The following is a 57,671-nucleotide window of genomic DNA, read 5'->3' as shown; positions in this document are numbered from 1 at the left end:
AGCGCCCTGCGTCACCGGGACTGGCATGACACGCTCACCTTCTGGTATCGGGCCGTGGAAGACGCACCGGAGAGCTATCGCGCCCGGGCGGCGCTGGGCGGTGTCATGTTCGCGATCCGGCAGAACGGGACCGGCGAACGACTGCTGCGGGAAGCCATCCGGCTGTACCCCGACGGCGTCCTGACCTACCAGATCCTGGGCGACCGCTATCGGCTCGCCGGCTTCTGCGCGCCCGCCATCAACACGTACACTCGAGCGCTGGAGCTGGAGCCCAAGGCTGCCGACACTCGGGCCTCCTTGATCGCCTGCCTGCTGCACGACGGCCTCTACGCGCGGGCCCGCGAGGTCGCTGCGGCGGGGGTCGCCGAAAGGACCTGGCCGTCCGCGTTTCACGAGCTGGAGCGGACCGCCGATAGCGCGATGACGGCACGCGCACCCGCGGGGACGGTCCAGATCACGGTTCCCGACAGCGGGGCCAGCGGCCCTCCGGTGGGTCGGTGACGAGACGCGGAAACACCATTTGGGCGGTGATCGGCCTGGTCGTGCTCACCGCACTGGTATGCCTCCCGAGTCTCGCCAACGGCTTTGCCTACGACGATGTGCCTATCGTCCGCGACAATCCCAGGATCCACGAGCTCGCGTCCCCCTGGACCTACGCCACCCAAAGCTACTGGCCACCCGGTCACGGCGAGTTCCTCTACCGCCCGCTCACGATCTGGCTGCTGGCGGCAGAGTGGGCGATCGGCGGCGGATCACCGCTGCCGTTTCACCTCGCTAACGTGCTCCTGACCATCGGATCTGTGCTCGCGGTGTACTGGCTCACCCGGCGGATCCTCTCACCCGGGTGGTCGTGCGTCAGTGCCGCGATCTTCGCGGTGCACCCGGTTCACGTCGAGGCCGTCGGTAACGTGGTGGGCCAGGCGGAGCTGGTGATGGCGCTGGCAGCCACGCTGAGCGTCGCGCTTTACGTCCGCGCGCGGCAGAACGGCCCCCTCGAGTCGAGCAGCCGGCTCGCCATCGCGCTGCTCGCGGTGGCCGCGGCCTTGGCCAAGGAGCAGGGATTCGTCGTCCCAGCGTTGATCGGGTTGGCCGAGCTGACCATCGTCAGCCAGAAGAGCCAAGACTGGCGGCGGCTCGCGGCCCTCGGGGCGCTGCTCGGCGCCGGGCTCGCCGGAGTGCTCGGGGCGAGAAGCGTCGTACTCCACGGCCTTGGCGGGGGTGCGCCCGCAGCCGCGATCCGGGGCCTCGACACGGGCGGCCGTCTGCTCACCATGCTCGCGATGGTGCCGGAGCTTTTCCGTCTGATGCTGTGGCCGGCCCACCTGCGGGCCGACTACTCCCCCCCGGAGTTCAGCGCAATGTCGCAGCTCGCGCCGGCGCACCTGCTGGGGGTGGCACTGCTCCTGGCAACGGCCGTCGGAGCGTGGCTGGCCTGGCGCGCCGGGGAGCGGGGGGTCACCTTCGGCCTCGGCTGGACCGCGCTCGCGCTGCTGCCGGTCAGCAACCTGCTTTTCCCCACGGGAGTGTTGATCGCCGAGCGGACGCTCTTCCTGCCCAGCGTCGGGGTCACGATCGCGCTGGCCTCGGGAGCGAGTCTCCTGGCCGGGCTACTCGTCCGGCGGCCGGCAGCTCGGCTGACGCTCGCGTCACTGGGTGCGGCTGCACTCCTGGCCGGTGCCGTACACGGCGCCGCGCGGCAGCCGATCTGGGCCGACAGCGGAACGCTCTTCCCCCAGATGATCCGCGACTCGCCGCGAAGCTACCGGGCCCATCTCGCCTACGGCCGCTATCTGGCCGAGCAGGGAGACGCCACCGGAGCGGAGGCGGAGCTCCGCCTGTCCGTAGCATTGTACACCGGCGATCCAGTGGCCTACCTAGATCTGGGGCAGATGCTGCGAGCCAGCGGCCGCTGCAGGGAGGCGATTCCCTATTTCGAGCGGGCGGCGGCCGTGGCTGGGGAGTTCGAGCTGGTGATGGCGCGGAGTCGCGTCTTCGAGTGCCGTATGGTTATCGGAGACTTTGCGGGCGCGCGCCAGGCTGTGGTGCATGAGGTCGCCGCCGGTGGCCACGAGTTCGCGCGCCTCCTGGCGCGGGCCGACAGTGCCCTCGCGGCGCAAGCGTCCGCGCGGGCATTGTCTCGACCGCTCCCCTGAGCTCAGTCGCGCCCGGCAGCCAGCAACGGGCTGGTGGCCAGTAGCGAATCCCGCGACAGTCGATAGAACTCCGGCGCGGCCCCCGAGTTGGCGGACGGTGGCCGGAGCAGAAAGAGCGAGCGGTCCGGATGCTCCCGGGCGACCTGGGCATTCCGCTCGTGAAGGTCACGGACGTACACGTTGCCATCGTGGACCAGGAGGAGCGGCGCCAGGAGCATGGTGCCGCCTCGATCTTCGTTGATCCGGTCCACACAGCTCTGGGTGTAGCGAAACGTGGGGAGAAATCGCTCGCTCGTGTCCGGCGAGAAGCTGGAGCGGACCAGGCGACCGGAGTCCGCGGTGGTCGCGTCCAGAGCGCGCAGCAGGGAGTCCGGGGGCAGCGGGTGCCCTGGCGGCCCCTCCAGACCCGTGATCGCACGGTCGAGCATGCACGCGTCGGCGCGACGGTAAATCCGCTCGGCGTCGGCGCGAGGGACACCCAGCGCCCACATCCGCACCAGCAGCTGCGCTCCCCACGTCTCCCGGACAAATACGACGGCGTTTCGGGCACCCGCTGCCTCGGCTGCCCGTGACACATCCCACCGCATCAGGCCGAACATCGTGTGGTACTGACGGGCGCGAATCGGCAGCGCGACACTGACGGCGAGGACGGCCGAGATCAGGTAGCCCAGGAGCACCGCCCGTCCAGCCGTTGGATTGCCGAATCGCTCCGTGGCGATCCGTGGGAGCCGCGCGGTCCACAGCACCAGCGCCGGCAGCAGTGGATACATGAAGCGTGGCCCCAGATAGTATCCGTCATGCCAGTACGCGAAGTAGGCTCCGACCAGCAGGCCACTCGCCAGGAGGAGGTATCGGTCGAACGGCGAGAGGCGCCGGGTCAGTGCGAGCGCCGCGATGACCGGCACCAGGCTCGGGAGCGGAGTCTCGTAGAGGAACGTCTGCAGCCGGATGAAATACAGATTGATCAGCGCGAGACCCTGGAGCGGGGTGTGGGAGTCGCCCCACGGTGAGGGATGGAAGCCGAGGCCGACATTCCCTCCCCACATCACCTGGTAGCCGAAGCGGAATGGAGCGCCGGTGGTCGCCGAGTTGACCCACATGAGCGCCGCGATGGGGATGGCCATCCCCACACCGGCGAAAGCCAGATCGGCGAACCGGCGACGTCCCACCGCTCGAATGCCGAGCCACATGCCTGCAGGGATCGCGAAGATCGCGGCGTCGATGGGTCGCACGGCCGCCGAGCAGCCGAAGCCCAGGCCGCAGGCAAACGCCCACCAGGGGTGAGGGTCCTCGCTGGTCGTCACCTTCGCGAGCCCGGCCATTCCGAGCAGCAGGCAGGTGAGCGCAGTGACGTGGTTCATGTAGGAACCCGCCATAAAAGCCGTAAACGGCGCGACCGCGAAGAGGATGGTGGCGCCCAGCCGGGTCCGCCGGCCGGGCTCGACGGCGGACACCATTGCGGCGAAGAGCACGACCGAGAGGGCACCTGCCACCGGGTCCACCAGCCATGGCCGGTGAAACAACTCGCCCACCGCGAGCAACGCCGGACCGCCGATGGGAAAGTGGGAGTACGTTTTCCCACCCCAGTCGATGATGTTCAGCTCACTGACGAACTCCGGATGAAGCGACGGCGGCAGCCACAGACGGCCACCGGCCAGGATCTGGGCCTGGAACGTCTGCACGACCTCGTCGATGACGAGCGGATGCGCGTCGAACAGGTAGCGCGCGATGCCGGCGTACAGGGCGAGAGCGAGGATCGCGATCATCGCGATGGTCAGAGGGGACGGCGTGGCAGCCGAGGCGCGCGACTCCAGCCACGTCTCGGCGCGAAGCAGGGGGATCCGGCGGGAGAATATCGTCAGCACCGCGGCCAGGCCGAGGACGATGGCGCCGCCGTTGGCCCACTCCGCTGCCAGCCCGCGGTACCAGGACACTCCCTGACCGACCGGAATCCAATTGACCAACGGAAGAAATCCAAAGACCAGCAGGAATATCGCCGCGGCGACTGCTCCCCAGGATCGGGGTGGCCGGGTGGCGGCGGCGGGGTGGCCCTCCGTCATTCGGACGCGCGCGCACCGCCGATGCCGCTGGGCTGCGGCGCCACCGATGCCGCGGCGGCGGGGAGGCGCGGCCGAGGGAAGAGATTGAATCGCACGATATGGCCGAATGCCGCGAGGCCATCCTTCCAGCCGATCTTCTTCCCCTCCTGGTAGGTCCGGCCCGAGTAGGAGATGGACACCTCCCAGATCCGGGCGCGCGCTTGCGCGAGGCGGGCCACCACTTCCGGCTCGAACCCGAACCGGTCACTGGTCAGGACCAGCGACTTCATCAACGGAGCGCGCACCATCTTGTAGCACGTCTCCATATCGGTCAGGTTGATGTTGGTCAACATGTTCGAGAGGAGCGTCAGGAGCCGGTTGCCGACCGAGTGCCAGAAGTAGAGCACCCGGCGCTCGCCGCCGAGGAAGCGGGAGCCAAATACCGCATCCGCCTTCCCCTCCAGGATCGGGCTCAACAGCTTGCCGAAGTCCGCCGGGTCGTACTCGAGGTCCGCATCCTGGACCACGATCACCTCGCCGGTGGCACGCCGGATCCCCTCCCGCAACGCGGCACCCTTGCCGCGGTTCTTCGGCTGGTGCACCACGATGTCCAGCAGCCCCTTTGCCTGCAGCTCATCGAGGATGAGCGCGCTGCGATCGGTCGAGGCATCGTTCACCGCGATGATCTCCATCGGGAGTGGCACCGCGTGCAACGCCTGGACGATGTCCGGCAGCGTCCTCTCCTCGTTGTACACCGGCACGATCACTGAGAGCCTGGGCAGCTCAGGCATCGCTCACTCCGACCAAGACCAGTGATTGGGCACAGGGAAGCGGCAGATAGCGCTCCAAGCGGAGGAGCGGCACCAGCGCATCGAACGTCCGCAGCTGATCGGTGGGAATCCGCGGCGTGCGGCGCACCCTGGCGTTCCACCACCAGCCGAACGTCCCGACGAAGTTGAACCAGAAGAGGGCTTCCACCCGGAGCCCCGCCGCCTCCGCCGCAGCCCGAAGAGTGCGACGGGTATAGCGGCGCTGATGCTCCAGCTCCCGGTCGAGAGAGCCGAAGAGCGCCTCCAGCGCGGGCACCAGCACCACGACCCGTCCGCCGCGTTCCACCATGGTGCCCATCGTTCGCAGGGCGCCGACGTCGTCGGGGATGTGCTCCACCACGTTGAGCGCGACCACGGTGTCGAGCCGATGGCGGGCGAAGACCCGAGCTGCGTGATCGTCCGGCAGGGTCAGGGGAGCGACGGCCACATTCGAGTGGACGCCGAAGCGTGTCCGGAGCTGGTCCCGGTACCACTCATCGGTATCGGTGAGCACCACCAACTCGCGCCCGGACTCCACCAGGTGGAGCGACATGTTGCCGATTCCGGAGCCGACCTCGAGCACGCGGGAGCCGATGTAGGGCGCGATGGTTTCGTACTGCCAGGCATTGTATCGGGGGGCGCTGGCCATGATCTCCAAGGTCTGCGCACCGGCGACATCACCTGCGACCACGGGATTCATGTGAGGTCCGGGTTGGCGTCTCATGGGTGCCGGGACTTGGCCTGGTTGGCGCGGACCGACTGCGGGGTAGCACGCCGCGTGCCCAGGCGAAGCTGAGCCTTCACTCTGATACGAGGGGAACCCCGGCTGGAGCTCACCCAGTGACCGGCGCAAAGTGTCAAGGATACCGCAACTTGCAAGCGACCGAAAAGCCGGATCGCGGAGGACGTTACGCCTTCACCTCCACCTGCTCCTCGTACCGGCTCAACTTCCGGTACAGCGTGGAGGGATCGATCCCCAGCACCTCCGCCGCCCGGGTCTTGTTCCCGCCTTCCGCCTGCAGCACCCACATGATGTAGGCCCGCTCGATCACCTCGAGCGTTGGATTGCGGTACGACCGCTCGGCCACGAGCGGCTCCTTCCGACGCTTGGTGATCCGCTCCGGCAGCGAGTTGACGTCGATCAGGTTGCCCCGGGTGAGCACGACCGCGTGCTCCAGTGCGTTCTCCAGCTCCCGCACGTTGCCGGGCCATTCGTAGACCATCACGGCGTCCAGCGCCTCCGACGCCAGTGCCTTGGGCTCGCTGCCGTTCTCCTGGGCCAGGTTCTGCAGCAGATACTCGATGAGCAGCAGAAGGTCGTCCCGGCGCTCGCGGAGCGGGGGCAGGTTGAGCGCGATGACGTTCAGCCGGTAGAACAGGTCGGACCGGAAGTTCCCCCGGCGGATCTCCTCCTCCAGCTCCCGGTTGGTGGCGGCGATGATACGGACGTCCACCGGGATCGGCTCGGTGGCGCCCACCGGGATCGCTTCCCGCTCCTGCAGCACCCGCAGCAGCTTCACCTGCAGCGAGGGAGGCATCTCCCCCACCTCGTCCAGGAAGAAGCTGCCGCCCCGGGCGGCCGCGAAGAGTCCCTGCTTGTCCCGCACGGCCCCGGTGAAAGACCCTTTCACGTGGCCGAACAGCTCGCTCTCCAACAGGTTCTCCGGCAAGGCGCCGCAGTTGATGGAGAGGAAGGGTCCATCGTTTCGGCTGGAGAGGTTGTGGACGTAGCGGGCGATGACCCCTTGCCGGTGCCGCTCTCCCCTTGAATCAGCACGGTCGAATCGGTGGGCGCCACGTGCTCGGCCAGCTTGAGTACGTCCAGGAAGCGCTTGGACTTGCCGATCGGGCGGCTGACCGTGCCCTTGTCCCGCCGGCGGATCTCCTGCTTGAGCTGCTTGTTCTCCACCCGCACCGCGCGGTACTCGCAGGCCCGGCGGAGGATGGCCACGAGCTCGTCGTTGGAGAACGGCTTCTGGATGTAGTAGAAGGCTCCGGAGTTGACCGCGCCGATGGCGCTCTGCAGCGAGGCCTGCGCGGTCATCAGGATGACCGGCGTCATCGGATCCTGCTCCCGGGCCGCGCTCAGAATGTCCAGTCCGGAGACCTGGGGCATCCGGACGTCGGAGAGGATGATGTCGTGGGCTCCCGATCGGATCTGCTCCAATCCCGCCTTTCCCCCCTGCGCGGTGGTGACCTCGAACCCTTCGTTCCGCAGCAGGATGCGGAGGGTATCGAGGATGCCCGATTCGTCGTCGACCACCAGGACCGAGGGCTTGTAACTCATGCAGCATCCTCCGCAATCATTTTGGCGGGCAGGAACACGGTAAAGGTGGTGCCGGTACCGGCCGCGGATTCCACCGACACCAGGCCGCGGTGGGCCTCGACCGCGCGCTGGACGATGGCGAGCCCGAGGCCGCTCCCGCCTGGACGGCCCGACACGAAAGGCTGGAACAGCCGTTCCCGGATCTCCGCCGGAATGCCCGGGCCGTTGTCCCGGATCTGGAGCCGCACGGCGTGCTCGAAGTTGGTGCCGTGGGGGACGTCCGCTCCATGCACGGCGGCCAGACTGACCGTGATGCGGATGGGGCCGTGCGCAGCCTGGACGGCATTGAGCACCAGGTTGGCGATCACCCGGTGCAACAGGTCCTCGTCCGCCTCCACAATGGTGCGGCCGCCCTCCACGGTGATGGCCGCGTCGGGACGGCAGTCGGGGTGGGCCCGGATGAGCCGCACCACCGCGACAACCACGGTATGCAGGTCGAGCGGCACGAAATGGGTGGCCCGCACCCGGGCGAAGTCGAGAAACTCGCTCAGCAGCCGGCTCAGACGGTCGCTCTCCCGGACGATGAGGCCGGCCAGGAAGCGCTCGTCCTCGTCGGCGTGCTTGGAGCGGGCGAGCTGCTCCACCGAGCTCCGGATCGACGCCAGCGGATTTCGGATCTCATGCGCCAGGGACGCGCTCAGTGCCGCGACGGCCTCCAGCCGATCCGCTCGCGCCTGCAGCTCCTGGACTTCCTTCAGGTCCGAGATATCGGTGAAGATGGCGGTCACCGACGGTGCCTCCTGGGCCTCCTGTCGGAAGGTGGTGGTGCTGAGGCCGATGGGAAAGATCTTTCCTCCGTCGTGCGACACGACCCCCTCGCCGCGGCTGATCTTGCGGCCGTTCCGGATGCCGGAGACGACCGCGGCCCATAGCTCGGACGACCGGATCTTGAGCTGATCGAGCACCGGATGGCCCAGCAGGCTCTCGCCATCGAGGCTCAGGAGCCGCTGGGCGGTCGGATTGATGAACGCCAGGCGGCCCAGGCCATCCACGGTCAGCACGCCGGAGCGGATGTTGTGCAGGATGTCGTCGGCTTCGAGCCGGACGCGCTTCAGCTCGATCGCGAGGGTCTGCTGCTCCATGCCCGCCTCGCGGAGCCGGCGCCCCAGCACGGCGACGATGGCGAAAACAGCGTTGAACACCAGAATCTGGGCCCAGAACGCCGTGTCGGGCGTACCGGCCCGGCTCATGAAGGCATCGCCCAGGAAGAGCGCCGAGGCGATGATGGTGACCAGCGCCCCCCAGGCCGGCGGCATGAGGAGGGCATACGCCGCCACCAGCAGGACGTAGAGCGCGGGGAACCCCGACTGCGGCTGTCCCACGATGTGGACGATCGTCGTCACCACGCCCAGATCGATCGCGGCCTGAAGAAACAGGAAGCCGTTGCCCGGCTGCCGCTGCCGCAGGAAGACGGCCCAGGCCCCGTAGGCGGTGAAGAGCAGCGCCACCACCACGGCGGCGCTGACCAGCCGGGACTCCTGCGGCCGCTCGTTCCACACCAGCCCCGCGCCGAGCAGCACCCCTACCGCCAGCACCAGCCGTCCGACGAACAGCCAGGACAGCAGGGTCCGTTGATCGGGCAGAGTGCTGCGGCCGGCGCCCCGGCGGTCAGGCAGCGCGGGGGGCCGGGCCCGTGCGGTCGCGGCCTCGACAGGCATCATGCGGGTGACTCGGTCTTTTCCAGGTGTACGCCGAAGATAGAAAGGCAGGCGCGGCATTACAATCTATACAATCTATATGGCCTGGTTCGTCTATGTCGCCCGCTGCGGTGACGACTCTTTATACACCGGGATCACCACCGACCCCGGCCGCCGGGAGACGGCGCATAATGCCGGCCGAGGCGCCGCCTACACCCGCGCACGCCTCCCGGTGCGGCTGGTGTACCTGGAGCCCGCCCGCGACCGCGGTGCGGCGCTCCGGCGGGAGCTCGCCATCAAGCGGCTCTCCAAGTTACGAAAGGAGCGACTGTTGACCGGCAACTCCAGCTTCTCCGGCTTTCGTCCGGAGGCTTTGCGCTTCCTCAGGAATCTTGTGCGGCACAACAGCAGGGAATGGTTCGAGCGGCACCGGGCGGTGTACGAGACGGAGCTTCTGACGCCGCTCCGGGTGCTGGTGGAGGAGATGGATGTCCGGCTGGCGGGGATCGCCCCGGAGCTGGTGGGCGATCCCCGCCGGTCCATCTTCCGGATCTATCGCGACGTGCGATTCTCCCCCGACAAGTCCCCCTACAAGACCAACGCGGCCTGTCAATTTTACCATCGGGACGCTGGCCGGGGAGCCGGACAGAACGCCCAGGGTGCGGGTGCCGGACTCTATTTCCAATTGGCGGAGGGCGACTGTTTCGTGGCCGGGGGCATCTGGATGCCGGCTCGGCCGGCACTGGACCGGATCCGGGAGGTGATCGCGGATGAGCCGGGCGCTCTGCCGCGGCTGGTACGGGCGCCGGCGTTCCGGCGGCGCTTCGGGACGCTCGATGAGGAGGCGGTGCTCAGGCGGGTGCCCCGGGGCTACGCGCCCGATCATCCGGCGGAGCGCTGGCTTCGCTTCCGCTCGTTCACGGCGACCCGGAATCTGACCCCCGCGGAGGCGATGAGCCCTCGGCTTCCGGCCATCCTGGCGCGGGACTTCGCGGGGTTGGTGCCGCTGGTACGGTGGCTCAACGCGGCAATTGGTTACCGGCCGGCGGAGCGGCGGCTTTGAGCGGGACTGCCTGGCGCTCGCTGCCTAGCGGTGCCTGGCCACTCCCACTTGCCGGCACATGTCCAGTACCGGGCAGGTGCTGCACCGGGGCAGCGCTCCGGTGCAGATGTGCTTCCCGAACGGAACCAGCAGCGCATTGAGCTCCAGCCAGTTGCGCCGTGGCAGACGGGCCTCCAGAGCGGCCATCGTCCGCTCAGGCGCGCTTGCCTGGACGTATCCCCAGCGATTGGTCACGCGATGAACGTGGATATCGACGCTGATATGTTGCTGCCCGCAGGCGATTCCCAGGGCGAGGTGGGCACACTTCGGCCCCACACCCCGGAAGCCGCGCACCAGGGATTCGTCGCACGGTAGCACGCCCCGGTGCTCGCGCTCGGCCTGTTGGGCGATCTCGCGGATCTGCGCGGCTTTGGCCAGATGAAAGCTGGTGTCTCCGATGAGCCGGTCGAGCGCGGCCAAGTTGAGATCCGCGATGGCGGCCGCGCTCGGCGCGGCGGCGAAGAGACGCCGAGCCGCCAGCAGGCTGACCTCGTCACGCGTGCGGATCGAGAGAATACAGGCAACCACCTGCTCGAACAGCGAGCGATGCCCCTCGTCGGCCAGCGCGAACATCGCCGCCTTGGGAAACGGCCGAACCGCCCGGCGAATCCGCCGCAGCGCCAGGGTGACGTCGAATGGCCGCTTCCGCCCCGGCGCTCCCGGCGTCGCGGACTTGCTCAGGGTCGCGGACTTGCTCAGGGTCGCGGACTTGCCCGCCGTCGCTCGACTCCTGCGTACGCCGGCTGCGGAAAGCCGCGCCGGTCGACTCCGCCGAAGCTCGCCGAGGTCCCTGGACGAGAAGGAGCGGAGCCCGCTGCCCCTGCCGGCAGCGCCGAGAGCGAGCTCGGCGCATCCAGATGGGCGCCGTCGTCCACACCGATACCGAGCCGGCCGACCAGCTCCCCGCCCAGCCAACCGGTCACGGTACCCAGCACGATTCCCAGAAGCCCGGCGACGATCGCCCCGGTAGGCGGCACGGCTGGGTTGTCCCGGCGGAGTAGCCAGCTCGTCGCGAACAGCACCAGGACGAGGACGTTGCCGATGCCGTGAAGGAGACCGATGCGCTTGGCCCGGGTCCGCCTCGGGATCGCGAACCAGTCGATCCAGCCCGGCACCGCCGCCGCCAGCCCACCGATGACACCAGCGCCGATCAGGTAATAGGCCACTTCCGTCCAGCGCGACGCATGGGAGACCAACGCGATCAGGTCGAAGATCACCGCCGTCGCCAGCAAGCCGAGCGGAAAGACGATGAGCATCGGATGCACCGGATGTCCGGCGACTTTGACTCTGCTCTCCATGGTTCACCTCCGTGGCTCAAGCTCCGTCGACAGTTGTCGCGGAGCTGTGGCGATCCTTTAAGATGCGGAGCGTGTCGGACGGTGGGATGTGATCCAGAACCCACGCCTCAGCGGACGGCGGTATCCAGTGCCTCGCGAACCCGGCGGCAGAGATTGTCGGGGGAGAACGGCTTCTGCAGAAAGGGATAGGGCGAGTTCCGGATGCCGGGCTGGAGCTTGTCGCCCTCGGTGTAGCCGGACATGTACATGATCCGGGCATCCGGCAGCGCCTGCTGGAGCTGCTCGACCAGTTGCTGCCCGCCCATCTCGGGCATCACCACGTCGGTCAGCACCAGGTCCACCCGGTCGGGGGACTGTTCGACCAGTGCCAGTGCCTCCCGCCCGTTTCGTGCCTCGAGCACGACGTAGCCATGGCTGCTGAGCGCCCGGGACGCGAGGGCGCGCACCACGTCCTCATCCTCCACGATGAGGACCGTCTCCGTCCCCCGTGCCGCCGCCGGTGTCGCCGCGTCGGCCGAGCTCGCCGCGTCCTCGGCTGAAACCCGTGGGAAGCAGACCTTGAAGCTGGTGCCCTGGTCGGGGGCGCTATCCACCCAGATATACCCTCCACTCTGCGCCACGATGCCGTAGACCGTGGCGAGCCCCAGTCCGCTGTTGTGGGTGGACGGCTTGGTGGTGAAGAAGGGCTCGAACAGGTGGGCTTTCACCTCCGCCGTCATTCCATGCCCGGTGTCCGCCACGACCATCAGCACGTAGGACCCGGCCGGGATCTCGAAGCCGAGGTGCTCGAAGGCGTAGCCCTCGGGGAAATCCACGTCCATCGTCTCGATGGTGAGGCGCCCGCCCGGCCGCATCGCGTCTCGCGAGTTGAGCGCGAGATTCATGACCACCTGCTCCATCTGTCCGTAGTCCGCCTCGACGCCACCCAGCTCGGGTGCGAGCCGGGTGATCAGTGCGATGTCCTCGCCCACCAGGGGCCGCAGCATCCGCTCCATGCCGGAGACCACCTCGTTCAGGCTGAGCACCTCGCGGGCGACCACGCGGTACCGCCCGAACGCCAGGAGCTGGCGGGTGAGATGCATCGCCCGCTCCGCCGCCTTACGGATCTCCTCCGCGTCGGAGGAGCGCCGGTCGCCCGGCTCCAGCGCGTCGAGCAGGAAATCGCTGAATCCCATGATGATCATCATCATGTTGTTGAGATCGTGGGCGACCCCTCCGGCAAAGCGCCCCACCGCCTCCATCTTCTGCGCCTGCCGGATCTGCTGCTCGGCTTCGATCCGCTGACTGATGTCCCGCCCCACGCCGACGATCCCGCTGATCTCCCCATCGGCGCCGCGAAGGGGCGACAGGATGGTTTGCATGTGCCGGAGCCCACGGCGGGTCCGCAACGTCCATTCGTAGGTGACCGTCTCTCCCCCCAGCGCGCGCAGATTCGCCCGCTCGTGCACCGGCGCCTCCTCCGGGCCGACGATCTCACCGGTGGTTCGGCCGACGAGGCTCTCGACCCGGATGCCCTCCCGCTCCAGCCACTGGCCGAACGCATCGACACAACGATGCTGCCGGTCCAGCCGGAACACGACGTCGTCGATCGACTCCACCAACTGGCGAAACCGCTCCTCGCCTTCCCGAAGGGCCACAAGGGCCGCGGTCCGCTGGGCCAGCAGCAGCTGATTCGCGGCGAAGCTGGACGCCCGCTCCATCGCGGCGGATAGGAGGCCCGCGAGGAGCTGAAGGGTATGCTCGTGTACCTGATCGAAAGCCCGCGGCCGGTCGGACCAGATCGATACCACCGCACTGGTGCCCTCCGCGCCGGCCAGGGGCACCAGCAATCCCGATCGGGCGCCGAGGGTCCGGGCCGCGGCCTGGTGGGCCCGGGGATCGATGGTCGTGTCATCGCACCGGATCATCTCGCCGCTGGTATAACAGTGGCCGACCAGGCTGCCCGAGAGGGGCAGCCTCTGCCCCAGCCAGGCGCGCGCCGGGCCGCTCCCCTCGCAGAGCACCAGTTCCTCGTCCTCCGGCAGGAAGACGCCCGCCGCGGACGCGCCGGTGAGTGCCTGGAGGCGCTCGGACACGACGCGCATCACCGCGCCAAGGTCCGGGCCGGCCGTGATCACGGCATGCTGGGTTCGGATGACCTCCGCCAGCCGTTCCGCTTCGCGGGTAAGCGCCGCGCGCGACTGGCGCCATCCGGTGATGTCTCTGGCGCAGGCGATGACGCCGTCGTCCATCGGAGTGATCCGCGCGGAGAACCAGCGATTCAGCGGAGGGAAGAGGGCCTCGAGCTCGACTTCGGTCTGCTCCACCATCGCGCGGAACGCCTCGGCCTGGAAGCGGGAGCCGGCCAGTCCGGGAATCACGTCCCAGACGGACCGCCCCAGCGGCTCTTCCCGGCTGACGCCGAGGAGGCGGAAGTATTCCCTGGCGCGGGTGTTGAGGAAGGTGAGACGCCAGTCGCCATCGCAGGCGAAGTACAGGTCGCTCACCCGGTCCAGCACCTCGGTCGATGGCGCCGGCGCGATCGAGCGGAGGAGCACGCTGGCCCCTTCAGCGGAGGGGTAGACCCGGAGCTCGAGGTCGCTGCCCGACACCGGATCACGCATCATCTGGGTGACGGCGCTGGTTTCCGACTGGGCGCGACGGAGCGCGACACCCATGGGTGTGTGCGCGAAGGAGGCGGAGGCGTTCCAGATGATGGTTCCGACCAGCTCGCCGCCGGTGGCGCCGATCAATCGAGGAAGCAGTCGGCGGGCTGCGCGGTTCACATAGGAGATGCGCCCGTCGGCATCCAGGGCGAAGATGCCCTCGTCGAGGCGATCGAGGGCATCGAGCGAAGGGTAGGAATCCAGCAACCTGAGTCGACCTTCCAGAATCGAGGCTCAGTGAAGCTAAGACCTCGGCTGGCCGGAGGCCAGACTCAGAGCCGGTCGGGCCAGGCGTAGAGGGCCCGGTAGATCTCCTCATTGCGACGGATGGCTCGCACGTAGCCCCGGGTCTCGGTGTAGGGGATCCGTTCGGTGAACACCTCGGGGTCGTCGACCCCCACCCGCATCGCCCAGCGGTCGACCCGGTTCGCTCCGGCGTTGTAGGCGGCCAGCACGTGGGCCGGCTGCCGGTAGCGTTGGGAGAGCTCCTGCAGGTGAAAGGTGCCGAGCTGCAGGCTCACGTCCGGCTGATAGAGCAGCACCGGGTCCCACACCGGGTACTCCAGCGAGCGAGCCAGCCGCCCGCCCAGCTCGGGCATGACCTGCATCAGCCCGCGAGCACCGGCCGCGGAGGTGGCCGCCGGGTTGAACATCGATTCCTGGCGGATGAGGGCGGCAAGCAGGCTGGGATCGACGCCGTGCTGAGAAGCTTCCGTGAGGAGCGCATCCTCCAGCACGACCGGGTAGATCAGCCGGTAGGTGCGAGCGTCCGCCGGAGCGCCCCGCACCAGGGCGCGTCGGGCAAGCTGGATCGCCCGGGTGGCCTGGCCATTGGACTGGAAGGCGTGGGCCAGCGCGAGCAGCCGCTCGGCCGAGCTGTCGGTAGTCCGCGCCAGGCGGTCGTATTCCCAGCCGGCCTCGGCGCCGAGCCCGAGGCGTGCCAGGAGCGCGGCGCGGGCTACGGCGGTGTCGGCGGCGGGCAGCGGCGCGAACTCATCGCTGGCGTTGGGGAGGGCCCACCCAGGACGGCCCAGGCGGCGGGCGGCGAGGCCGGTGTAGTAGGAGCTGGGATCTCCGGCGGCGAGCGGCTCCCAATGAGCGCGAGCGCCGGCGCTATCGCTGATATCGGCGAGCGCCCGTCCGGCCCAGTATGCTCCCGCACCGGCCTCGTCGCTCCGAGGATACTGGCTCGTGACCTGGTCGAACTCCCGGGCGGCAGTCACCGGCATTCCGGCCACGAAGCCGATCATGGCGGCACGAAACATCGCCGCCGGTGCCAGACTGTGCTTGGGGAACCGGACGGTCAGGCGCTGGTAGTAGCGTCTGGCGAGGCTGTCCGACCCGTCATCCACGGCGAGGTCGCCGAGCAGAAAGAGCGCCGCGGGAGCGGCAATCGTATCTCGGGCATAGCGTCTGGTGATGTCGAGCAGCGCGGTCCGGCCCTCGAGCATCCGGCCATCCCGCACCAGCGCGCGAGCCCGCTGATAGGCCGCGGACGCCGCCAGCGAGATCGGTGCCCGCACCAGATTGAACTGGAACGCCGCGTCGGCGTACCGGTTGAGCCGGGCGAGGACGGTGGCATATGCGAACCGCGCATCCGTGCCCCCCTGGCCGGCAGCAATGGCCCGCTCGTACCCGGTGGCCGCGCGGTCCACCATACCGGCGGCTGCGGCCGCACCTGCCACCACCAGCTCCTCGGCCGGCGCGAGGGGCGAGAATGCGCTGTCCACCAGCGCGATCGCCCCACGGGTTTCACCCGACCCGCGCGGCTCCGCCAGCAGCGCGAGCAGATCGGCCCGCACCCGAGCGCGCGCCGCGCTGTCGGGGCTGAAGTCGAAGCGGAGCCGGAGGGCGTCGATCCGGACACCAAGCGCGGCATAGCGCCGGGCGGCGCCCTCGAGATCCCCGGTGCGCCGATGCGCCGCGGCTTCGCTCCAGGCGATCCTCGCGCGGGCCAGCGGGTCCACCACCAGGGCATACAGGCGGGCTCGACCGGCACTGTCATCGGTCATCGAGGCGGCACGCATCCAGAGCCAGTCGGATACCAGCGGCAGCCGCTCCCCGGCGTGCCGGTACATCGTGGCGGCGCTATCCCTGGCGTTCAGATGATCCAGCGCCATGGCGAGCACGATCAGCCGCTCGCCCTCGAGTGAATCGGGCGCCCATCCGGGAAAGGCGAGGGCATGGCGCAACGCGGCCGAATCGGCCCCCTGCTCCAGCTCGGCACGGGCCAGCAGCAGGCGGCCTCTGCCCTGGTAGAGGGAGTCGAGCCATGGCGCCCGATCCAGCAGAGTGGCGACCTCGCGCCACCCACCCCAGCGGCTCGCCGCGGTGGCGGCGAGAAAGATCGCCTCCGGGGTCCGCCGGGCCGAGTCGGCCAGGATGCTCGCCATCAGCCGGCTCGCCTCCCAGGGACGCCCCCGAGAGAGCGCCTCGGCAGCCCCGGCGATGATCGAGTCGACTCCGGGCGAGCTGAGGGCCCGATCAGGCACGAGGGCCGCCGGGCGATCGGGTGGCAGAGCAATCGCGAGAGCCAGCCAGAGCTGGGACCAGAGCATTCGGTTCCGATGTCGGTAAGGGAGCCCGACTTCGGTGCAAATGCCGCGCCTGCGGCCATCTCTCGCGTTCGCCCCGGAGAAGCGGGAAGACGCGGGCTTCCCACACTCGATTGTGCGCTATTTGTTGCAGTTAGCGGTGTACTATTCGAGGATGAGCGAGGGCGATCGGGAGGACAGAGTCCGGCTGGACAAATGGCTCTGGGCGGCGCGGTTCTACAAGACCCGGGCGCTCGCGTCGGAGGCCATCGGGGGCGGCAAGGTCCAGGTGAACGGTGACCGCGCCAAGCGCGCGCGTCCGCTCCAGGTGGGTGACGAGGTCCGGATCCGGCAGGGGGTCTACGAGTATCAGGTCGCGGTGCGCGCGCTCTCGGCGCGCCGGGGACCGGCGAGCGAGGCGGCCGAGCTCTACCTGGAGACCGAAGCGAGCAGGGCCGCGCGGGCAGCGATGGCGGTTCAGCTCAAGACCCTGCATGCCGCGTTCGTCTCCGAGCGCGGCCGGCCGACCAAGAAGGACCGCAGGGATATCAATCGACTCAAAGGCCGGGAGTGAGCCCCTATGACATGTTCTCCACCATGGCCCGGCCGAAATCACTGGTCTTGAGCAGGGTGGCGCCGGTCATCAGACGCTCGAAGTCGTAGGTCACCCGCTTCTCCGCGATGGTCCGCTCGAGCGAGCGGATGATCAGGTCGGCGGCCTCGTTCCAGCCCAGGTAGCGGAACATCATCTCGCCGGACAGAATGAGGGACCCGGGATTCACCTTGTCCTGCCCGGCGTACTTGGGCGCGGTCCCATGGGTAGCCTCGAAGACCGCATGGCCGGTGAGATAGTTGATGTTGGCGCCCGGCGCGATGCCGATCCCGCCCACCTGGGCCGCCAACGCGTCGGAGATGTAATCGCCGTTGAGGTTGAGGGTGGCGATGACGCTGTACTCCCGCGGTCGAGTGAGGATCTGCTGCAGGAACGCATCGGCGATCACGTCCTTGATCACCACACCGCCGGGAAGGCGGCACCACGGTCCGCCGTCGATCTCGCCGGCGCCGTACTCCTCCTGGGCAACCTGGTAGCCCCAGTCGCGGAAGCCGCCCTCGGTGAACTTCATGATATTGCCCTTGTGCACCAGGGTCACGCTGGGGGCCCCCTGAGTGATCGCGTACTCGATGGCGGAGCGGATCAGGCGCTTGGAGCCCTCTTCGGACACCGGCTTGATCCCGATGGCGCTGGTGGCGGGAAAGCGGATGGTCTGCACCCCCATCTGCTGCTGAAGGAACTCGACCACCCGGCGGGCCTCATCGGTCTTGGCCTTGTACTCGATTCCGGCGTAGATGTCTTCCGTGTTCTCCCGGAAGATGATCATGTTCACGTCCTGCGGTGCCTTGACCGGGGAGGGAACCCCCTCGAACCAGCGGACCGGACGCACGCAGGCGAACAGATCGAGCTTCTGCCGGAGGGCCACGTTGAGCGAGCGGAACCCACCCCCGACCGGGGTGGTAAGCGGCCCCTTGATGGCCACCAGGTAGTGATCGATGGCGGCCAGCGTATCATCGGGCAGCCAGCTATTGACCCGCTCCTTGGCCTTTTCACCGGCCAGAACCTCGAGCCACGCGATCCGCTTGCGGCCGCCATACGCCAGCCGCACCGCGTTGTCGAAGACGTACTGGGAGGCCCGCCAGATGTCCGGGCCGGTGCCATCGCCCTCGATGAACGGAATAATCGGCTGAGCCGGTACCTGGAGCTTGCCCTCGTGCAGGGTGATGGCCTCTCCGTCCGTGGGCGCGGCCGGAGGGGGGGAGACGGGCGACGTGGAGGCTGACATGGTGCGGAACCCTTGGGAGCGGACGGGATGACGGTCTCGGGGCGACAACCGCCGGTGAATCTGGCGGGATCTCCCGCGATCGGCAACGCCGCCACCGCGGTGGCGGCGATCCACGCGGGGTACGAGCGCTACCATTGGGGGTTCGAGGAGATCACCCGCCGAGCGCGCGGTCGGTTCGAGCAGCGCGACTGGCTCGGTGCCCAGGCGGACGCCACCGAGCGGCTTACGCTGTACAAGGTGCATCTGGACGGCGCGGTAGCCGACGTGCACGACATCCTCCGGGATGCGGTCATGGAGCGCACGCTCTGGGCCGCGATGCGGGCGCTGCACGCCGCGGGGACCCGAGGGCGGCCGGACGCCGAGCTGGAGCAGACCTTCTTCAATTCGGTGACCCGCCGGGTGTTCAGCACGGTGGGCGTGGATCCCAGCATCGAGTATCTGGAGCAGGCCCCGCGGGCGGAGCCCTCCGATCCCTCCGAGCTGTACGACACCTACTCGGCCGGCGCGGCCGACGCCGCGCTGGTCCGCCGGATGCTGGAGCGGTTTTCCTGGTCGGTGCCCTATGCCTCACTGGAGCGCGACGCCGGCATCGTCGCCCGGATGATCGATGAGGCCCTGCGGGAGCTGCCCGTCACCGGCCCGGTGTCGATCGACGTGGTGCGCTCGGTGTTCTACCGGAACAAGGGAGCGTACCTGGTCGGCCGGATCCGGCGAGGTGGGATGACCCTCCCGATCGTGCTTCCGCTGCTCCGCTCCGAGCGTGGCATCGTGGTGGACGCCGCGCTGCTTACCCAGAACGAGGCCAGCATCGTGTTCGGCTTCAGCTGGTCCTACTTCCGGGTGGAGGCGCCGCGGCCGCGCGCACTCATCGAGTTTCTCAGCTCCATCATGCCGCTCAAGCGAGTGGATGAGCTCTACAACGCCATCGGCTACAACAAACACGGCAAGACCGAGCTGTTCCACAATCTCATCGTCCACCTGGAGCAGCAGGATGTCCGGTTCGCCTTCGCCGAGGGCGACGAAGGCATGGTCATGGCCGTCTTCCTCCTGCCGGATCTCAACCTGGTCTTCAAGATCATCAAGGACAGCTTCGGCGCGCCCAAGAACACCACCCGCCAGGCGGTGATGGACAAGTATCATTTCGTGTTCGTGCGCGACCGGGTAGGGCGCCTGGCCGACGCCCAGGAGTTCGAGCACCTCGAGTTTCCCCGCCGCTGCTTCCCCGACGACCTGCTGGGTTATCTGCTCTCGGTGGCTGGCGCCACCGTCCGGGTGGCGGGCGACCGGGTAATCGTGCGCCACGCCTATACCGAGCGCCGGGTGACCCCGCTCAACCTCTTCCTCCGCGACGCCGACGCCGCGGCCGCGCGCGAGGCGGTCATCGATTTCGGCAACGCGATCAAGGATCTCGCGGCGGCCGACATCTTCACCGGAGACATGCTGCTCAAGAATTTCGGGGTGACCCGGAACGGACGGGTGATCTGTTACGACTACGACGAGCTCTGCCTGCTCTCGGAATGCCGCTTCCGCCGAATTCCCCAGCCGACCTCGATCGAGGAGGAATTCGCGGCCGAGCCCTGGTTCTATGTGGGGGAGCAGGATGTCTTTCCCGAGGAGTTCCAGGCGTTCCTGGCACCGTCGGGCGTGCTCCGGGAGGAGTTCCTCAATCATCACGGCGATCTGCTCGACACCGGCTTCTGGCAGGAGGTCCAGCGCCGGCTCGCGGCCGGCGAGGTGGTCGACGTCTTCCCCTACCGGCGCAGCGAAGCGCTCCGGCGCGGCGGGAGCTGACGCCGCCTAGCGCTCGAAGCGGGTCAGCTGGTCCGCGGCCTCGTGAATCCGGCGGCCGTAGTCGCCCGCCGACTCCCGCGGCTTCCGTTCGGGCAGCACCATCGCGGGGTTCTCGGGCTCGGAAGAGTCGGGCGCGTTGACCATTGTGTCCCCACCGCGGGCCTCCACCAGCGACTCGAACCGATCGACCGCCGACCAGAGATCGGCGAGCTCATCGTCGGTCTCTTCTCCAAACAGTTTCACGCCGCGCTGCAGAAGGATGTCCTGATTGTGCTCGCGGGCGCGCTCCTGGTCCTCGGCGCGGTGCGGATTCAAGGCGTCGTCGAGATCTGCGGGCGGAGTGGGATCACGGGGTGTGGGCATGGAAGGCTCCTGTCGAGATCTACCGACGACGGGCCGCGGGTCGCCTGAGAAAACGTTCGGCGAGCTGCTCGAGCCGCTCGTCCCGGTCCTCGCGCGCCTCGGTCAGGATCCGCTCCACTTCGGAGTGCAGGACCGGGTCGCCCCAATAGTAGCCGGTGGCGCTCTCGGCACCGACCGTGTCTCCCTGGTCGGCGCCGCGAAGGAGGGCACGGGCCGCCGCCCGGGGAAAGCCGGGGTCATCCCGCTCTGGAAGCGGGTAACGCTCGGCCGATCCTCTCCCGGCGGCGTCTTCGTTGACGAAGGCTCTGGACATGGATGACAAATGGGGGATCGGACGAACGCCGACAGTGTTCCGGCTCACAGCTGAGTTTGGCGGGATCGGCCGTGCGGCGCCAGGCCGGGCAGCAACCCGGACTGGCGTGCACTCTGGCCTGGGTTCAGCGGGTGAACGGTCCGGTCAGCGTGAGCTCTACCCGCGAGCTCGCCGGAACCACGACGTCCCGGTCCTGGGTCTCGATGGCGCGCTGGGTGCCGATGGCGCCTCCGATCACGCCGCCGATCACGGCAGCCTTGGTGCTGCCACCGATCAACTTGCCCGCCAACGCGCCTGCCGCCGCGCCGACGCCGACCTTAGCGACGTCACCCGCGTTGGTCTTGCGGTCCCGGAGCGTGCGGTCGAGCGCTTCGGCCGAGGCTTCCAGCGCGTAGGTCTGACCCGCGATCTCGACCGAGTTCGGGGTGAGGGTGAGCTTGCCGGTCTTGTCGCCCTTGTTCTCCGACTCGTGGATCTGGGCGATCGTCATCGTCACCTTCGAGCCCGACGGAATCACCACGCGACCCTGTGCATCCTTGACGTCGCTGGACACGGTGGCCATCACGATTGCACCAGCCTTGTCGGTGCGGGAGGTGATCTCCCGGTCGACGGCCATAGGCACGCTGGCACCTGCGTCGAGCGCGAGCGGGGCGGGAGCGGGCTCGGGCGCCGGCGCGGGCTTCGGCTTGGGCTTCGGCGCGGGCTTCGGCGCCGGCTTGGGCTTGGCGGCCACCGGGAGCGGCGCGGCCTCGGGTTGGTCGTACAGAGTGGCCGAGGAGTCTACCGGGAGGCGTTGCAGATCGCGGGTCAAGCTATCCGCGGCTATGCTGCTCCCGTGGTCTCCACCGCACCCGGCGAGCGCGGCAAGAGTAAGAAGGGCCAGTCGTTTAGACGCCATGAGTCCTCCAAGGGTGGTCACACGCAGTCGCAATGACACGAGGGATTCTCAGGCGGAAAGGCAAATCCGAGGCCAGGCGGCGTCCCCGGGCTCAGGTGCCCTGGGCCGACCAGCGCTCGATGGCGTCGTGCAGGGTCTTGAGCTGACGGGCGAGGCGGTCGAACCGGACTCGAAGCACCGGGCCGACCGCCGGATCGTCAGAAGCCGCGGCAGCCATGGGCGGCAGCGGCGCCGGGGCTCGGCGCTCCATCACCGCGGACGCCAGGTCGTCCAGTACCCGTTCGGCCCCATCGGCGAAGGATCCGAGGGCGGGCTCCGCGCCCGGCTCGGCGGAGTGGCGCGAGACGGCCAGCGCCGCCGTCGAAGCGGTGAGGCGCCGGGTGTACGTGAGAATGGTCATGATCGGCGCGAGCTCCGCGTCGGGCCCGCGATGCTCGCCCAGCAACCGCTGGAACGATTCGTCGGCGTTCGCCACAGCCAACCCGCTCTGCCGGCGCGCCTCCCGCAGCTCGCGTCCGGCGGGGGCGCTGCGGTCGCCGAAGCGGGCGACCGTGGCGCGCAGATAGTCGCGATTCGCACGCAGACACGCCGCCATGTAGGAAGGAAGGCGATTCCACTCCGGCGTCGGCCAGAGCAGGCGGGCGCCGAGCAGCGCGAGGGCACCACCGATGAGGGTGTTGATGATGCGTAGCCCGGCCAGGTGCCAGTCGCCGGCGTTGGCCTCCGCCAGCAGCACGAAGGTAGGGGTGAGGAAGACCGAGAACGCGGCGTAGTTGAGCGGTAGCAGGGCGACGCAGGTGGCGCTGAGCACGAACGCGAGTCCGAGGATCGCCCACGAATCGTGGAAGAACGCGCCGAGCAGCGCGGTCAGCGCCCCACCCACCACGGTGCCGAGGACTCGCTGCATCGCCTTCAGCGTGGTGGCGCCGGTGTAGGGTTGCAGGATGATCACGATGGTGATGGTGACCCAGTACCCGCGCCGGAGGTCGAGCGCCCAGGTGAGCCAGACGGCGGCGGCCGTGACCAGGGCCAACCGAAGCGCGTAACGCAGGATCACCGAATCCGGCGCGAGAACCGCGCGCACGGCGTCGAAGGGTGAGGTCCGCGGTTCAGGCGTGCCGACCGCCACTATGCCTTCGGTATCGTCCGGCGGCTGGATCTCGCTCAGGGTTCCTCCAGCAACCCGGGTGTACTGCGCCACGCGATCGAGCAGCTCGGCGGCTTGCAGGTAGAGATGGCGGGTCGCGTCGGAGTCGGTCGTCGTGTCGCCGGGAACGGCGTGCCGGAGCGGAGAGCCATCCCACCCGATCGCGGCCGGCGCCGTGTCGCGATCCGCCTCCAACCGGTCGGCAAGATCCCCGAGGGACCTGGCCACCGCGTCGAGCGAGGCTCTGGCAGCGGCCTGGGCCTCGGGGTCACGCGTCTCACGGGGAATCGTCTCGATCACCTCCGCCAGCGCCACCAGGTTGCCGAAGAGCTGGTCGACGATTTCCCGCAGCACCACCAGGCGGTCAGCGGGCCCACTCTCGCCGGGGAGCCCACGCCGAGTAGCCGCGAGGGCGGTGCGCGCGTCCTCCAACGCCAGTCGAACGGCCACACCCACCGGCGGAAGGTCGGCAGGCTGCTGCATGGCGCCGTCGGTTGTCCATCGCGCGAGATCCGCCGCATATCGAGCCAGCGCCCGGTAGCAGCCGGCCACCGCCAGGCGCACCGGCCGATAGGGACGGAGCGGCCAGAGCACGAGCGACACCAGCATCGCCCAGAGGCCACCCAGCAGAACGAGCCCCGCGCGGGTGAGCGCGTCGCGAACGTCTCGCGGAGGGAACGCGAGGGCGATCACGAACAGGTTGAGCGCGCTGGTGCCCACGCTCGCCCCGGCGCTTCCCCACACCCGTGCCAGGCTGCAGATCAGGGCCACGACGAAGGTGAGCGCTACCGCCAGCGGCATGCGACCCGCGCTCACCGTGCCCAGTGCGACGGCCAGCGTGCCGGCGAGCGTGAGGGCGCCCATGTCGACCGCCCGCGTCCGGTAAGGCCCTCCCTTGTTCGCCAGCGTGCCGGTGAACCCGGCCAGGCTGAGCCAGGTGCCGCCCGAAATGCCCAGGAGCTGCGCTATGAGCAGCGGAGCGATGGTGGCGATGGCCGCGCGCAAGCCGGCGGCGTAGGCCGGACGCGCGGGCGCGAGCGCCGTCGCGGCGCGAACGTCGGTCAGGGCCCTGCGGAGTGGTGTCGGCGGAGTCGTCGACATGCCGGCGGCCCGGCGGCCTAATCCCCGTCCGACCCGAGCAGAGAGGCAGGCGTCGCTCGCAGGGCGCGCCACGCGGGGAGCATCGCGCCGGCGAGCGTGGTGAGGACGAGCAGCAGACTGTAGCGGAGCAGCACTCGCATGTCCCACTGGGCCGCACCGGTCATGACGCTTGGCAGCGTGCTCCAGATCGCCTGCCCGAACCAGAGTCCGAATACCGTGCCGGCCAACCCCGTCCGGGCGGCTCGCGAGAGAATCCGGAGCAGCAGGCGGCTCCGCCGCGCTCCAGTCGCCCGGCGAATCCCCAGCTCCGGCCGGAGCGACTGGACCCAGAGCCGCATCAGAGTAAAGGTGCCGACCACCGCGATGACCAACGTCACCCAACCTTCCACCGCGAACCAGCGGCTGAACCAGACGAGCGGCGCCGCCTCAGCCGCGAGTATGGCACGCTCGGCGATCGGTCCGCTTCCCCATGTCCCGAGTGCCAGGAGCGCGCGCCGGACGAACGGGGCCGGGTCGGCCCGCGGTGGCGAGCGCACTAGCAGCTCGGCGGACGAGACCGGGTGCTGCAGAATACTGAGGTACACCGTATATCGAGGCTGGAGTCGAGATCCGAGGGCGGTGCCGGGAGGATCGTCCACGACGCCCACGACGGTGTGCCAGGTTCTGGGATCATCGGCCACCAGCATCGGTCGGCCGAGGGCCCCACCCTTCTGGAAGTGTCGCTCGGCGAGGGCGCGACTGATCACCGCGACCGGCGTCGCACCCCAAGCGTCCTCCTTCCTGATCCCTCGGCCCGCCACCAGCCGCACGCCGAGCGCCTTGAACGAATCCGGGCTCACGAACTGATGGGTGGTCGAGACCAGGTGCCATTTGAGGTTCATTCCCCCGGCACTGCAGATGCCGCAATCGGTGGTCACGGTGCTCACCGTGCCCAGTCCCACCAGTGCGCCGGGGCTGGTCAGGCTCACGAGCTCACCTCCATCGCCGTCGAGTTCCTGGAGCAGTGAGGCGTAGCGCTGGGCCCGATCCGCAGGCCGGCGGTCGGGAGCGGTGAGCTCGAGCACCTGGCCATCGCGGTCAGAGAAAGCCAGGCGCGCCGTAAGCGTCGTAGCGTGGCGCCCGAGCAGCGCGCTCACGGCCAGCACCGCCAGGCTGACGCCGAGCTGAAGCACCGCCGGTCCGAGCAGGCCGGCCGGCTTGGTCTCGGCGTCGAGGATTCGGCTCTGCCGGGCGAAGACCAGCGGGAGGATGGCACCAGCGAGGATCACGGCACCCATGAGGAGGATCGGGGCGACGTGCGGGACGAGGGCGCCGGGCAGGATCCGGCCAGGCCAGCCGCCGATGGCCCACCGCGCCGCCAGCATCCCGGCGGCGCCTCCGGCGGCGAGCACCGCCGTGGCAACGATCACCCCTTCGAGCAGGGCGCTCGCCGCCAGTGCCCGGCGGGATGCACCGACGGCGCGGGAGACCAGCACCTCCGTTTCCCGGCGCGCGGCGCGGGCCCCGAACAGCGTCAGGATGGTGACGGCCGCGATCGCCAGCGTGGCGACGGCCGTGCCGAGCAACAGGTGAAACAGCACATCCACTCCCTGCTGCTGGATGGCCGCGGGCCCCTGGGCGTCCTGACTCCAACCCACTCCCAGATCGGCTCCACGCTCGAGCCAGGGGCCGAGCCGGGTGGCCGGTCCGGGCTGGCTCGGAAGCAGCGCGCCGACCGCGAGGAACGCGGCCTGGGCCAGGAACCCGGTGCCGGTCAGCAGGGCGACGGTGCCCCAGTACATCCGGAGGGCCGCCAGCGCGGGAACGGTGACGCGCCGGGCCCTTGGCAGGAAATCTCGAAGAAGTGTCATCGAATGATCGAAGCTTGAGGATGGTAGCCGGGGCTGCCCAGTTGGAGAGTAGCTGCGGCGGGGCGGGCCGCCAGGGCCGGCAGCGCGGTACAGTAATATTCCCCCATGGCTGCCTCCCGCGAGCTCACCATGCTCACCGCCCTCGCCCAGGCGCTCGGTCGCTCTCCGGATCTGGCGGAGTCGCTGGACTCAGCGCTGGGGACCGTGTCGGAGCTGCTGGGCTTGGAGACCGGCTGGGTCTGGCTGCTCGAGGACGACAGCGAGGAGCCGCGGCTCGCCGCCGCGCGATCGCTCCCTCCGGTGCTCCGCGATCATCCCCAGGCGATGCACGGCGACTGCTATTGTCTCTCGACCTTCCGCGCGGGCGACCTGCGCGGCGCCGCGAACGTGAACGTGGTCTGGTGCAGCCGCCTGGAGAAGGTGGTCCGGCCGGCAGACGATGGTGACCCGGGTGGGACCAGTCTGCGATGTCACGCGAGTGTGCCGCTCGCCGTGGGTGAGCGGCGCCTGGGCATGCTGAACGTGGCGAGCTCCGACTGGCGAGTGCTCTCGGATGACGAGCTCAGCCTCCTCACCACGGCAGGCGCCCTGGTCAGCCTCGCCGTCGAGCGCTCACGGCTCGAGATCGCGGGTGCCCGCGCCGTCGCCGCCGAGGAGCGGAACCGACTGGCGCGGGAGATCCACGACACGCTGGCCCAGTCGCTCGCCGGGCTCACCATGCAGCTCGAGGTGCTCGATGCGCTTGCCGCGCCTCAGGGAGACGAGCGCCTGACTCAGGCGGTGACCCGGGCCCTGGCGCTCACCCGGTCCACCCTTCAGGAGGCGCGCCGCTCAGTGCTGGATCTTCGTGCCGCCCCATTGGAAGGACGTGCCCTCACGGATGCCCTGCACGCGCTCGCCGTTGCGACTGGCGCGGCCACCCCTGGGCTCCGTGTCGAGGTCGTCGCCGAGAGATTCGACCGGATGGCGGGGAAGCTGCCGCCCGCCGTCGAGGTCGGACTCTATCGCATCGCCCAGCAGGCGCTCGCCAACGTCGCCAGGCACGCGGGTCCAGCCCAGGCCATCGTTCGGCTCACCCTGGAGCCGGGTCGGGTGCACCTCAGGGTGGAGGACAACGGGGTAGGGTTCGATCCAACGACGATGCCGCCCGACCGGTTCGGCGTGATCGGCATGGGTGAGCGAGCCCGACTCCTCGGAGGCGAGCTGGTGATCGAGACCTCGCCGGGCGGCGGCACCGCGATCGACGTGGTTGTCCCGCTGCCTGATCCCCTCCCCGGCCGCCCGGCGGCGACACCGTGACCGCCGGCCCACCCGCGGGACCCCGGCGCGAGATCCGGGTGGCGGTGGCCGACGATCATCCGGTGGTTCGCGATGGGCTGGTGGCGATGCTCGAGACCCAATCCGACTTCGTCGTCGTCGGCCAGGCGGCCACTGGCCACGAGGCGCTCGCGCTGGTTCGCGCCAGTCGACCGGACGTGCTGCTGCTGGATCTGGAGATGCCGGAGCTCGACGGCGTCGGGGTGCTCCGAGAGCTCAGAGAAGCCGGAGGCCGCACGCAGGTGATCGTCTTCACGGTCTTCGATACCGACGAGCGGATCATCGCAGCGGTGGAGGCCGGCGCTGCCGGGTATCTGCTCAAGGGCGCGCCGCGGCAGGAGGTCTTCGCGGCCGTGCGGGCGGTGGCCGCTGGCCGGTCGCTGCTGGCGCCTGCCGCCGCCTCCGCGGTGCTCCGGCGGGTACGCGGGGAGGCGGGCGGGGCGCCCGGCAGGCCTTCGCTCACCCCGCGCGAGCAGGCCGTGCTCGACCAGCTGGCGCGGGGCCTGGGGAACAAGCAGATCGGCGCGGCGCTCGGCATCTCGGAGCGCACGGTCAAGTTCCACGTCAGCTCTCTATTCGCCAAGCTCGGCGCCGGCAACCGGACCGACGCGGTCAGGCGCGCGGTGCAGGCGGGGTTGATCGCGCTGTAGCCATCCGATCGCGCCAGTGTCGTCCCGAGGAGCGTCAGCGACCAGGGATCTTGCTCGCGTCTCCCCGAGGGTCGCTGCGGACGTCTGGGTCCCGGCGCGGCCTCGCAGTCGCTTCCACACCTGTACCGACGGACAGGGAATACCTGTCCGTTTTCCATGCCCGCTCTGGCCTGCAGATCAATGCAACCACGGGGCGGAGCGCCCGATTTTTCGGTTCATGCTGACACGGACCACGAACCGAAAGATCATCCCAATGGACACCGTAAACGAACGTACGGCCCTCATCACCGGCGCCTCACGCGGCCTGGGCCTGGCGCTGAGCCGCGGACTCGCGGCGCGTGGCTGGAACCTGATCATCACCGCGCGAGATGCGGAGCGGCTCCGCCTGGCGCGAAACGAGCTCGCCCGCACGACGCATGTGGCGGCGCTCGCGGGGGACGTCACCGATCGGTCGCATCTGGAGGCCCTGGCCGTGCTCGCCCAGGGGCACGCCGGACTCGATGCCGTAGTGAACAACGCAGGGGCTCTGGGCCCGAGTCCCCAGCCGCAGCTCCTCGAATACCCGCTCGAAGTGCTGGCCGAGGTCTTCCGGACCAACGTTTTCGCGCCCCTCGGCATCCTGCAGGCGGTCCGGGAGCAACTCAAGCCGGGCGCGCGACTGGTCAACGTGACCAGCGATGCAGGCACGACCGCCTACCCGGGCTGGGGCGGGTACGGCTCGAGCAAGGCTGCCCTGGAGCAGCTCTCGGCGGTGCTGGCGGTGGAGAACCCGGGGCTCAAGGTGTACTGGGTCGACCCGGGAGACATGCGCACCGACATGCATCAGGCCGCGTTTCCCGGCGAAGACATCAGTGACCGTCCGCTGCCCGATGCCAGGGTTTCGGGCTTCGTCACACTGCTCGAGTCCGATCTCCCCAGCGGGCGCTACTCGGCCGCCGACCTGGCCCGAGCGCCCGCGGAGGTCGTGTGAGCCTGCCGCTCCAGCTGGCGCCGGCCAGGTCCACCGGGCGGCTGCACTTCGACTTGCCGCAGTCGCTCGCTGCCGCCGAGCCGCCGGAGGCGCGCGGCCTGGCGCGGGACGATGTGCGCCTCATGGTCAGCCGAGCGACCGATAACAGTATCATCCACCGCCGCTTCCACGATTTCCCCGACTTTCTGTCAGCGGGGGACGTGCTGGTGGTCAACATCAGCGCGACGATCAACGCCGCCATTGTCGCCTGGCGCCAGCTGCGGGGCGAGCGCGAGCTGATCGAGCTGCATCTCTCTACCCCGCTGCCTGACGGCCGCTGGGTGGTCGAGCTGCGCCATCTTACCGACACCGGAACCGCACCGCTCTTCGACGCCCGAGCCGGAGTGCAGGTCCGACTGGCGGGCGGGGGTCGTGCTGTGCTCAATGCGCCGTTTCGTCCGGTCGGCGGCCACCGGACGCAGCGGACTGATCGGGTGCGGCTCTGGATCGCTGAGCTCGATTGCCCAGGCGGCGTGATGGCGCACTTCAGAGAGCATGGCTCGCCGATCCGGTACGAATATGTCCGCCGGCCTTGGCCTCTGGCCTTTTATCAGACCGTATTCGCCGATGAACCTGGCAGCGCCGAAATGCCTTCCGCCGGCCGGCCATTCACGCACGAGATCGTGGAGCGGCTGAATCGGAGGGGCGTCACGATCGCGCCGGTACTGCTCCATACCGGCGTGGCCAGCCTCGAGGACGATGAGCCACCCTATCCCGAGCGGTACCGGGTGGCCGAGACCACGGCCAATCTGGTGAACCGCGGCCGGGCCCTGGGTGGCCGGGTTGTGGCGGTCGGCACGACAGTGGTGCGGGCGCTCGAGACGGCGGCCACACCCGACGGACGGGTGCGGGCGGCAGCGGGTTGGACGGATCTGGTGGTGACACCCGACCGGGGCATCTTCGTGGTCGATGCGATCCTGACGGGGCTGCACGCGCCGCGGGCGTCCCACCTGGCGATGCTCGAGGCACTAGCCGGGCGAGATCACCTAGACCTCGCGTATCGGTCCGCGCTGCGTCATCGCTATCTCTGGCATGAGTTCGGGGACGTACACTTGATGTTCGGGGTGGGTCGAGGAGATCTCGGGCGGGATTGTCGCTTCCAGCGCGCAGCGGGGCGTCCGCCGCGTGGGTCGAGCTCGGCCCGGCAAGCACCCGGTTGACAGTGCTTGCGTCATATTGTACGATATATCGTGAGCAATGTCGCAAGATACTCCGGGAGGCAGACTATGCACGATCGACACGGTGACTGGGGATTCGGACCGGGATTTCCCTTCGGATCTGGCTGGCGCGGGGCCTGGGGCGGCCCAGGAAAAGGGCCCCGCCGGCGGACCCAGATGTTCGAATCCGGCGAGATCAAGTTCGTGATCCTCCGGCTGTTGAAAGAGAAGCCCCGGCACGGCTACGAGGTGATCAAGGCGTTGGAGGAGCAGATGGCCGGGTGCTACACCCCTTCCGCTGGCACGGTCTACCCCACCCTGCAACTGCTGGAGGACGAAGGCTACGTCAAGGCGGTGGACACCGCCGGTAAGAAGGTCTACCACATCACGCCCGAGGGTGAGCGCTACCTGGAGGAGCATCGGGACCTACTCGACCAGATCGTGGAGCGAGTGCGCGAGACCATTCGCGATTTCACCGGCGGCGGCCTGGGTGAGGTGCAGGGCGCGTTCGCCCGCCTCGCCGGCACCACGTTTCGCCGGGCCTGGCGCCGCGGCCCGGATGACCCAGCACTCAAGCGAGTCGCCGAAATTCTCAAGAAGGCGGCCGAGGACATCGAGCGGGCCTGGCAACCTGCCGCCTCGGACGCGAGCACCGAGGAGAAGTAACGATGTGGCATTACCCCTGGATGTTCTGGCTGGTGCCCCTGCTCTTCTTCTTCGCCACTCGGCGGCGGCGTTGGAGTCGCTGGGCGCCCCCCGACCGCGATGTACGGTTGGAGATGGGAAAACGGCTCGAGGACCAGGCCAGCTTCGTGGACGCACTCGAGTCCCGAGTGGCTCAGCTGGAGGAGCGGCTCGATTTCACCGAGCGCCTGCTGGCCGGACGCTCGGCCCCGCCGGGCACAGCCTAGTCGCTTCCGAGTCTGACGGTGATTCCCCACGGGTCCCGCGCTAGCCACGCCCCGCCGGCTGCGGTCACGTCGTAGCCGGCGCGGCGAAGGCTCGCGGCTGCGGCCTCCGCTGTGGTCCGCTCGGGCAGCAGGAGCTCCCACGACAGCAGTCTCGCGTCATCTTCGGTGGCCTCGGGAGACCCGGCCGCCCAGACGTTCACGCCGACATGGTGGTGATAGCCGCCAGCGGAGAGGAACAGCATCCCGGGAAGGGACCAGGCGGTCTTGTCGAAGCCCAGTGCTGCGTGGTAGAACGCCTCCGCCGCCGGGATGTCTTCGACGTAGAAGTGCATGTGGCCGATGATCGTGCCTGCAGGAAGGCCGCGCCAGGGCCGATCCTCGGCAGCGGCGAGCACTGCGTCGCTGTCGAGCGGCAGGATGGCGGCCAGCACTTCACCATCCCGGTAGGGCCACTCGGCGCGCGGCCGGTCGCGGTAGACCTCGACCGTGATCCCGTCCGGATCCACCAGGTACAGGGCCTCGCTGACCAGGTGCTCGGATGAGCCGACGTGCACGTCGAGGGACGTCGCGTGTCGCAGGAACCGGCCGAGATCCTGTCTGCTGGGCAGGAGGACGGCGAAGTGATAGATGCCCAGTCGCCCGCGCCGGGGTACTGGCCGGACGCCTGGTTTCTCCTGGAGCTCGAGCAGGACGGATTCATCCCCGGAAATGCCCAACCGTGCCGCGCGCCCGCCGGGCGACTGGTCGCGCCCGGTGACCCGGAAGCCGAGGACCCGCACATAGAAATCGAGGGAGCGTTCCAGGTCCGCCACCTGGAGGGCCACCGTGCCAAGTCGGATGCCCCCCGGAAGCCGGAAGCCTGGGGCGTCGATGCCAGGAGTCATGGCGGGAAGATACCCTGGCCGATGTCGAATTCGCCGCGCTTCGTGCGTCGTGAAGGTAGAACCCTTACCGGAAGGACCACCACGATGCGATTCATGATGCTGATGATCCCCAAGGGATACGAGCAGGCCGCCCCGGGTACCGTGCCGGACGCCAGAGCGGTGAAGGCCATGATGAAATACAATGAACGCCTGCAGCAGGCCGGCGTATTGCTGGCGCTGGACGGCCTCCACCCACCTTCGATGGGCGCGCGGGTCTCCTTCCCCGGCGGCAAACCCAGGGTGACCGACGGGCCCTTCGCGGAGGCAAAGGAGGTGCTGGGCGGATATTGGATGATTCAGGTGAAGTCGAAGGAGGAGGCGGTGGAATGGGCCTCGCGCTGTCCCGCCTCGGAGAACGAAGTGATCGAGATCCGCCAGGTGCAGGAGCTCTCGGATTTCCCTGCCGACGTCCAGGAGGCCGCGGCCGGCTTTTCCGAGTTGCGGTCCTGACCCGCTCCCCCCGCGGGCCTTGGCCTTGCACCGGCGGAGCAAGATGATCTGATTGGTAGCCGTGACGGCTACCGCTACGCATCGGGCCATCGACGCGGTCTGGAGGATCGAGTCTGCCAGGCTCATCGCCGGGATCGCGCGCATCGTGGGTGACGTAGGTCTCGCCGAGGATCTGGCGCAGGACGCGCTGATGGCGGCGCTGGAGCGGTGGCCAGAGTCGGGCGTGCCGGACAATCCGGGCGCCTGGCTCATGGCCACGGCCAAGCATCGGGCGATCGACCACTTCCGCCGGGGCAAGCGACTCGAGCAGAAGCACCTAGAGCTGGGCTACGAGCTCCAAGCGACGCAGGAGAAGGCCATCCCCGATCTCGAGGCGGCGATCGACGATCAGGTCGGCGACGACCTCCTCCGCCTCATCTTCATCGCCTGCCATCCCGTGCTCTCGCGCGAGGCGCGCGTCGCGCTCACGCTTCGCCTGCTCGGCGGCCTGAGCACCGAGGAGATCGCCCGGGCCTTCCTGGCACCAGTGCCTACCGTCGCCCAGCGGATCGTCCGGGCCAAGCGCACGCTGGCCGAGGCGCGGGTCCCCTTCGAGGTGCCCCGCGACGCCGAGCTCGCCACCCGGCTGTCGTCGGTGCTGGAGGTGATCTACCTCGTCTTCAACGAGGGGTATTCCGCCACCGCCGGCGATGACTGGATGCGCCCTCAGCTCTGCGAAGAGGCGCTCCGGCTGGGGCGGATCCTGGCGGGGCTCGCGCCGGCCGAGCCGGAGGTGCACGGCTTGGTGGGACTGATGGAGATCCAGGCATCCCGCTTGGGGGCCCGGACCGGCCCGTCTGGCGAACCCATCCGGCTGCTCGATCAGGACCGTGCCCGCTGGGACCAGCTCCTCATCCGTCGCGGCCTCGGCGCGCTCCGGCGCGCCGAGGAGCTGGGCGGGGCATCGGGCCCCTACGCGCTGCAGGCTGCGATCGCGGCCTGTCATGCGCGGGCGCGAACGCCGGGCGAGACGGATTGGGCGCGTATCGTGGCGCTCTACGACGCGCTTGCCCGACTGCTGCCGTCTCCCGTGGTGGAGCTCAACCGCGCGGTGGCCGTCACCATGGCGCTCGGTCCGGCGGCGGGTCTCGAGGTGGTGGACGCGCTGGCGTCCGAGCCGTCGCTCGCGGGCTACCACCTCCTGCCCAGCGTCCGCGGCGATTTTCTCGAGCGGCTGGGCCGACGGGACGAAGCCCGCGCGGAGTTCGAGCGCGCGGCGGGGCTGACGCGCAATGCGCGGGAGCGGGAGCTGCTGCTGGAGCGGGCCAGAGCATGTGCCAGCCCGGCGGCCGAGCCGGGATGAGTCGCTCTGATCCGCCTGACGTAGCGGACACCACCGACCTGCTCGCCCGGATCCGCCGGCTCGAGCGCGCTGCCCGCCCGCTCGACCCCGGGGCCGCTCGCCGCAAGCGGCTCCGCCAGGCCGTGGTGGCGTCCTCCGAGCGATTCCTCCGGAAGATCGGGAGCCTCAAGGCGTACGAGGAGACGGAGGACAAAGGCATCGGGCTGTTGGCGTCGCCCATCGGCGAGCATGGCATGCCGGTCGACGACGTGATCGAGATGCTGGAGCACGATGTGGTCCGGCCGGGAAACAATCCGGCATCCGGCGGCCACCTGGCCTACATCCCGGGCGGCGGCCTCTACCACTCGGCGCTGGGTGACTATCTCGCCGCCATCAGCAACAAGTACGCAGGGGTCTTCTTTGCCGGACCCGGAGCGGTCCGGATGGAGAACCTGCTGGTCCGGTGGGTCGCCGACCTGGTGGGCTATCCCGGTACTGTCGGCGGGACTATCCTCTCGGGCGGCAGCATCGCCACGCTGGCGGCAATCGCTACGGCGCGGGATGCTCACGGCCTCCGCGGTGCGGACTATGCCTCCGTGGTGGTCTATCTGACGACCCAGGCCCATCACTGCATCCAGAAAGCGCTCCGCCTGGCGGGTTTGGGCGAGGCGCGGCTGCGGTATGTCGCCCTCGATGAACGGTTCCGGATGTGCCCCGACGCGCTGGAGCGCGCCATCGCCGAGGATCGGGCGCAGGGTCTTCGGCCCTGGCTGGTGATCGCGTCCGCCGGCACCACCGATACCGGGGCGGTGGATCCGCTCGAGGCGATCGGCATGATCGCGGCCCGCGAGCGGTGCTGGTACCACGTCGACGCCGCCTATGGTGGCTTCTTCCTTCTCACCGAGCATGGGCGGCGCATGCTCCGGGGAATCGAGCGGTCCGACTCGGTAGTGCTCGATCCCCACAAGAGCCTGTTCCTTCCCTATGGCGCCGGCATCCTGCTGGTGCGGGACGCCCAACAGCTGGCCGCCACCCACGACTACTCCGGCAACTACATGCAGGACGCGCTGCGGGAATCGGGCGAGATCTCGCCGGCCGACGTGTCGCCCGAGCTCACCAAGCACTTCCGGGCGCTTCGCATGTGGCTGCCGCTCATCCTGCTGGGCACCAGCCCGTTTCAGGCGGCGCTCGACGAGAAGCTGCTGCTGGCGCGGTACTTCCACCGGGAGATCGAGGCACTCGGCTTCGAGGTCGGGCCGCCACCCGACCTCTCCATCGTGACCTACCGCTTGGCGCCGGCCGGCGCGGACCTCGAGCGCGCCAACCAGATCAACCAGGCGATCGTCGACGGCGTCCGGCGGGATGGGCGCGTGTTCCTGTCGTCCACCATGCTGGACGGGCGATTCACGCTCCGGCTGGCCGTCCTGGCGTTCCGGACCCACCGGCGTACGATCGACCAGGCGATAGGGGTGCTGCGGGAACAGGTGGCGGGGATCGGAGCTTTCTGACTCGGGAGCGCCGGATGCGACTGGACAGGATCGGGTCTCAGGGCGTCGCGCTCGCACTGGCCGCGGCACTCCTCTTCGGCGCGAGTGCGCCCCTCGCGAAAGGACTCCTGCGGGATGTGAGCCCGCAGTTGCTCGCCGGGCTGCTCTATCTCGGCTCCGGCACGGGGCTCATACTTCTCTGGCTTGCCCGCCGCGGCCTGACGACGCCCCGCCCCAGCGCCACCGAGGCGCCGCTCAGCCGCGCCGATCTCCCGTGGCTCGCGGGGGCGATCCTGTCCGGCGGAGTGGCCGGCCCGCTGCTGCTCATGCTGGGGCTTGCGCGCACGCCAGCCTCGGCGGCGTCGCTGCTGCTGAACCTCGAGAGCGTGTTCACCGCTGCCCTGGCTTGGGTGGTGTTCCGCGAGCACGTGCACCCGCGCATTGTCTTCGGCATGGCAGCGATCATCGTGGGGGGCGTGCTCCTCTCTTGGGAAGGCAGGCTCGCGTGGGGCGGCCTCACGGGCCCCCTCGCGATCGCCGGCGCCTGTCTCGCGTGGGCGGTGGACAACAACCTCACGCAGAAGGTCTCTGCCAGCGATCCGGTCCAGATCACGATGCTCAAGGGCCTCGTGGCAGGCGCGACAAACACCATCATCGCGCTCGGGCTCGGCGCGCGGTGGCCGTCGGGGTCCGTGCCGGCCGCCGCTGCCGTGGTGGGATTCTTCGGCTACGGGGTGAGCCTCATACTCTATGTTCGCGCCCTGCGGGAGCTCGGCACGGCCCGGACCGGCGCCTACTTCTCGCTGGCCCCGTTCATCGGCGCGGGTCTCGGCATCCTCCTCTGGCACGAGTCTGTCACGCTCACCTTCGTCGCGGCCGCTGGGCTTATGGGCATCGGCCTGTGGCTCCATCTCACCGAGCGCCACGCCCATCGGCACACGCACGAGGCGCTGGAGCACGCCCATCCGCACGTCCATGACGTGCACCACCAACACGTTCACAGCCCGGACGACCCAGCTGGCGAGCCGCACACGCACCGGCACCGGCATGAGCCGTTGACCCACCGCCACCCCCACTATCCCGACATCCACCACCGGCACTCTCACTCGTGAGGCCGGTGCTGTTGTAGTGACGACTCATCGCCGATCGATCTGTGGTGAACAGCGCGAAAACACAGCGGGTGCCCCAAGAGCCGGGCACCCGCTTCCTGTTGTCGCACACCTCTTACCCCAGGGCTTGATCGCCTAATCGCGAGGCTGGGCGTTTGTCACGTGCGCCCTGGGCAGTTTCCGCGTGCGCATCCGGGCAGATTGTCGTGCGCCTGCCGGCTCGGCCCTACTGCACCGCGTTCATCATATCGAAGATCGGCAGGTACATCGCCACCACCATGCCGCCCACGATGACGCCGAGGACCACGATCATCACCGGCTCCATCAGGGAGAGCAGCGCGCTCACCGCCACATCAACCTCTTCGTCGTAGAAGTCGGCGATCTTGGAGAGCATCTCGTCCAGGCCGCCGGTCTGCTCGCCCACCGCGATCATCGAGATGACCATCGGGGGGAACACCGCCGAGCGCTCCAGCGGGGCGGCGATGGTCTCACCGCCGGCGATCGATTGACGCGAGGCCATCACGGCGTTGTGGACGACCTGGTTGCCCGACGTCTTGGCCGTAATCTCCAGCCCTTCCAGGATGGAGACGCCCGAGCTGACCAAGGTGCCCAGGGTCCGGGTGAAACGTGAGACCGCCGACTTCCGGATCACATCGCCCAGCACCGGCGCCTTGAGCATCATGGTGTCAATCTGCAGCCGGCCCGCGTCGGTGGCGTAGTAGCGCTTGATCCCGAAAAACGCCCCGCCGATGCCGAGCCCGATGGCCCACCAGTAGTGGATCAGGAAGCCCGACATCGCGATGACGACGCGGGTGGGCAGCGGCAGATCCATGCCGGCCGACGCGAACATGCTCTGGAACGTCGGAATCACGAAGATCAGCAGCACCGCGATGGCGACCCCCGCGACGCAGATGATGACGCCCGGGTACACCATGGCGCCCTTCACCTTGCGGACCAGCGCGTCGTTCTTTTCCAGGAAGGTGGCCAGCCGGAGGAGAATGGTATCCAGGATACCGCCGGCCTCGCCCGCGGCGACCATGTTGACGTACAGGTCGGTGAACGCCTTGGGGTGCTTGGAGAATGCATCCGCCAGGGTATTGCCCGATTCGACATCATAGACCACGGCGCGAGTCACCGCCGCGAGGGTCTTGTTCTCGGTCTGCGCGGCCAGGATGCCCAGCGATTGCACCAGCGGCAAGCCCGCGTTGATCATCGTGGCGAACTGCCGGGTGAAGATCACGATGTCCCGCGTCTTCACCCGCGGCTGGCCGAGGCTGAGCTTGATCGCCTTGGGGGTTTCCCGCACGCTTACCAGGATCATGCGGTTCTTGCGCAGATAGGCGCCGACCTCGTCCTTGGAGGGCACGTCGAGCTGGCCCTTCTGGATCTGGCCGGTCTGGTTGCGCGCGGTATACTCGAACATCGGCATCGCTGAAGTCTCCGATTAGCGGCGAGCGGCCGCGGAGCGCTGCCCCCGCTCGGCCGAAACGATCTCCTGCTCCTCCATCGGGGTGACGCCGATCATCCGGAGGAATTCCTTGGGCTCGTGCGATACCCGCTCGCACTCCTCCTGGCTCACTTCACGGTTGGTGTAGAGCTGGAAGAGCGAATCGTTCATCGTCTGCATGCCGTGCTTCTTGCCGGACTGCATGGCGGAGTAGATCTGGTGGATTTTGTCGTCGCGGATGAGCGCGCGGATGGCAGGCGTGGCGATCATGATCTCCGCCGCCATGGCCCGGCCCCGGCCGCGTGCCTTGGGCAACAGCGTCTGGGTGACGACCCCCTCCAGGACGAAGGCGAGCTGCGCCCGCACCTGCGACTGCTGGTTGGAGGGGAACACGTCGATGATGCGGTTGATCGACTCGGCCGCCGAGTTGGTGTGCAGGGTAGCGAGGGCGAGGTGACCCGTCTCGGCGATGGTGAGCGCCGCGGCGATGGTCTCCAGGTCTCGCATCTCACCCACCAGGATGACGTCGGGATCTTCCCGCAGCGCGTACTTGAGCGCGGTGTGGAAGTTCTTGGTATCGGTGCCGATCTCGCGCTGGTTGACGATGCACCCTTGATGGCGGTGGATGAACTCGATCGGATCTTCCACCGTGATGATGTGACCCTTCCGCTCCTTGTTGATCTTGTCGATGATCGCCGCCAACGTGGTGCTCTTGCCGGAGCCGGTCGGGCCCGTCACCAGGACCAGGCCGCGCGGCCGTTCGGCCAGCTTGGCGATGGCCGGCGGCAGCCCCAGCTCCTGAAAGGTTCGCACATTGAAGGGAATCATGCGGATTACCATGGACACGCAGCCCCGCTGCTTGAAGCAGTTGCCGCGGAACCGAGCTAAGTTCTGAATTCCGAAGGAGAAATCGAGCTCGTCCTCGGTCTCGAACCGCTTCTTCTGATTCTCGGTCAGGACCGAGTAGGCCAGCTGGAGGGTATCCTTCGGCGTCAGGATCTCGGCCATCGAGCTATCGGCTATGTCGCCGTCGATACGTAATTTAGGCCTCTCGCCGGTGGTGATGTGCAGGTCGGAGGCCTCTTTCTCGATCATCTCTTCCAGCAGTGCTCGCAGATTGAAGCTCATCCGGCTGTCTCCTTGACCACTTCTTCGAGGGTGGTGACACCGCGCTCGATCTTCTTGAGGCCGTCCATTCTGAGGGTGAGCATCCCGTCGAGCACCGCCTGGTCTTGCAACTCCGCAACCGAGGCGCCCCGCAGGATCAAGCGGCGCAGGTCAGGGCTCAGGGCCATGACCTCGTAGAGGCCCGCCCGGCCCTTGTACCCGGTGCCGCTGCAGGTCTCGCAACCTGTTCCCTTCATGAACGGTAGGGCTCGCACTCTCTCAAGATCTGTGCCCAGGGAGGCCAATTCTTCTTCGCTGTAGCTTGCCGAGGCCTTGCAGCCCTTGCAGATACGCCGCACCAAACGCTGTGCCACCACCAGGTTTACAGCACTGGCCACGTTGAACGCCTCGATCCCCATGTCGATCATGCGGGTGATGGTGCTCGCGGCGTCGTTGGTGTGCAGCGTCGAGAGCACCAGGTGTCCGGTGAGCGCGGCTTTGATGGCAATACCGCCGGTCTCCAGGTCCCGGATCTCGCCGATCATGATGATGTTGGGGTCCTGCCGGAGAAACGCCTTGAGTGCTGCCGCGAAGGTCAGTCCGATCTCGGTGCGGACCAGCACCTGATTGATGCCCATCAGGTTGTATTCGACCGGGTCTTCCGCCGTCATGATGTTCACTTCGGGGGTGTTGACCCGGGAGAGGGCGGAGTAGAGCGTGGTGGTCTTTCCCGATCCGGTTGGGCCGGTAACCAGCACCATGCCGTAGGGATTCAGGATGGCCCGCATCAGGTCCTTCTCCGCCTTCACCTCGAACCCGAACTTGGTGAGGTCCAGGGTCAGGTTGCCCTTGTCGAGAATGCGGAGGACGATCTTCTCGCCGAAGAGCACCGGCAGCGTGCTCACCCGGAAGTCGATGACCCGGTTGCCCATCTTGAGCTTGAGGCGGCCATCCTGAGGCACGCGCCGCTCGGCGATATTGAGCTGTGACAGGATCTTGATGCGGGAGGTGAGGGCCGCCTTCATCTTGAGGGGCGGCCGCATGATCTCCAGCAGCACGCCATCCACCCGGTAGCGCACCCGGATCTCGTGCTCGAACGGCTCGATGTGGATGTCGCTCGCGCCCCGCTTGACCGCGTCGATCAGCATCCCGTTGATCAGCTTGACCACCGGCGCGTCCTCCATCTGCGCCTGGGTGGCGGCCTCCTCTTCCTGCTCCTCGACGATCTCGACGTCCTCGCCCGTTGCCTCCATGTCCTTGAGGATGGTCTGCAGTTCCTGGTCGTTCGACTGCTGATAATACTTCTCGATCAGGTTGCGGAGGGTGTATTCGCCGGCGATGACGGGGAAAAGGTCGAAGCGAGTGATGAACTTGAGGTCTTCCAACAGGCCCAGGTCGCTCGGATCGGCCATGGCGACGGTGAGGGTGCGGCCCTCCCGCTTGAGCGGAAGCACCACGCCCTTGGTGGCCATGTCGCTGGGGACCATCTTCAGGATCTTGGGATCGACTTCGAAGCGCGAGAGATCCACCGCCGGCATCCGGAACTGCCGGGCGAGGATCTTGGTGATCTCCAGCTCCGGCACCAGCCCGAGCTTGACCAGGACGTAGCCCAGGCGTTGCTTGGTGGTCTTCTGCTCAGCCAGGGCCTGCGCCAGCTGCTCACGCGAGAGCAGCCCTTCCCGAAGCAGGACCTCTCCGAGCCGGTCGCCACCACCGGCCGCTGCGGTCGCCATGGTTCGATGGACTCTGGATGGATTGATGGTTAGGACGGGGCTAGGCCGGAAGCTAGGCAGGGGGCAGAGAGTGTCAAGGATCACTGCACCTTCACCCGGCCCTGCAGCCTGGCCAGCGCGGCAGGCCCGATTCCGGGTACGCCGCCCAGCTCTTCGACCGATCCGAATCGCCCGTGAATTTCCCGGTACCGGACGATCGCAGCAGCACGAGCCGGGCCAACTCCGGGGAGACCCTCCAGCTCGGCGGGTCCGCCGGCGTTGAGGTCGACCATCTGCGCCTGCCCCGGCTCGGCCCCGACCGGTGCCGCAGCCGGTGTGCCGGAGAAGCCCAGATGGGGCCCGATGGCCTGCAGCAGGCCGGGGCCGACGCCCCGCACCCGGTCGAGCCCCTGGGCGCTTCCGAACGGCCCGTGTGCCTCCCGGTCGGCCACGATGGTCTTGGCCAGCCCGAGCCCCACTCGGGGCAGGCGGGCGAGCTCCGCCGCGGTGGCGCGGTCGGCATCGATCCGCTCGTCGGGACCGAGGGGGCGGGCGAGGGCGAGAATACTGTCGCGATGGGCGGCGGGGGACCGCGGAGGCAGGACGGAGAGCAGCTGCACTTCACCGGGCGCCTGGCCCGGACGGCTCATCAGCCAGCGCACGCCCTGCCCCACCAGCGCGAGGGCGAGCAGCAGCACCAGGGCACGACGCTCGGTGGACGACATGCCCAATCCTAGGGTGCGCCCCAGACGCCGGGTACGCCATTTCCCGCGGGACGAACCCGAATCGATGCGGCTCACTTAGGTCAGCGCAGGTTCTACTCTTCGCGCCGGACCAGCGCTACGGCCACGTCTCCCACCACCTGGAGGCTCGCGGCGCTCACCTTGTCGATGGTGTCGCCGATGGTGTGCCAGGGGGGATAGTCGAAGTCCACCACGTCGATCGCGCGGATGCCGACCTTCTGCAGCTCGAGGTGATCGTCGATCAGGTTGTGCTTGGGAGCGTCGATGAAGACCTTGGAGTAGCCCAGATCGCGGGCCGTGCTCCAGACCAGCTCGACCACCTCGGGCGCGCCCACCATCGAGTTGGCCTCGGGATAGATCTGCAGATCCTTGTCCGCGACCAGATCGAACAGCACCGCGTAGAGCGGCGGCGGGCCGGGCACCTGGTGAGCCGCGTAATAGCGTGACCCCATCAGCACGTCGTCCGGCGCCTTGGTGAAGTCGCCGAAGTCTTCCCCGTCGTCGAACAGCAGATCCACACCGATGCTGCTGGGGCGCCGCTTGAGCACATCAGCCACCCCGAGGAGCAGTGCCACGCCCGACCCGCCGTCATTGGCGCCAGGCACCGGACGGGTCGAATCGGGGGACAAGGGGCTGTCGGCGGTCGGACGGCTGTCCCAGTGCGCCAGGAACAGGATCCGCTTCTCCGCCGACGGGTTGAACCGGGCCACCAGGTTGGTGAGGGCCAGGGTATCGCCTTTGGCGGTCACGTGGGTCCACTGCTGGGTCACCAGGGTGTCGGCCCGCAGGCGGAGCAGGCTGTCCATCCAGGCGAGCATCCGCGCGTGTGCGGGCGTCCCCGGAATCCGCGGGCCGAACGCCACCTGGCGCTCGATGTATTGGAACGCCACGTTCCCCTCGAACTCCCGGGCCGGCCGGGCCTCATGGCAGGCGGCGAGAAGCAGCGGGACGAAGAGGGCGAATCGGCGCATGAAGGCCTTGGGCTGTGGGAAGCGCGGGGCCGTCCTCACCGATAGTCGCCCGCGAACAAGGAGAGCTGGAAGGACGCGATGATGGAGATCTGCGACGTCCGCCGGCTCAGATGACGCGCGTCGTTGATGGAGTAGCCCAACTGCAGCCCGCCGCTCAACGTCTGCAGGAAGTCGGTATCGAAGCCGGCGCGAGCCTCCTGGTGCAGCACGTCGGAGATGAGGGTACACTCCGTCGCCGTGGCGCCCCGCTGGAGGCAGCTCTTGGAGCTGCTGTTGAGCAACGTCAGCGAGCTGCGCACCTGCTTACGCGCGCGGCTGAGCGCGCGCGGCAGCCGGATGGCGTAATTGACGGAGCCGGTGAAATCGTTCTGATCCAGCTGGGTCTCGTTGCCGTTCGAGGCGTTGCTCTGATCCAGAACCGTCGCGCCGACGGTCAAGGAGATCCCGTTTCGGAGGCTCAGCTGGACATCCGGGGTAATGGATGACGAGGTGATGGAGGTGAGCGCCGGTGGCCCGCCGAGGTTCGCCTGGGTCGAGCTGCCGTCACGGTGGCGGAAGGTGGTCCCCAGCGCCACCTGAACCAGGGGGCCGCCTCGGAAGGTCCGGGTCCAGCGGACGTTGCCGACCGGCCACTCCTCCTGGATCGTCTCGGTCTCGATAAACCCCTGGCTCACCCGCTGAAACCTCGTGGTCCGGGTGAGTGCGTGGGACAGGGTGACGCTGAACCCGAGCGGCAGGTCGGCCCCTCCCGCGATCGTGGCGGTCCGCCCGTCCGACGCTCCGATGGCACTCGCCCCCTCCTGGGTGAGGTACGACTCGAGGCCGCCCAGCGCGAGCTGGTAATGTACCCCGGCATCGAACGCGGCGAGGTCAAAGGTCGACGTGCGGGTGAGCCGGGTGCTCAGGTCGACCGGCCGCACCCGCGCGAGCGCCTTGCCGAGCACACTGCTGTCGCCCACCAGCTGGCGAATTTCCCGGGCCAGGTCCACGGCCGCGCCGAGCTCGCTGGTGCGGGTGTTGTTGAGCGTCTGGGGGAGGATGAACGAGCCGCTGTCGCCGTCGGCCCGGACCGGGTCGCGACTGGAGAGCGTTCGAGAGAGCAGGAAGTTGCTGGTGCTCAGAAGCCGGGGACGGAGCCACGAGGCCAGCGTGGGCGTGAGCGCGAAGGTCGTGGCCAGGGTACGATCGCGCTCCACACCGGCAGGCACGCCGAGGAAGAACTTGCGCTTGGCGTACGCCAGCCGCCCGAGTGGGCTCGAGTCGGGGTAAACCCGGAGGTCGCGGGTGCTGGTCAGGTCACCGCTCAGGTTCAGCATGCCGAGCGGCTGCCAGGTAAGCCCGGCCGAGTTGCGCCAGAGGTGGGCCAAATTGAGCGTCGGCTGGAGCAGGTCGTCGTCGCTCCGCTCGATCGGCACTCGGAACCCGGTGGAGTTGGTCTCGTTGCGATTCAGTCCGCTGGTCAACCGGATGCGGGAAGGCACCAGGCTCACGTCCGCCCGGCTGAGCGCCTTCCCGGTCTCGCTCTCGCGCAGCCACCGAGGAAGGCCCTTGACCAGCCCGCCGAACGGCAGGCGGAACCCGCGCCGCCGCATCTGCAGGAGATAGTTCGCGCTGAGCGCCAGCGCGGTGGCGTCGACTTCGGACAGCTCGGTCTGGGTCCGCCCCTGGGTCAGGTTACCGGTAAACGACAGCGGATCCGCCAACGCCTTGGTGAGCCACTTGGAGCCCGGCACACTCCGCCGGATGGAGAGTGAGTAGGTCGCGCTCCACGATTCCGGTCGCCGGAGTCCCACCAGCGAGGCGCCCCGCAAGTCGGTCCCGCTCAGCAGCTCGGGATCGACCGTGGTGCGGGCATAGGTCATCGTGAGTGGCACCGCCAGCCCCAGCCCGGCCGGCAGGAACCGATCCAGGCGCAGGTCCCCTCCGGCCTGCAGCACGTTGCTGGCGAGGTAAGATGGGTTCTCGTTGATCTGGCGGAACTGCCCGTTCTGCCGGGTGTAGGCGACCGAGAGATTGCCCACGTCCGAGGCCGTGAGCCGCGCGTCGACCGACGCCGCGGTGCCGGTCTTGGAGACCGGATCGCTCAGGCGGATGTCATCCACCCAGAGCTCGGCCTCCGGTATCGAGATCGTCGCGGCCACACGGTAGATACCGGCGGAGATCTCCTGCACGGCCGCCAGATTGGGAGGGTTGACCCCGGGGTCCCGGAGATGCACCAGGTACCCTCCTTCGCAAGCGACATAGGCATCGGGCTCGCTGGTGCCGCACTCGGCGGCGCCCGACGGAGGCTCCCCCCGGAGCCATCGGTTTTCTACCTCTGCCCGAAGCCGGCGCCAGGTTTCGAGATCGATGATGGCCTCTGGCGTCCAGCTGTCCGACCGCGCGGGTGTTCGGAAGAGGTAGAAGTTGTCGTTGTCACTCCCGAGCTTGATGAACGCCTGCAGGTCGCCCTCTTGCCACCCTGGTCCGCGTCCCCGGAACCAGACGCGCAACGTCTCATAGGTGAGCAGGTTCTGCGGCCCGGCGGGGAAGCGCAGGTAGGCCTCGGCCCGCTCCCCCGACCCGAGCAGGCGACCGATGATCCGCAGCGACTTCTCGTTGATCTGGGTGCCCTGGCTCTGGCGGTCACCGCCACGGTTGGCCACCTGGTCGGTCACGCCGGGTGGCGATTCGTAGCCCAGGTCGGTGCGGTTCTCGGTCGATATGGTCGCGCTGCTCACCTCGCCATGGGGCAGACCGACGGCCCCGGTGAGCCCGAAGATCGGGGTCTCCGCCCTCCGCGACCAGGGCGAGCCGACGAACCGCAGTCGTGCGATCGCCAGACGGGACACGATGTCGGCGGAGCCATTGTCCGGCGGCGTGGCCAGGGTGAGACGAAGCTGCTGGACCAGCCGGAGCGACGGCGTATTCAGGGTGTAGTCCGGCCGGCGGATCGGAATCCGGTAAAGCTTCCACTGCGAGGTGCGGCCGAGGGAATCGACCGAGGTGACTCCGTTCCGCACGAAGAAGCTGTCGGCGGCCAGATCGACCACGTAACGGAAGACGTTCTCGTTCGGTCCATTGGCGTCGAGCTCACCGTCTCCGTCGAGGTCCTCGGTGTCCAGCAGGCCGTTTCCAGCGGTACAGCGGCTGCTGAGGTCGCCCCACGGGAAGACGTTGACGGTCTCGCCCAGGATCTGGTGGCAGAGCGGAAACGACTCGATGGGACCTTCGCCCAGCTCCAGGAGCGAGTCGGGACGGTCACCGAGGATGCCGATATCGTCCACCACGGCGTTGAAGATCCCGATCTCGCTGCGCTCCGTGTCCAGCCTGCCCTGGCCGACGTACTGCCGGCCGGTGAACACGGTGTCCGTCCCGGCGGGCTGCAGGGTGACGGGCGCGATCGCCACCGCGTCCTCGCTCACCGTGCCCAGGTCGACCAGCAACCGGAGACCGGCGGCATTGGCGGGTTGTCCGGCGGGCTGGAAGACCCAGAACTCGAGGAACTCGTCCCGGGTGAGGTCGAGGCCGGTGGGGCTGAGGGAGGTGACCATCGACCTCCAGCGGGGCTGGAAATCCCGTCGAGGCTGGGTCCAGCGGGAGTGGTTGTTATGCTGGACGATCCCGCCGGCCGTATCGGCGTGCAGCGTGAGGTACATGATCGTCTCCGGCTCCTCGCCGCGGCCGGCGAGCCGGATCAGCGTATCGATGTCCTGCGGATGCAGCTCGAGCGCCCTGCCGTCGCTCGCGGGGACCAGGTTCTGCCAGGTCAACGCGACCGCGTCATCCAGGTTGAATCCGCCGCTGAACCCGATGTCCTCTAGCCCGGCGGCTTGCTGGGGCCGGCTGCCGAACTCCCAGGCCGACTCCCGCAGCGGAACCACCAGCCCCGCGTCCGACTCGAACTCCTCCAGGAACGCCTCCCCGGAGCGGTTCGGGTCCGGCTTGGTGAATGCGAACTCGGCGTTGACGTCCAGCAGCGAGGGCGCGACGGCCGGCTTGGACGTCAGATGGCTCAAGAACCGGCTGATCGACGACGACTTGAAATGGAGCTGAGTGTTGACCCCGCCGATGAGGTTGGCGCTCGCCTCGAACCCCAGCGCCGGCCGGTTGAAGGCGCTCTGCTCCCGCTGATAGAGGCCGATCAGGTTGACCGCCCCCACATCTCCCAGGGAGTAGCGGGTGGAGAGCCCCAGGATGGTGGTCGGTGCAACCGCGAACAGCCCGCGCTCCTCGAATCGTGCGGTGACCTGCGCCGAGCCTTGCCCGAATAGGGCGTCGGGATTGAGGAACGTCACCTGGCCGAGATCGTAGGAGATGTTGTAGTCGACCCCGCGCTCCAGACGGCGCCCGCCCACGAAGAGCTGTTCGCTGCCCTCCCGCAGCTGCAGCGCGTTCAAACTGAGGGTGGAGCGATCGCCTCCGCCGGTGGCGTCGTACTCCAGGCTGATGGCGAACTTTGCGGTGGGCCCCTGGCTGAGCAGGTCGACCAGCCGGGCGAGGTAGAGCGAGTCCGAGACCTCCGCCGGGGTGAGCTTGGACGGGTCGGCGAACGGCTTCAGGGTGGGAAAGACGATGTACGATTCCTGGATGACCTGCGCGGCCTGAGGATCCCGGCTGCGGGGCCAGAGGCGATTCTCCCGATCGAACAGCGTGGGGTCGCTGGGTGTGGCCAGCCCGAGAAGCTGAAGGTAGGTCTGCACCGATCCGGAGAGCGGCCGCTCGCTCTGGTTGAGGGTGATCCCCACCTTGAGCGAGGTCGGATCCAGGTCCGATCCTGCCACCCGGTAGATCTGCCGCATCTCATAGCGAAAGGTGGGCAAGTCCGAGCTCTGCTGCGGCTGCACGATGAGCTCGAGCGTATCTTTGGCCTGCCGGACCCCGCCGACGGTCACGGTCCCCTGATCCGATTGGGGGAAGGTGCCGATGGTGGTCTGCGCGGCTGTCCGGTAGCTCACCGCGAGAAAGTCCTTCTGGTCCAGCTTGGTGGCGAGCGCGATCCAGAGCCCAGACGGGTCCAGGTAGTAGTCGGTGCCCTGGATCAGGAGCTGCCACTGCACCGGTCCCAGCTCCCTGGGATCGTCGCTGCGGCGAGCCAGGGCCGTGATTCCACCGAGATTGGGATTGACCCCGTTCTTGCTGTCGGGGGGACGGTAGCGGTAGACCCGTACCTCGGCCGGCCGGATGGTCGGCGACAGCGTGGTGGGGTCAAGCGAGAGAATGTCCACCGCCGGATTGCCGGGAATGCTGTTGGGGTCGACCACCCAGAAGAATCGTCCGCTTTCGAAGTCCAGGTCCCGTACCTGGCGGGCCTGGCTCTGGCTGGTGGTCTGGCCCACGGTGTAGGTCCGTTCGGCGACGACGCTCCCCTTCTGGGTGGCCGCCAGCGTCTGGAGCTGGATCGGCCCGACCTCGAACGTCGCATTGACCCCGAAATTGTTGCTCGGCACCGCCGCGGTGATGAAGCGCGAGGGCGGCGGCTGGAAGACCACGGTGCCGACGTCGATCCGGCGGATGATCTCGTCCGAGAGGCCTTCATAGTAAATCTGGACGTTCTGGTTGCCGGAATAGTCCCGTTCCGTGTCGAAGTCCACGTTGACGTGGATCCGGCGTCCCAGAATACCGGAGGAACGGATGTTGACCTGGTTGTCCAGGCTGGGCGCTTTGAAGTTGCCGCGACATCCGGAGTCGGGATCGAGCAGCAGGATCGGGGTACAGTGCTCCTCCCGTACCCGGTCGGTCCGGACCTCCAGTCTGGCTTGGCCATCCAGGGCCAGGTCGGCATACTTCGTCGGGAGGCCGAGCACGTTCTTGTGGGGCGTCTCGCCTTCGGCCACCTGCTCAGGCTCTTCAATGGGCGTGCGGTAAATGGTGAGGAGGCGGAGCCCGAGCACCCGCTGGGCCTGCACGCTGTCCACGGTCGCCGTCAGGCTGCTGTCGAACTCGGCACGGCGCGCGGCGGGCGTACGCCGCGGCGCGCCCAGCCAGGTGAACCGGAGTGCCGCCGGCTGCTGGAGGACGAGAGGCGCTTCGGCAAATCTGAGGCGGACCCCGAACCCGGTGGTGTCCGCCTGCGCTGAGAGGAGCCGGGGCAGCGCGAACAGGCAGCAGCCCAGGGCAACCAGGAAGCGTGGCACTCTAGAGGATCACGGCGAGGCTTGAGGAAAGTAGATGGGCCCAATATAATGGCCAGAACAACCCCTTACAACCAGACGAGTTAGCCCGTTGCGCCTGCTCAGTCGCTATCTGCTACGCCAGCTCGCCGCGCCCTTTCTCTTCGGGCTCACGGCGCTGACCAGCCTCATGCTGCTGAGTCAGATCGCCAAGAAGTTCGGCTCGCTGGTCGGCAAGGGACTCCCCTGGTCGGTGATCGGGGAAGTCTTTCTGCTGAGCGTCCCGTTCATCGTGGCGATGACCCTGCCGATGGCCGTGCTGGTGGCCGTCCTCTACGCCTTCAGCCACCTGGCCGCCGACAACGAGATCACCGCCATGCGGGCCAGCGGCATCGGGGTCTACCAGATCCTGGGCCCGGTGCTGGTGTGGGGGGCGATGATGTCGGCGCTCAATTTCGTCTTCGTGGACCAGGTGCTGCCCCGAAGCAACGCCCGGCTCCGGAACCTCCTGATCGACATCGGCCGGAAGAAGCCTACCTTCGAGCTCCGGGAGCAGGTCATCAACGAGGTGCCCCCCTCACAGTACTTCCTCCGGGCCGGCCGAATCGACGCGGCCACCGGACGGCTCAAGGACATCACCATCTACGACGTAGGCGGCGAGGCCAGCCGGCGGGTGATCTACGCCGATAGCGGGCTCATGGCCTACGCGGAAGGCCAGACCGATCTGAGTCTTCGGCTCTACGACGGGGCGATCCACCAGTACCGCCCCAGCGACCCCCTCACGTTCCAGCTCACCTACTATCACATCAACGATATCCGGGTGAAGAATGTCTTCGATGAGCTGCAGCGGAATACCAGCGACGCGGTGCGGGGGGACCGCGAGATGAGCACCTGCGAGATGATCTCGGTAATCGACGAGGCACGGGACGAGGAGGCTCAGGCCATCCGGGACCGCTCCAGCTTTCTGCTGGGAGACCTGCGCACCCTGCTCGCGCTGCCGCCGGTTCCGTTGCAACCGGCTCCGCCCGCCGGCCAGCGGGCTCCGGCCTATTGCCAGTGGATCGAATCGGTTGAGCGGACGCTGCTTCCCAAGACGGCGGAAGCCCAGACTCCTGCACAGACGGTACGGCCCAAGGCACTGCCCCAGGCTCCCCGGCCGCCGGGCGCACGGCCGCAAGCTCCCCGGCCGCCAGGCGCCCCGCCGGTCAAATTGCCGGGGCCGCGCGAGCGCCTCCAGCTCTCCAACTGGTCCCAGGTCGCGACCGCCGTCGACCGGATCCAGGACTCCGACCGCCGGGCCGACCGGTACCTGGTCGAGGTGCACAAGAAGTGGGCGATCAGCCTCGCCTGCGTCTCCTTCGTCATCGTCGGCATCGTGATGGCGCTTCGGTTCCCCCGCGGCGGCATCGGCCTGGTCATCGGTGGCGGCCTGCTGGTCTTCTCGGTGCACTACGTGGGACTCACCGCCGGGGAAAGTCTGGCGGACCGGGGGTTCGTCTCGCCCTGGCTGGCCATGTGGCTGCCCGATATCGTGCTGACGGTGCTCGGCCTCATCGGTCTGATCCGGGTGAACCGCGAGTCCGGATCCACTCGCGGCGGCGATTTCCAGGAAGTGTTCGATGCCATACGCCACCTCTTCCGGCGGCGGACGGCGGCCAAGGGGAGCGCGGCGTGACCGGATTGGGCACCCTGGATCGCTACGTGCTGGCAAGCTGGGTCCGCATCTTCGTGCTCACCGCCCTGGGCTTCCCGCTGGTGTCGATCGTGATCAACCTGACCGACACCCTCAACAAGCTGTTGGACCGCGGGCTCACCATGCGGGAGATCGTGATCAGCTACATCTACTCGATCCCCGAGAACGCCTTCATCGTCATGCCGGCGGCGGTGCTCTTCGCCACGGTTTTCACGGTCGGGGCGATGGGACGGCACTCGGAGCTCACGGCCGCGAAGGCGGGCGGGAAGAGCTTTCACCGTCTGATGCTGCCGATCTTCATCGCCTCGGCATTGGCCACCGGGCTCGCGTTCGTGGTGGGGGAGGTCTCTCCCGGCGCCACCGCGCGCCAGGCGGTGATTCAGAAGTCCAAGCCGGCCCGGAGCACCAGCTCGCGCTACAACTTCGTCTACCGGGGTGACGCGGGCTGGGTCTACACCGTCCGTTCCCTGGACCTCAACAGCCGGCAGCTCAAGCAGGTGCTCTTCGAGCGCCAGGGCAGCGGCGCGAACTACCCGGGACTGATCATCACGGCCGACAGCGCCAGCTACGACCGCGCCCACCGGACCTGGCGCATCAAGAGTGGCGCGAGCCGGGTGATCGCCGGACCCAGCCGGCAGGCGATGTTCTCCTTCCGCTCGATGAGGCTTCGGGCGCTCACCCAGTCGCCGGCCGACCTGCTGGCCGAGCCCAAGGCGCCGGACGAGATGCGCTATGCGGAGCTGGGACGCTACATCGACGCGCTCAAGCGCTCGGGCAACGATGCCAACAAGCTGATCGTGGAGCAGGCGCTCAAGGTCGCCCTACCCGCCACCTGCTTCATCATCGCCCTGTTCGGGGCCCCGCTGGCAGTCACCTCGCCGAGGGCAGGCGCGGCGGTCGGGGTGGCGATCAGTCTCGGCACCACGGTGGTCTTTCTCCTGCTCACCCAGATCATGAAGGCAGTCGGCGCCAGCGGCGTCATCGACCCGACGGTGGCCGCCTGGTTGCCCAATGCCGTCTTCCTGCTCACCGCCCTGATCCTCCTCTCCCGGGTGCAGACCTAGTCCTTTCAGCGGCATCGCGGCCCTCGTTGCCCGCTATATTTAGGGCCATGACTCCCCCCCGCCCCGTGATCGTGGGAACCGGCATCGCTGGCCTCTGGACCGCGTGGCGGCTTGCATCGGAGGGGCGGCCCGCCGTGGTCGTCACCAAGGAGACGCTGGCCGACAGCGCCAGTGCCTGGGCTCAGGGCGGCATCGCCGTCGCGCTCGGTCCGGGAGACAGCCCCAGCCAGCACGCTGCCGACACCTTGGCCGCCAGCGATGGCCTGGCCGACCCCGAAGCTGTCAGAATTCTCACAAGTGAAGGCCCAGACAGGATTTACGAGCTTCTGGCACTGGGCGCCAGGTTCGATCGCGGTGCCGATGGCCGGCTCCGTTTCGGGCTGGAGGCGGCGCACACCCGCCCCCGGATCATTCATGCCGGTGGCGACCGCACGGGCGCGGCCCTGATCGGCTGCCTGGCCCAAGTGGTCCGGCATCACCCTCTGATCGAGCTGTTGGAGCATACCGAGGTGACCGCCCTGCTGACCCACTCGGGTCGGGTAACCGGCGTGATGGCCCTCCCCCAGGGGGGCGCCAGCTACCCCATTCCGGCCCCGGCGGTAGTGCTCGCCACCGGCGGAGTCGGACAGCTGTACGCGGTGACCACCAATCCCAGGGTGGCCACAGCCGACGGCTGGGCCCTGGCGTATCAGGCTGGCGCACCGCTCCGCGACCTCGAGTTTCTCCAGTTTCACCCCACCGCCCTCAAGCTGCCTGGCGTCAACCCGGCCCCGCTGATCTCGGAGGCCGTGCGCGGCGCTGGAGCGGTGCTTCTGGGTCAGGGCGGCCGGCGATTCGCGCTGGAAGCCGACCCACGGGGAGAGCTGGCACCCCGGGATGTGCTCGCGCGCGCCGTGGCAGCCGCCGACGCCGCGGGTGGCGCCTGGCTTGACGCCCGGAGCGTGAACGACTTCCCGACCCGATTCCCCGGCATCACCGCGATGTTGGCGCGCTTCGAGCTCAACCCTGGCCAGGACCTGCTGCCCGTGGCGCCCGCGCTGCATTACGCGATGGGCGGCATCCAGACGGACCTGGAGGGCCGCTCCGGACTGGAAGGGCTCTGGGCCGCGGGAGAGGTCGCGTCGACCGGCGTGCATGGAGCCAACCGCCTGGCCTCGAACTCACTGCTGGAGGGGCTCGTCTTCGCCGACCGGGCCGGACGGGCGCTCTCTGCGGCGCTCCAGTCCGAACTGCCGACTCCGCTTCCGCTCGAGGTGGGCGGTGAGCCGGACACCGGTGCGGACGCCAGGTGCGAGGAGATCCGCGCTCGGATGCGCGTGCTCATGACCGCCGATGTGGGCGTACAACGCTCCGAGGCGTCGCTGCTCCACGCCGAGCAGGAGTTGGAGCGCTTGCTGGGGCAGACGCCGCCCGGCGCCTGGCGGACCCGGAACCAGCTGCTCGTCGCGCGACTCATCACCCAGGCCGCTCGGCGCCGGCGGGAAAGCCGGGGGGGGCATCGCCGCCTGGACTATCCGCCGGCCACGCTCAAGCGGGAGGCCGTGTGACCGCGCTTCCCGTCATCGAGCAGCTGGAGCAGAGCCCGGCGGAGATCGCGACCCTGCAGGCCGAGATTCGCGAGCTGGCCCGGCGGAGGAACGCCGTGGTGCTGGCCCACAATTACCAGCGCCCGGAAGTCCAGGATGTCGCCGATTTCGTGGGCGACTCGCTCGGCCTCTCCCGCCAGGCGGCTCGGACCGAGGCGGAGGTGATCATCTTCGCGGGCGTCCATTTCATGGCGGAGACGGCGGCGATCCTCTCTCCCCAGAAACGCGTCCTGCTGCCCGACCTCCGCGCCGGGTGCTCGCTGGCCGCTACGGTGACGGCAGAGGACGTGCGTCGGTGGAAGGCGCAGTTTCCGGGGTACATCGCCGTGGGATACGTCAACACCACGGCGGAAGTGAAGGCCGAGCTGGACTACTGCTGCACCAGCGGCAACGTGCTCGACGTGATCGACGCGATCCCGGAGGATAAAGGGATTCTCTTTCTACCCGATTTCTTCCTCGGTGCGCACGTCCGCCGGATGCGTCCCCACCGCCGGGTCGAGGTCTGGATGGGCGAGTGTCACGTGCACAAGGGGATCCGGGCGGAGACGCTGAATGCCGCGAGGAGCCGCTACCCAGACGCCGAGGTGCTGGTACACCCGGAGTGCGGCTGCGCCGGGCAGTTGATCTACGAGATGGGGCATGGGGATGTGAAGGCCGAAGGGCTGCACATCGCGTCCACCGAGGGGATGATCCGCGCGGTGACGGAGCGTCCGGTGCCGCGCTTCATCGTGGCCACCGAGACCGGGATTATCCACCGGATGGAGCAGATGGCGCCGGAAAAGGAGTTCATCCCGGCCGATCCCGAGGCGCAGTGCGCCTTCATGAAGACGATCACCCTCCCCGGAGTGCGGGACTCGCTCGTGCTCGACCGCTATCACATTACCGTCCCTCCCGACATCGCGGACCGCGCTCGCGGAGCCATCGACCGGATGGTTGCGCTGGGCAGGTGAGCTCCGAGGCGGAGCGCATCGCCGCCGTCGCGCTCGCCGAGGATGGCGAGTCGGACATCACCACCGCCCTCACCGTTCCCACCGGACTCGCCGCCCAAGGCGCCATCGAGTACCGTAGCGGTGGCGTCCTCGCCGGGGCGGCGTACGCCGACGCCGTGGGCCAGGCATGCGAGTGCCGGATCGTGTGGCGAGCGCCCGATGGGCGCCAGATTCCGCCGGGAACGACGGTCGGGACCCTCCAGGGCAGCCTCGGCCAGATTCTCCGGGCGGAGCGGCCGCTGCTCAACCTGCTTCAGCGCGCCTGCGGCATTGCCACGCTCACACGAGCCTACGTCGACGCGGTCGCCGGCACCTCGGCCCAGATCCTCCACACCAGAAAGACCGCGCCCGGGCTCCGCGCGCTGGATATCGCCGGGGTGCTCGCCGGTGGCGGCCATCGCCACCGCGGCGATCTGAGCCACGAGGTCATGGTCAAGGACAACCACTGGAAAGCATTGACGAGGGGCGAGGAGGAGGGGAGCCTGTCAAAGGCGCTCGAGCGCGCCCGCGAGACAGGCATTTCCGCGCTCTACGTGGAGGTCGAATCAATCGAGCAGGTGCGGGAAGCGTGCGCGGCCGGCGCGACCCGGCTACTGGTCGACAACCAGCCGGCGGATACGGTCCGGGAATGGGCGGCGCTGGCACGATCGCTGAGGCCGGGGATCGAGATCGAGGCCACCGGGGGGATCACCTTGGAGAACGTGCGCCGGTACGCGGAGTCGGGCGCGGACTTCATCTCGATTGGAGCGCTGACCCACAGCGTGCGGGCGGCGGATCTGGGGATGGAAGTAGGGTGGGGCAAGGTGGGGCAAGGTGGGGCAAGGTGAGGGAAGGGGCGAGCCGATCCGCTCAGCTGCTCACGACCCTGCCCCACCCTGCCCCACCCTGCCTCACCCTGCCTCACCCTCCACCACCGCCGCAGGAAACCACGCCCTCCGGGCGTAATAGACCGGGATCCCCGTCGCAATGATGCCGAAAGTGATCCCAGTGTTCACCGGGTCGGTCCACAGCGCGTTGACCACCATGCCCACCGACGCGACCAGGAAGAGGAGCGGCACCACCGGGTAGCCCCAGGTCCGGTACGGCCTGGGGAGATCCGGACGAGTTCGCCGAAGGACGAACACGGCCGCCACGGCAAGCGCGTAGAACGGCCAGATCCCCAGGATGAACTTGTCGGCCAGCTGCTGGAAGTTGTTGAACAGGACGTACACGACCCCGAGCGTGGCCGCCAGCCAGATGGCTACCGACGGGCTTTGGAATCGGGGCGAGACCCGGGCGATGATCCGAAAGAAGAGATTCCGGTCAGCCATGGCGAAGAAGATCCGCGGCCCGGTCATCATCGAGCCGTTGAGCGCGCCGAAACAGGAGATCATCACCATGCCGGAGGTCACCGCGCCCCCGATCCCCGCGAACAGCGGAATCCGGTCGGCCACCGTGGCGGCGATGAGCGGCGCGCCCGCCATCTCGGGCAGAGGCACGGCATAGATGTAGCCGACATTCAGCAGCAGGTAGACGATCACGATCCCCACGGTTCCCATGATCAGCGCCCGCGGAAGGGTCCGGCCGGGATCCTTTACTTCCCCGCCCATGAAGGACAGATCCGCCCATCCGTCGTATGTCCACATGATCGAGATGAGAGCTGTGGTGAGCAGCGAGAGCTGGACGCCGGAGCCCCAGGCCGGGGTGAAGTGGGACGCGCCGCCGGTCCGGGCGGTGAACGCCAGGAGGGCCAGCGCCGCCAGGGCGCCGTACTTGGCGACCGTGGTGAAGTTCATCACCACCGCCGCGCTGGTAACTCCTACGTAGTTGAGGGTCGCCACGAACACGATCGCCGCGGCGGCTACGTAGCGGACCTGCTCCGGCGTCAGGTGAATGAAATATCCCAGATACTCCGCCAGGATCGTGGCGATCGCCCCCAGCGCCGAGGCTCGGATGACCGTCAGCTCCGACCAGCCGAACAGGAAGGCCGGGAGCGGGCCGAATCCTTCCAGGAGGTAGGCAAACACGCCTCCCGAACGGGGCAGGGCCGCCGCCAGCTCCGCGTAGGTCAAGGCCCCGAAGAGGGCGATGATCCCTCCGACCACCCACGCGAGCAGTACCGGCCCCGGCTCATGGAGCCGGTCGGCAACAGCGGCGGGGACCCGGAAGATTCCGCTGCCGATGGTGGACCCGACCAGCACCGAGACTGCGCTCCAGAGCCCCAGGTGCCGAGGCAGCCGTTCTCCCCATGCGTCGCGCTGTGATGGCATGAGCTAAATATATCCTTCTCATGTGGGGGGTTACGGGGGGATACTGGAGGCGCGCTGTAGAGGGAAAAGTGTAGCGCGGAGTAGTCGGGTGTAGTCCCGGTTAGTCCACAGTTACAGGACAATTACGGTACAACCCGATACCCCCCCCGAAATCGAAGAGGCCCCGGCCCTGGAATAGGCCGGGTCATGAGGGCGCGAGCTTGTGCAGCTGGCAAATGCGGGTGGGGACCCCCCGTTCCAAAAATAAAAATTCTGGCGTGAGGGAAATGTCATCCCCACCCGGCTTGTGGCTGGCTGGACGCGCTGGTTCGTGCGAGCAGCGCGGCCCGGGCGCTGGTGGTAGACCGCGGTCATGTCGCCACTGCCGAGCTCGCGCTCCAGCACGTAGGCGAGAAGGCGGGGAGGCAGCGCGAGGACTCGTGTAGCGAAGAGCTCCTTGGGGCGATCTCGAGCATGCCCTCACTATCGCGTCAGCACCTCTGCCGTCCAGATGTCGCTCTCGCGCTTCTCGAGCGGGAAATAGAACCGGTTGCCACTCACCGCGAATCTCCCTCTCCCGAAATCGGTCGCCGGATCATTGAACCGCACTAGGAGGCGCGGCGCCCCGCCGGTCAGGGCCACGGCCCACAGGCCCGCTTGGCCTCCTGCGTCGTGAGCCACGTAGTACACGAGCCGGCTGTCCGGCGACCAGGCAAGGTTCTCAGGTACTGGCTCAAGGAGATCCTGGACGTCCACCAGCTTGCGCGGCTCACCGCCGGCCGGGGAAATGATGTCCAGTGACTGTACCCCAGTGTAGGCGATGAACCGGCCATCCGGCGACCAGCGAACCGACCCCCGGGGAAGACCCACGTCGCGAGTCAGTCGCCGGGGCGCTCCCCAGGTCCTACCCTTCCGCGAGACGACGTAGAATTCATATTTACCGGCCTGGTTCGATTCGAACACCAACTGCTGCCCGTCCGGTGACCAATGCGCACCCCGCTCCTGGGCGGGCGTAGCGACGACCGGCTCGGCCGGACCCCCAGCGGCAGAGATGATGAAGATGTCGCGGGTGCCATGCCGGAAGGAGTGGAAGGCGATTTCCTTCCCGTCCGGCGACCAAGCGGGTGAGAAGTCGTCCTGCGGGTCCGTGGTCAGCTGCTCGGGCTCCCCACCCGCCAGCGGCACCTTGTAAATGTCCTGGTTCCCGCTCCGGTCCGAGTCGAACGCCAGCCACCGGCCGTCACGGGAGACGTCGAGACCCTCGATGATCTGCTTGCCCGTGGTGACAGCAGCAGCCTGTGAGACGGAGACCGCATCGCCCTGCGGGACCGGCAGCGACCAGACATTGGCGGTCTCGGTGAAGACCGAGTAGGCGAGCCGCTTCCCATCGGCCGAGAGGCTGATCGTGTGGACGTTTAGGCCGGTCGTGAGGCGCGTCGGCGGCCCCGCAGGCTGGCCGGAACTGCGGAGCGTCACGCGGTAGATGTCCCGTCCCCCATCCCGATCGGAGACGAACAGCAGTTGTCGCCCTCCTGGAAGCCAGACGGCGCTCACGTTGAGTGACTTGTTGTCGGTGACCGGAATCGGCTGCCCGCCGGCGGCCGACACCAGCCAGATCGCGCTCGGGGCGAGATTGCCGAAGATGGAAGTGCTGAAGACAAATTCCGGGTTCCCGGACACGTAGGCGATCCATGCCCCGTCGGGAGACCATGCAGGAGAGTGCATCTCAAAGCCGGTTGCAACCGGTCGTAATGTCCCTCCCTCCAATGCTCTGGTGTACAGGGTGTCCCGATGCCGGTACGCAATGCGCCGGCCATCCGGAGACCAGGCAAAGTCGGTGGCGGGACTCGCTCCATCGGCT

At 68.3% G+C, this 57,671-nt stretch carries 44 protein-coding genes and 1 pseudogene (1 of these 45 running past the window's edge); 20 read left to right on the top strand and 25 right to left on the bottom strand.

The genetic code is table 11. The features are described 5' to 3' along the window. Both VHR41_16395 and VHR41_16390 read left to right on the top strand, forming a co-directional pair. Positions 1–501: the end of a tetratricopeptide repeat protein gene (locus tag VHR41_16395; protein ID HEX3235779.1), read on the top strand. It extends 1,206 nt beyond the left edge of the window; the window shows 501 of its 1,707 coding nt (coding positions 1,207–1,707); its start codon lies off the left edge, out of view; its stop codon occupies positions 499–501. Continuing rightward, positions 498–2,153 carry a tetratricopeptide repeat protein gene (locus tag VHR41_16390; GenBank protein HEX3235778.1) on the top strand — a complete coding sequence of 552 codons (1,656 nt, stop codon included), beginning with the start codon at positions 498–500 and terminating at the stop codon, positions 2,151–2,153. Before VHR41_16395 ends, VHR41_16390 begins: the two co-directional genes overlap by 4 nt. Positions 2,154–2,155: 2 nt before the next feature. Here VHR41_16390 and VHR41_16385 read toward each other — a convergent pair whose 3' ends face one another. The 6 genes and pseudogenes from VHR41_16385 to VHR41_16360 form a co-directional block, all read right to left on the bottom strand. Continuing rightward, complete coding sequence (locus VHR41_16385; GenBank protein HEX3235777.1) at positions 2,156–4,213, bottom strand: hypothetical protein; 2,058 nt, start codon at positions 4,211–4,213, stop codon at positions 2,156–2,158. Beyond that, the gene (locus VHR41_16380; protein ID HEX3235776.1) at positions 4,210–4,983 is read right to left on the bottom strand and encodes a glycosyltransferase family 2 protein; all 774 of its coding nucleotides are present in this window, start codon (positions 4,981–4,983) and stop codon (positions 4,210–4,212) included. Before VHR41_16380 ends, VHR41_16385 begins: the two co-directional genes overlap by 4 nt. After that, a complete protein-coding gene (locus VHR41_16375; GenBank protein ID HEX3235775.1) occupies positions 4,976–5,701 on the bottom strand; it encodes a class I SAM-dependent methyltransferase in 726 nt (241 codons plus the stop codon). Before VHR41_16375 ends, VHR41_16380 begins: the two co-directional genes overlap by 8 nt. A gap of 208 nt (positions 5,702–5,909) precedes the next feature. Continuing rightward, the gene (locus VHR41_16370; protein HEX3235774.1) at positions 5,910–6,224 is read right to left on the bottom strand and encodes a helix-turn-helix domain-containing protein; all 315 of its coding nucleotides are present in this window, start codon (positions 6,222–6,224) and stop codon (positions 5,910–5,912) included. Positions 6,225–6,367: 143 nt separating this feature from the next. Beyond that, positions 6,368–7,288, bottom strand: a pseudogene (locus VHR41_16365) (sigma-54 dependent transcriptional regulator). After that, on the bottom strand, positions 7,285–8,988 hold the full coding sequence (locus VHR41_16360) for an ATP-binding protein (GenBank protein HEX3235773.1): 1,704 nt from the start codon (positions 8,986–8,988) through the stop codon (positions 7,285–7,287). Before VHR41_16360 ends, VHR41_16365 begins: the two are co-directional and overlap by 4 nt. Before the next feature lie 76 nt (positions 8,989–9,064). On the opposite strand from VHR41_16360, the gene VHR41_16355 reads away from it, so the two are divergent. Further along, positions 9,065–10,027 carry a TIGR02453 family protein gene (locus VHR41_16355; protein HEX3235772.1) on the top strand — a complete coding sequence of 321 codons (963 nt, stop codon included), beginning with the start codon at positions 9,065–9,067 and terminating at the stop codon, positions 10,025–10,027. A 24-nt stretch (positions 10,028–10,051) separates the two neighbouring features. Here VHR41_16355 and VHR41_16350 read toward each other — a convergent pair whose 3' ends face one another. The 4 genes from VHR41_16350 to VHR41_16335 all read right to left on the bottom strand — a co-directional run bounded on the left by VHR41_16350 (position 10,052) and on the right by VHR41_16335 (position 16,501). Then, positions 10,052–10,639: a hypothetical protein gene (locus VHR41_16350; protein ID HEX3235771.1), complete on the bottom strand. Its 588-nt coding sequence runs from the start codon at positions 10,637–10,639 to the stop codon at positions 10,052–10,054. A gap of 122 nt (positions 10,640–10,761) precedes the next feature. Beyond that, positions 10,762–11,364, bottom strand: a complete 603-nt coding sequence (locus VHR41_16345) for a DUF2231 domain-containing protein (GenBank protein HEX3235770.1) — start codon at positions 11,362–11,364, stop codon at positions 10,762–10,764. A 107-nt stretch (positions 11,365–11,471) separates the two neighbouring features. Then, positions 11,472–14,216 carry a PAS domain-containing protein gene (locus tag VHR41_16340; protein ID HEX3235769.1) on the bottom strand — a complete coding sequence of 915 codons (2,745 nt, stop codon included), beginning with the start codon at positions 14,214–14,216 and terminating at the stop codon, positions 11,472–11,474. 65 nt (positions 14,217–14,281) lie between these two features. Further along, positions 14,282–16,501: a transglycosylase SLT domain-containing protein gene (locus VHR41_16335; GenBank protein ID HEX3235768.1), complete on the bottom strand. Its 2,220-nt coding sequence runs from the start codon at positions 16,499–16,501 to the stop codon at positions 14,282–14,284. 217 nt (positions 16,502–16,718) lie between these two features. Here VHR41_16335 and VHR41_16330 point away from each other — a divergent pair, with 217 nt between their 5' ends. After that, positions 16,719–17,117 carry a S4 domain-containing protein gene (locus VHR41_16330; GenBank protein HEX3235767.1) on the top strand — a complete coding sequence of 133 codons (399 nt, stop codon included), beginning with the start codon at positions 16,719–16,721 and terminating at the stop codon, positions 17,115–17,117. Positions 17,118–17,121: 4 nt separating this feature from the next. Here VHR41_16330 and icd read toward each other — a convergent pair whose 3' ends face one another. Next, positions 17,122–18,381, bottom strand: a complete 1,260-nt coding sequence (icd, locus tag VHR41_16325; GenBank protein HEX3235766.1) for an NADP-dependent isocitrate dehydrogenase — start codon at positions 18,379–18,381, stop codon at positions 17,122–17,124. Between the two features lie 27 nt (positions 18,382–18,408). Here icd and aceK point away from each other — a divergent pair, with 27 nt between their 5' ends. Then, positions 18,409–20,172 (top strand): bifunctional isocitrate dehydrogenase kinase/phosphatase, encoded by a 1,764-nt coding sequence (gene aceK, locus VHR41_16320; GenBank protein ID HEX3235765.1) that lies wholly within the window; start codon positions 18,409–18,411, stop codon positions 20,170–20,172. Positions 20,173–20,178: 6 nt separating this feature from the next. Here the strand turns inward: aceK and VHR41_16315 are convergent, their stop codons facing one another. The 5 genes from VHR41_16315 to VHR41_16295 form a co-directional block, all read right to left on the bottom strand. Next, positions 20,179–20,535 (bottom strand): hypothetical protein, encoded by a 357-nt coding sequence (locus tag VHR41_16315; GenBank protein ID HEX3235764.1) that lies wholly within the window; start codon positions 20,533–20,535, stop codon positions 20,179–20,181. Between the two features lie 19 nt (positions 20,536–20,554). Further along, entirely contained in the window at positions 20,555–20,848 is a 294-nt protein-coding gene (locus tag VHR41_16310) for a hypothetical protein (GenBank protein ID HEX3235763.1), read from the bottom strand. A 124-nt stretch (positions 20,849–20,972) separates the two neighbouring features. Further along, entirely contained in the window at positions 20,973–21,659 is a 687-nt protein-coding gene (locus tag VHR41_16305) for a hypothetical protein (protein HEX3235762.1), read from the bottom strand. 178 nt (positions 21,660–21,837) lie between these two features. Further along, positions 21,838–23,994, bottom strand: coding sequence for an FUSC family protein (locus tag VHR41_16300; protein HEX3235761.1), 2,157 nt, complete (start codon positions 23,992–23,994; stop codon positions 21,838–21,840). Between the two features lie 17 nt (positions 23,995–24,011). After that, positions 24,012–25,844: an FtsX-like permease family protein gene (locus VHR41_16295; GenBank protein ID HEX3235760.1), complete on the bottom strand. Its 1,833-nt coding sequence runs from the start codon at positions 25,842–25,844 to the stop codon at positions 24,012–24,014. A 105-nt stretch (positions 25,845–25,949) separates the two neighbouring features. Between VHR41_16295 and VHR41_16290 the strand changes: the two genes are divergently transcribed. The 6 genes from VHR41_16290 (at position 25,950) to VHR41_16265 (ending at position 30,888) form a co-directional block, all read left to right on the top strand. Next, entirely contained in the window at positions 25,950–27,143 is a 1,194-nt protein-coding gene (locus VHR41_16290) for a GAF domain-containing sensor histidine kinase (protein ID HEX3235759.1), read from the top strand. Beyond that, the gene (locus VHR41_16285) at positions 27,140–27,811 is read left to right on the top strand and encodes a response regulator transcription factor (protein HEX3235758.1); all 672 of its coding nucleotides are present in this window, start codon (positions 27,140–27,142) and stop codon (positions 27,809–27,811) included. Before VHR41_16290 ends, VHR41_16285 begins: the two co-directional genes overlap by 4 nt. A 217-nt stretch (positions 27,812–28,028) precedes the next feature. Beyond that, positions 28,029–28,781: an SDR family oxidoreductase gene (locus tag VHR41_16280; protein HEX3235757.1), complete on the top strand. Its 753-nt coding sequence runs from the start codon at positions 28,029–28,031 to the stop codon at positions 28,779–28,781. Next, complete coding sequence (locus VHR41_16275) at positions 28,778–29,980, top strand: S-adenosylmethionine:tRNA ribosyltransferase-isomerase (GenBank protein HEX3235756.1); 1,203 nt, start codon at positions 28,778–28,780, stop codon at positions 29,978–29,980. Before VHR41_16280 ends, VHR41_16275 begins: the two co-directional genes overlap by 4 nt. 174 nt (positions 29,981–30,154) lie before the next feature. Further along, positions 30,155–30,643, top strand: coding sequence for a PadR family transcriptional regulator (locus VHR41_16270; GenBank protein HEX3235755.1), 489 nt, complete (start codon positions 30,155–30,157; stop codon positions 30,641–30,643). A 2-nt stretch (positions 30,644–30,645) separates the two neighbouring features. Continuing rightward, positions 30,646–30,888, top strand: a complete 243-nt coding sequence (locus VHR41_16265) for a hypothetical protein (protein HEX3235754.1) — start codon at positions 30,646–30,648, stop codon at positions 30,886–30,888. Here VHR41_16265 and VHR41_16260 read toward each other — a convergent pair. After that, the gene (locus VHR41_16260) at positions 30,885–31,772 is read right to left on the bottom strand and encodes a VOC family protein (protein ID HEX3235753.1); all 888 of its coding nucleotides are present in this window, start codon (positions 31,770–31,772) and stop codon (positions 30,885–30,887) included. The genes VHR41_16265 and VHR41_16260 overlap by 4 nt on opposite strands. Before the next feature lie 93 nt (positions 31,773–31,865). On the opposite strand from VHR41_16260, the gene VHR41_16255 reads away from it, so the two are divergent. The 4 genes from VHR41_16255 (at position 31,866) to VHR41_16240 (ending at position 36,181) form a co-directional block, all read left to right on the top strand. Further along, complete coding sequence (locus VHR41_16255) at positions 31,866–32,261, top strand: YciI family protein (protein HEX3235752.1); 396 nt, start codon at positions 31,866–31,868, stop codon at positions 32,259–32,261. A gap of 61 nt (positions 32,262–32,322) precedes the next feature. After that, positions 32,323–33,603, top strand: coding sequence for an RNA polymerase sigma factor (locus VHR41_16250; GenBank protein ID HEX3235751.1), 1,281 nt, complete (start codon positions 32,323–32,325; stop codon positions 33,601–33,603). Next, a complete protein-coding gene (locus tag VHR41_16245; GenBank protein ID HEX3235750.1) occupies positions 33,600–35,090 on the top strand; it encodes an aminotransferase class V-fold PLP-dependent enzyme in 1,491 nt (496 codons plus the stop codon). Before VHR41_16250 ends, VHR41_16245 begins: the two co-directional genes overlap by 4 nt. 14 nt (positions 35,091–35,104) lie before the next feature. Next, complete coding sequence (locus VHR41_16240; GenBank protein HEX3235749.1) at positions 35,105–36,181, top strand: DMT family transporter; 1,077 nt, start codon at positions 35,105–35,107, stop codon at positions 36,179–36,181. 223 nt (positions 36,182–36,404) lie between these two features. Here VHR41_16240 and VHR41_16235 read toward each other — a convergent pair whose 3' ends face one another. The 6 genes from VHR41_16235 to VHR41_16210 all read right to left on the bottom strand — a co-directional run bounded on the left by VHR41_16235 (position 36,405) and on the right by VHR41_16210 (position 48,274). After that, positions 36,405–37,607, bottom strand: a complete 1,203-nt coding sequence (locus VHR41_16235) for a type II secretion system F family protein (GenBank protein ID HEX3235748.1) — start codon at positions 37,605–37,607, stop codon at positions 36,405–36,407. Between the two features lie 15 nt (positions 37,608–37,622). Continuing rightward, positions 37,623–38,753 carry a type IV pilus twitching motility protein PilT gene (locus VHR41_16230; protein HEX3235747.1) on the bottom strand — a complete coding sequence of 377 codons (1,131 nt, stop codon included), beginning with the start codon at positions 38,751–38,753 and terminating at the stop codon, positions 37,623–37,625. Then, positions 38,750–40,465 (bottom strand): type IV-A pilus assembly ATPase PilB, encoded by a 1,716-nt coding sequence (gene pilB, locus VHR41_16225; GenBank protein HEX3235746.1) that lies wholly within the window; start codon positions 40,463–40,465, stop codon positions 38,750–38,752. Before pilB ends, VHR41_16230 begins: the two co-directional genes overlap by 4 nt. 80 nt (positions 40,466–40,545) lie before the next feature. After that, positions 40,546–41,169: a helix-hairpin-helix domain-containing protein gene (locus VHR41_16220; protein ID HEX3235745.1), complete on the bottom strand. Its 624-nt coding sequence runs from the start codon at positions 41,167–41,169 to the stop codon at positions 40,546–40,548. 92 nt (positions 41,170–41,261) lie between these two features. Beyond that, on the bottom strand, positions 41,262–42,158 hold the full coding sequence (locus tag VHR41_16215; protein ID HEX3235744.1) for a M28 family peptidase: 897 nt from the start codon (positions 42,156–42,158) through the stop codon (positions 41,262–41,264). A gap of 35 nt (positions 42,159–42,193) precedes the next feature. Further along, a complete protein-coding gene (locus VHR41_16210; GenBank protein HEX3235743.1) occupies positions 42,194–48,274 on the bottom strand; it encodes a hypothetical protein in 6,081 nt (2,026 codons plus the stop codon). Between the two features lie 88 nt (positions 48,275–48,362). Here VHR41_16210 and VHR41_16205 point away from each other — a divergent pair, with 88 nt between their 5' ends. Genes VHR41_16205 through nadC form a run of 5 tightly spaced genes read left to right on the top strand, consistent with a single transcriptional unit; the run spans position 48,363 to position 54,409 of the window. Beyond that, a complete protein-coding gene (locus VHR41_16205) occupies positions 48,363–49,925 on the top strand; it encodes an LptF/LptG family permease (protein ID HEX3235742.1) in 1,563 nt (520 codons plus the stop codon). Then, complete coding sequence (locus tag VHR41_16200) at positions 49,922–51,007, top strand: LptF/LptG family permease (GenBank protein ID HEX3235741.1); 1,086 nt, start codon at positions 49,922–49,924, stop codon at positions 51,005–51,007. The genes VHR41_16205 and VHR41_16200 overlap by 4 nt, the downstream gene beginning before the upstream one ends. Before the next feature lie 47 nt (positions 51,008–51,054). After that, entirely contained in the window at positions 51,055–52,554 is a 1,500-nt protein-coding gene (locus VHR41_16195; protein ID HEX3235740.1) for an L-aspartate oxidase, read from the top strand. Then, positions 52,551–53,543: a quinolinate synthase NadA gene (gene nadA / locus VHR41_16190; protein HEX3235739.1), complete on the top strand. Its 993-nt coding sequence runs from the start codon at positions 52,551–52,553 to the stop codon at positions 53,541–53,543. The genes VHR41_16195 and nadA overlap by 4 nt, the downstream gene beginning before the upstream one ends. Next, a complete protein-coding gene (gene nadC / locus VHR41_16185; protein ID HEX3235738.1) occupies positions 53,540–54,409 on the top strand; it encodes a carboxylating nicotinate-nucleotide diphosphorylase in 870 nt (289 codons plus the stop codon). The genes nadA and nadC overlap by 4 nt, the downstream gene beginning before the upstream one ends. A gap of 63 nt (positions 54,410–54,472) precedes the next feature. Here nadC and VHR41_16180 read toward each other — a convergent pair whose 3' ends face one another. Both VHR41_16180 and VHR41_16175 read right to left on the bottom strand, forming a co-directional pair. After that, complete coding sequence (locus VHR41_16180; protein ID HEX3235737.1) at positions 54,473–55,831, bottom strand: amino acid permease; 1,359 nt, start codon at positions 55,829–55,831, stop codon at positions 54,473–54,475. A 462-nt stretch (positions 55,832–56,293) separates the two neighbouring features. Further along, positions 56,294–57,671, bottom strand: a 1,378-nt coding sequence (locus tag VHR41_16175; protein ID HEX3235736.1) for a hypothetical protein, incomplete at its 5' end; no start/stop codon positions are given.

The organism is Gemmatimonadales bacterium, from assembly GCA_036265815.1.
Lineage (GTDB): Bacteria > Gemmatimonadota > Gemmatimonadetes > Gemmatimonadales > GWC2-71-9 > CAVVWJ01.
The sequence above is the reverse complement of the archived record's forward strand: the minus strand, read 5'-3'. Positions and strand labels throughout refer to the sequence as shown.

What these genes read in the sequence shown, in the direction of transcription:
- VHR41_16385 (HEX3235777.1), bottom strand. Translation starts at nt 4,213, where the DNA reads ATGACGGAGGGCCACCCCGCCGCCGCCACCCGGCCACCCCGATCCTGG.
- VHR41_16380 (HEX3235776.1), bottom strand. Translation starts at nt 4,983, where the DNA reads ATGCCTGAGCTGCCCAGGCTCTCAGTGATCGTGCCGGTGTACAACGAG.
- VHR41_16375 (HEX3235775.1), bottom strand. Translation starts at nt 5,701, where the DNA reads ATGAATCCCGTGGTCGCAGGTGATGTCGCCGGTGCGCAGACCTTGGAG.
- VHR41_16370 (HEX3235774.1), bottom strand. Translation starts at nt 6,224, where the DNA reads ATGGTCTACGAATGGCCCGGCAACGTGCGGGAGCTGGAGAACGCACTG.
- VHR41_16360 (HEX3235773.1), bottom strand. Translation starts at nt 8,988, where the DNA reads ATGATGCCTGTCGAGGCCGCGACCGCACGGGCCCGGCCCCCCGCGCTG.
- VHR41_16355 (HEX3235772.1), top strand. Translation starts at nt 9,065, where the DNA reads ATGGCCTGGTTCGTCTATGTCGCCCGCTGCGGTGACGACTCTTTATAC.
- VHR41_16350 (HEX3235771.1), bottom strand. Translation starts at nt 10,639, where the DNA reads ATGTTCGCGCTGGCCGACGAGGGGCATCGCTCGCTGTTCGAGCAGGTG.
- VHR41_16345 (HEX3235770.1), bottom strand. Translation starts at nt 11,364, where the DNA reads ATGGAGAGCAGAGTCAAAGTCGCCGGACATCCGGTGCATCCGATGCTC.
- VHR41_16330 (HEX3235767.1), top strand. Translation starts at nt 16,719, where the DNA reads ATGAGCGAGGGCGATCGGGAGGACAGAGTCCGGCTGGACAAATGGCTC.
- icd (HEX3235766.1), bottom strand. Translation starts at nt 18,381, where the DNA reads ATGTCAGCCTCCACGTCGCCCGTCTCCCCCCCTCCGGCCGCGCCCACG.
- aceK (HEX3235765.1), top strand. Translation starts at nt 18,409, where the DNA reads ATGACGGTCTCGGGGCGACAACCGCCGGTGAATCTGGCGGGATCTCCC.
- VHR41_16315 (HEX3235764.1), bottom strand. Translation starts at nt 20,535, where the DNA reads ATGCCCACACCCCGTGATCCCACTCCGCCCGCAGATCTCGACGACGCC.
- VHR41_16310 (HEX3235763.1), bottom strand. Translation starts at nt 20,848, where the DNA reads ATGTCCAGAGCCTTCGTCAACGAAGACGCCGCCGGGAGAGGATCGGCC.
- VHR41_16300 (HEX3235761.1), bottom strand. Translation starts at nt 23,994, where the DNA reads ATGTCGACGACTCCGCCGACACCACTCCGCAGGGCCCTGACCGACGTT.
- VHR41_16295 (HEX3235760.1), bottom strand. Translation starts at nt 25,844, where the DNA reads ATGACACTTCTTCGAGATTTCCTGCCAAGGGCCCGGCGCGTCACCGTT.
- VHR41_16290 (HEX3235759.1), top strand. Translation starts at nt 25,950, where the DNA reads ATGGCTGCCTCCCGCGAGCTCACCATGCTCACCGCCCTCGCCCAGGCG.
- VHR41_16280 (HEX3235757.1), top strand. Translation starts at nt 28,029, where the DNA reads ATGCTGACACGGACCACGAACCGAAAGATCATCCCAATGGACACCGTA.
- VHR41_16270 (HEX3235755.1), top strand. Translation starts at nt 30,155, where the DNA reads ATGTTCGAATCCGGCGAGATCAAGTTCGTGATCCTCCGGCTGTTGAAA.
- VHR41_16265 (HEX3235754.1), top strand. Translation starts at nt 30,646, where the DNA reads ATGTGGCATTACCCCTGGATGTTCTGGCTGGTGCCCCTGCTCTTCTTC.
- VHR41_16260 (HEX3235753.1), bottom strand. Translation starts at nt 31,772, where the DNA reads ATGACTCCTGGCATCGACGCCCCAGGCTTCCGGCTTCCGGGGGGCATC.
- VHR41_16255 (HEX3235752.1), top strand. Translation starts at nt 31,866, where the DNA reads ATGATGCTGATGATCCCCAAGGGATACGAGCAGGCCGCCCCGGGTACC.
- VHR41_16245 (HEX3235750.1), top strand. Translation starts at nt 33,600, where the DNA reads ATGAGTCGCTCTGATCCGCCTGACGTAGCGGACACCACCGACCTGCTC.
- VHR41_16240 (HEX3235749.1), top strand. Translation starts at nt 35,105, where the DNA reads ATGCGACTGGACAGGATCGGGTCTCAGGGCGTCGCGCTCGCACTGGCC.
- VHR41_16235 (HEX3235748.1), bottom strand. Translation starts at nt 37,607, where the DNA reads ATGCCGATGTTCGAGTATACCGCGCGCAACCAGACCGGCCAGATCCAG.
- VHR41_16230 (HEX3235747.1), bottom strand. Translation starts at nt 38,753, where the DNA reads ATGAGCTTCAATCTGCGAGCACTGCTGGAAGAGATGATCGAGAAAGAG.
- pilB (HEX3235746.1), bottom strand. Translation starts at nt 40,465, where the DNA reads ATGGCGACCGCAGCGGCCGGTGGTGGCGACCGGCTCGGAGAGGTCCTG.
- VHR41_16220 (HEX3235745.1), bottom strand. Translation starts at nt 41,169, where the DNA reads ATGTCGTCCACCGAGCGTCGTGCCCTGGTGCTGCTGCTCGCCCTCGCG.
- VHR41_16215 (HEX3235744.1), bottom strand. Translation starts at nt 42,158, where the DNA reads ATGCGCCGATTCGCCCTCTTCGTCCCGCTGCTTCTCGCCGCCTGCCAT.
- VHR41_16195 (HEX3235740.1), top strand. Translation starts at nt 51,055, where the DNA reads ATGACTCCCCCCCGCCCCGTGATCGTGGGAACCGGCATCGCTGGCCTC.
- VHR41_16180 (HEX3235737.1), bottom strand. Translation starts at nt 55,831, where the DNA reads ATGCCATCACAGCGCGACGCATGGGGAGAACGGCTGCCTCGGCACCTG.